The organism is Ruegeria sp. YTSC325, assembly GCF_059609525.1.
The window spans coordinates 1-56,974 of record NZ_JBXWLY010000019.1 but is presented as its reverse complement, the minus strand read 5'-3'; the positions used below and the strand labels follow the sequence as shown (position 1 = coordinate 56,974).

Sequence of the window (56,974 nt, the reverse complement as noted above, 5' to 3'; positions counted from 1 at the left end):
TTGGTGGCACAATGTTCCTGATGTGGCTGGGTGAGCAGATCACCGCACGCGGCATCGGCAACGGTATCTCTCTGATCATTTTCGTGGGCATCATTGCCGAAGTTCCGGCTGCTCTGGCACAGTTCTTTGCTTCGGGCCGCTCGGGCGCGATCAGCCCTGCTGTGATCATCGGTGTGATCGTGATGGTGATTGCCGTGATTACCTTTGTGGTCTTCATGGAACGCGCTTTGCGCAAGATCCATATCCAATACCCACGCCGTCAGGCCGGTATGAAGATCTATGAGGGCGGCTCGAGCCACCTGCCGGTCAAAGTGAACCCTGCGGGCGTGATCCCGGCGATCTTTGCAAGCTCGCTGCTGCTGCTGCCGGTGACGATTTCGACCTTCTCGTCGGGCGCAACCAACGGGCCGGTGATGTCGTGGCTGCTGGCCAACTTTGGCCCCGGTCAACCGCTGTACCTGCTGTTCTTCGCCTCGATGATCGTGTTCTTTGCCTATTTCTACACGTTCAACGTGTCGTTCAAACCGGACGATGTGGCGGACAATCTGAAAAAGCAGAACGGTTTTGTGCCGGGTATTCGACCAGGCAAGAAAACCGCCGAGTATCTGGAATACGTGGTCAACCGCGTGCTGGTTCTGGGTTCGGCCTATCTGGCGGCGGTCTGTCTGTTGCCTGAAATTCTTCGGGGCCAGTTTGCCATCCCGTTCTATTTCGGCGGTACCTCGGTTCTGATTATCGTCTCTGTGACAATGGACACGATCCAACAAGTCCAGAGCCACCTGCTGGCGCATCAATACGAAGGGCTTATTGAAAAGTCCCAACTGCGTGGCAAAGGTAAGAAACGCGGCAGGAAGGGACCCGCTCGTCGATGAACATCATTCTTCTCGGCCCCCCGGGGGCAGGTAAAGGAACGCAAGCGCGTCACCTGGTTGAAACCCGCGGCATGGTCCAGCTGAGCACTGGCGACATGCTGCGCGAGGCCAAGGACAGCGGCACCGAAATGGGCAACCGCGTGGCCGAGGTGATGGCTAAGGGCCAGCTTGTGACCGATGAGATCGTGATCGGCCTGATCCGCGAAAAGTTGGAACAAGGCGCTGAAGGCGGGTTCATCTTTGACGGTTTCCCGCGCACTCTGGCCCAAGCCGATGCGCTGGGTGAGCTGCTGGACAGCACCGGCGAGACGTTGGACGCGGTCATCGCGATGGAAGTGAACGATGACGCGCTGGTCGCGCGTATCACGGCTCGATCAACCTGCGGCGGTTGCGGTGAAGTCTATAACGACATAACCAAACCGATCCCGGCGGATGGAAAGTGTTCGAACTGCGGCAAGGAAGGTGACTTCAAGCGCCGCGCGGACGATAATGAGGAAAGCCTCAAGACCCGTCTGATGGAGTATTACAAGAAAACCTCGATGCTGATCGGCTATTACCACGCCAAGGGCAACCTGTCCTGGGTCGATGGTCTGGGCGAGATTGACGAGGTTCAGGGCGCGATTGCAGCCGCATTGGACGCCTGACCTGACCCGCATTTGAATATGGGCTTGACGGCACCGCCAAAAGCCCATATCGACCCCCATCCCCAAGGGGAATCAAGACCGCGTGCGGGATTCGTCCCAACCGCCCCGACCACCTCGAATAATGCTGAACCCTCTGGCGACACTGCCACGGTAAAGCGTTGTGAAAAAAGGTTCTGGAGTTACGGAACCGCAACGAAAAGGAAAGTGACACGTGGCACGTATTGCCGGCGTAAACATCCCGACTGCAAAGCGGGTACCTATCGCCCTCACATATATCACCGGAATCGGCAACACCTCGGCCAAAGCGATCTGCGAAGCCGTGGGCATTGAAGCGACCCGTCGCGTCAACGAACTGTCCGACGCCGAAGTTCTGAAAATTCGCGAGTATATCGACGAAAACTTCACCGTCGAAGGCGACCTGCGCCGCGAAGTTCAGATGAATGTCAAGCGCCTGATGGACCTGGGCTGCTATCGCGGTCTGCGTCACCGCCGCAACCTGCCGGTTCGCGGTCAGCGCACCCACACCAACGCTCGTACTCGCAAAGGCCCGGCAAAGGCCATTGCTGGTAAGAAGAAATAAGGGAGGGTCTGACTGATGGCACGTGATAAGACTCGCGTTAAGCGCAAAGAGCGTAAGAACATCGCATCGGGCGTCGCCCATGTGAACTCGACCTTCAACAACACCAAGATCCTGATCTCGGACGTACAAGGCAACGCCATCTCGTGGTCGTCTGCCGGTACCATGGGCTTCAAAGGGTCGCGGAAATCGACACCCTACGCCGCTCAGATGGCTGCAGAAGATGCAGGCAAAAAGGCGCAGGAACATGGCGTCAAGACGCTGGAAGTCGAAGTTCAGGGCCCCGGTTCGGGTCGTGAATCGGCTCTGCGCGCGCTGGCTGCTGTGGGCTTCAACATCACGTCGATCCGCGACGTGACGCCGATTGCTCACAATGGCTGCCGCCCGCCGAAACGTCGCCGCGTCTAAGCGATTTTGAATTGAGCTGGGGCTGTGTTTTTGCACGGCCCCAGCACGTCATTTTGAACCTCGGGCGTCTGCACCTTGTTGGTCATGGGGCGCGGACAGGAATGGAGGGATTACATGATCCACAAGAATTGGGCAGAATTGATCAAGCCAACCCAGCTGGACGCCAAGCCGGGAAACGATCCTGCGCGTCAGGCAACGCTGGTTGCTGAGCCGCTGGAGCGTGGCTTTGGTTTGACTCTGGGTAACGCGCTGCGCCGCGTTCTGATGAGCTCGCTGCAAGGTGCGGCCATCACCAGCGTCCAGATCGACAACGTTCTGCATGAGTTTTCGTCGGTCGCAGGTGTCCGCGAAGACGTCACCGACATCATCCTGAACCTTAAAGGCGTGTCGCTGCGCATGGAAGTCGAAGGCCCTAAGCGCCTGTCGATCAATGCCAAAGGCCCTGCCGTTGTCACCGCAGGTGACATCAGTGAAAGCGCCGGTATCGAGGTTCTGAACCGCGATCACGTCATCTGTCACCTGGATGATGGCGCCGACCTGTTCATGGAACTGACGGTCAACACCGGTAAGGGTTACGTCTCGGCTGAGAAGAACAAGCCCGAAGATGCACCCATCGGCCTGATCCCGATCGACGCGATCTATTCGCCGGTCAAGAAGGTTGCCTATGACGTTCAGCCGACCCGTGAAGGTCAGGTTCTGGACTATGACAAGCTGACCCTGAAGATCGAAACCGACGGTTCAATCACACCCGAGGACGCGCTGGCCTATGCGGCTCGTATCCTGCAGGATCAATTGTCGATCTTCGTCAACTTCGACGAGCCGGAATCGGCTGGCCGCCAGGACGAGGACGATGGTCTGGAGTTCAACCCGCTGCTGCTGAAGAAAGTGGACGAGTTGGAACTGTCGGTCCGTTCGGCAAACTGCCTGAAGAACGACAACATCGTTTACATCGGCGATCTGATCCAGAAGACCGAAGCCGAGATGCTGCGCACCCCGAACTTCGGCCGCAAATCGCTGAACGAGATCAAAGAAGTGCTGTCCGGCATGGGTCTGCACCTCGGCATGGATGTAGAGGACTGGCCGCCCGACAATATCGAAGATCTGGCGAAGAAATTCGAAGACGCGTTCTAAGCGCGTCTTCCCCAATGCCCGGGCTGCCGGGGACTGTATGGGCGATGATGCCCCAAGGAGAGCCGGTGACACGCATCGCCGGCCAGACAAAGCAAAAACGCAAGATAGGAATTGAACAATGCGTCACGCACGTGGTTACCGCCGCCTGAACCGTACTCATGAGCACCGCAAGGCTCTGTTTGCAAACATGGCTGGCTCGCTCATCGAGCATGAGCAAATCAAAACAACTCTGCCCAAGGCAAAAGAACTGCGCCCGATCATCGAAAAGCTGGTCACTCTGGGCAAGCGCGGCGACCTGCACGCGCGCCGTCAGGCCGCAGCTCAGCTGAAAGAAGACAAAGATGTCGCCAAGCTGTTCGAAGTTCTGGGACCCCGCTATGCCGAGCGTCCGGGCGGTTATGTCCGCATCCTGAAAGCCGGTTTCCGCTATGGTGACATGGCTCCGATGGCGATCATCGAATTCGTGGATCGCGACGTCGACGCCAAAGGTGCAGCCGACAAGGCTCGCGTTGCCGCCGAAGAGGCCGCAGACGAAGAATAAGAAAGCTTCGCTTTCTGACTTTGGCCCCTGCGTCCCAGACGCGGGGGTTTTTCTTTTTAATTGCGCGATAAACCTAGCAGGTTTGCTTCCTGCGCTAAAACCGGAGCTTTTCGTGTCCGTTCGCATGTCCGTATTTGATGTTCAGGGCCTTGCCTTTGGTATCGTCATGACAAGCCTTAGCGTCGTTTTTTTTAAAGCGGCTGGTTTGGTGACAGGGCAAACTGCGGGTCTTGCGCTTTTGCTTTCCTATGTTTTGCCGATTGGATTTGGCCCTTTGTTCTTCTTGATCGGTATCCCGTTTCTGATACTGGCTTGGGTAAAACGCGGCCCAGTTTTTGCTATTCGGACGATTGTCGTGGTGATCGGGATTTCGACGCTTTCACAACTGTTGGGAAAAATAGTCATCTTCGAACGGCTTGACCCGCTGATCGCCGCTGTTCTTGGGGGTGCGTGTAGCGGCATGGGATTGATTGCTATCTTCCGCCACAATGCCTCGGCGGGCGGGATGACTATTCTGGGGATCATTCTGGAACATAAGACCGGCCTGAAGGCTGGGTGGTTCCAACTTTCGGTCGATGTCATGGTATTTTTGGCCTCGGCCTTTGTGCTTAGCCCGTCGCAACTGCTGTATTCCTTCCTTGGGGCTGTGATCACCAATATGGCAATCGTATGGAACTTCGACGTGGCCCAGAGCGGCACCGGGCGTCCCGGTTATGGTCGGTCTGCAAACTCATAGCGATCTTGCAAACGGTCGGTGTTGCGGACATATCAATCCGTAAACATCCATGAGGGTCACATGCTCCGCGCGCTTTTGCTTTGTCTGCCGTTTGCCCTGTTGCAAGCCCCCGCCCATGCTCAAACCAAAGTGCCGCAATCGCAGGCCGAGATCAGCTTAGGCTTTGCGCCGGTGGTCAAACAGGCCGCGCCTGCGGTGGTCAATATCTATGCCAAGATCGTGCGGCAGGGGCGGGCGAACCCGTTTTTCTCGGACCCGTTCTTTCAGGATTTTTTTGGCGGCGGGTTTAACGAGCCGCGACAGCGGGTACAGAACTCGTTGGGTTCGGGGGTGATCCTGTCTGACGACGGCTATGTGGTGTCAAATTACCACGTGGTCGGCACGGCGACAGAAATCCGTGTTGTCACCACCGACCGGCGCGAGTTCTCGGCGCAGGTGGTGCTGGGCGATAAGGAAAGCGACATCGCCATTTTGCGGTTGGAGGACGCTGAGCGGCTGCCTTACTTGCCGCTGCGCGATTCAGATCAGGTTGAGGTGGGTGAGCTTGCGCTCGCCATCGGCAACCCGTTTGGTGTGGGGCAGACGGTGTCTTCGGGCATCATCTCGGGTCTGGCGCGGACGGGCACGGCCACGGGCAATGCGCGGGGCTATTTCATTCAGACCGATGCGGCGATCAATCCGGGCAATTCAGGTGGGGCGCTGATTGATGTGAATGGTGATCTGATCGGGATCAATACCTCGATCCTGACGCGTTCGGGCGGATCGAACGGCATCGGCTTTGCGATCCCGGCCAATCTGGTGGCCGAATTCCTGCGGCAGGCGCAGGCAGGTAATGACCAGTTCGTCGGCCCTTGGGCTGGGATCTCGGGTCAACACATGAGCGCAGATATCGCGGAATCTCTGGGTATGGCGATCCCACAGGGCGTGGTGATTTCCAACCTCCACCCGCTCAGCCCCTTGGCTGAGGGCGGGTTGCGTGTAGGCGATGTGGTGACGCATGTGGACGGGGATGAAGTCAATTCCCCCGCCGAGATGAAGTTCCGCATGTCTGTTGCCGGCGTCGGTGGCACGTCGGTTTTGACCTTGTTGCGTGGTGGGACGCAGGATGAGGTCGAGGTTGCCCTGATCCCGGCCCCTGATACGCCCTCGGCGGATGAAACCACGCTGGATGATCGGACGGTGATGCCGGGGCTGGTGGTCTCGCGCGTCAACCCGGCGGTGATCGCCAAGATGGGCCTGCGGTTGACGGAAGCCGGCGTGGTTGTGTTGGATGCCGGGCGGTATGGCGGGCGCTCGGGGTTGCGCGTTGGGGACGTTCTTAACAGCATCAACGGCAACGCGATTGCCCATCCCGATGACGTAACCCGCGCGCTGACCGATCCGGGCCGCCGGGTTCAGTTTGAATTGCTGCGCGGTGGGCGATCGGTCTCGCTGCGGTTCCGGCTATGAGCGATCTGTTCGACACCGGGGGCGACCGACTTGCGCCGCCCGCGCATCGCCCTCTGGCCGACCGGCTGCGCCCGCAGACACTGGCCGAGGTGATCGGGCAGGAACAGGTGTTGGGCCCTGATGCGCCTTTGGGGGTGATGCTGGCCTCGGGCAGCTTATCCAGTCTGGTGTTCTGGGGGCCGCCGGGGGTGGGCAAGACCACCATCGCGCGGCTTTTGGCGCAGGAAACCGATCTGCATTTCGTTCAGATCAGTGCGATTTTTACCGGCGTTCCCGATCTGCGAAAGGTGTTCGAGGCCGCGAAAATCCGCCATCAGAACGGGCAGGGCACGCTGCTGTTCGTGGATGAGATTCATCGTTTCAACAAGGCCCAGCAGGATGGCTTCCTGCCCCATATGGAGGACGGCACGATCCTGCTGGTGGGGGCGACAACCGAGAACCCCTCGTTCGAGTTGAACGCCGCTGTGCTGAGCCGCGCGCAAGTGTTGGTGCTGGAACGCCTTGATTTGGCCGATCTGGAGCGTCTGACGCAGCGCGCCGAAAAGGAGCTGGGCAAGGCGCTACCTTTGACCGGGCCTGCACGTGACGCATTGCACGAGATGGCTGATGGCGACGGGCGGGCGTTGTTGAACCTAATCGAACAGATTGCGGCGTGGAAAGTCGATACTCCGCTGGATCGTGAGGTGCTGGCAACCCGCCTGATGCGGCGCGCGACGAAATACGACAAGTCGGGGGACGAGCACTACAACCTGATCTCGGCTCTGCACAAATCGGTGCGTGGCTCAGACCCGGATGCGGCGTTGTATTGGTTTGCCCGAATGCTGGAAGGGGGTGAAGACCCTCGCTATATCGCGCGGCGTCTGACCATCATGGCGGTCGAGGATATCAGCCTGGCCGATCCGCAGGCACAGGCTTTGGCGCTTCATGCGTGGGAAGTCTATGAACGGATTGGCAGTCCCGAAGGCGAATTGGCGCTGGCGCAGGCGGTGGTCTATTTGGCCTTGGCACCCAAATCGAACGGGGCCTATGCGGGCTACAAGGCTGCTCGCGAACTGGCGCGAAAATCGGGTAGCGAACCTCCACCCAAACATATCCTGAACGCACCGACTTCGTTGATGAAAGAACAGGGCTATGGTGCGGGCTATGCCTATGATCACGACGCCGAGGATGGATTTTCGGGCCAGAACTATTTTCCCGATGGCATGGACCGCCCGGACCTGTACCAGCCGGTCGAGCGCGGGTTCGAGCGAGAGTTGAAGAAACGTCTGGAGTATTTCGCCAAGCTACGGGCCCAACGCAATCGTTAGTGCCGCTGCGTCAAGGGCGACAGGGCGGTAAAATCGCGCTTGGCTTGGGTCATGAGAGTTCAGGGAGGAAGCTCATGACCGTATCCATAGACAAAACCGATGACGTCTGGACTATCATCCACGACCGCCCCGAGGCCCGGAATGCCGTGGACAATATCCATGCCGAGACGCTGGTCGACGCGTTTCTGGAATTTGAAGGCAGCCCGGCCAAGGTGGCTGTGTTCTGGGGCAAGGGCGGGAATTTCTGCGCTGGATGGGATCTGAAACTGGCAGCCACTCTCTCTGACCCGGATTTGCGTGAGGCATATTTTGACCGTCTGTCCTTTCCCATCGGCTCGGCGCCCTCGATGGTCGGGCCATTGGGGCCATCAAGGCTGGAGCTGTCCAAACCCGTCATAGGCGCGGTTGAGGGCGCGGCTGTGGCTGGCGGGATGGAGCTGGCGCTGTGGTGCGATATCCGCGTGATGGCGGAAACCGCATACCTGGGTGTCTATTGCCGCCGCTGGGGGATCACGCTCATGGATGGGGGTTCAGTCCGGTTGCCGCGCCTAGTCGGGCAGGGCAAAGCTTTGGAAATCGCTCTGACCGGTCGCAAGGTTGAGGCGCAGGAGTGCTACAATATCGGATTGGCCGAAAAGATCGTGCCGCATGGTCAGGCCCGCGCCGCAGCCGAGGCCATGGCGCATGAAATCGCCCGCTTTCCGCAAGAGGCGGTGCGAGCCGATCGTCGCTCGATCATCGAAACGCGGGGGATGCCGGTGCGCGAAGCGCTTAAGGTCGAATGGGCCAACGGGTTGGATGCGATCCGCCGCGAAGGCACCGCCGGGGCGAGCAGGTTCCGGGATGGGGCCGGGCGCGGGGGTGACTTTACCAATATCTGACCGGGTTGACTCTGCCGGTAAGTCACGCCACAGACGCGCATGTTTTCAATGGCACTGAATGGCACACAACCCGCGCGGATCCGGCGCGCGAAAGGGATATCGGCATGAGCGGCGTACAGATGATCACCGTGGCAGAAGGCGATGGCGACCAGCGGGTCGATCGGTGGCTGCGCCGCCTGTTTCCACATGTCAGCCAGGGCCGCATTGAAAAGATGTGCCGCAAGGGTGAGCTCCGCGTGGACGGCGGGCGGGTGAAAGCTGCGACCCGGCTTGAGGTCGGACAGGTCGTACGGGTGCCGCCGCTGCCCGATGCCGATCACAAACCGGCCGAGATCAAGCGACGCATTTCGGATGCGGATGCCAAGATGATCCAGTCCTGTGTGATCTACCGCGACGATCACGTGCTGGTGCTGAACAAACCGCATGGCCTGCCGGTGCAGGGCGGCAGCGGACAGACGCGGCACGTTGACTGCCTGTCCGAGGCGCTGCGCTTTGGTTATGACGAAAATCCGCGTCTTGTGCATCGGCTGGACAAGGACACATCCGGCGTTCTGCTGCTGGCCCGCACGCGCGAGGCCGCCAAGGGGCTGACGGCGGCCTTCCGGCATCGCGATACGCGCAAAATCTACTGGGCCTTGGTTGCAGGTGTGCCGACCCCTTATCTGGGTGAGATCAAGACTGGTCTGGTCAAGGCCGCCGGTCACGGCAAGCACGGCGAGGGTGAGAAAATGATCCCCGTCCACCTGAACGAGGTCAACGACACCCCCGGCGCGAAACGGGCGCATACGCATTATGCAACGCTCTACCGTGTGGCAGGGCGGGCGGCTTGGGTTGCGATGGAGCCGATCACCGGCCGCACTCACCAGCTTCGGGCGCATATGGCGGCGATTGGGCATCCGATCATCGGGGACGGCAAATACGGTGGCTCGGGTCAGGAAAACCTTGGCGATGGCTGGGGCGCACAGCTAGGCGGGATCATAAGCAAAAAGCTGCACCTACACGCGCGGCAGGCCTCGTTCGAACACCCGGTGACGCGCAAGACGATTACCGTGAAAGCCCCCTTGCCGGATCACATGAAACACAGCTGGGACACGTTCGGCTGGACCGAGGACCTGGCCGCCGACGACCCGTTCGAGGAACTGCAATGAACACACCGCTGCGTCTGGTGCTGTTCGACGTGGATGGCACTCTGGTTGACAGTCAGGGCAGCATCGTTGCCGCGATGACGGCCAGTTTCGACGCGCTGTCCTTGCCGGTGCCGGATCGCTCGGCGATCCTGTCCATTGTTGGCCTGTCGCTGCCCAAGGCGATGGCGCAGCTTGCGCCGCAGCATTCGGATGCGGATCAGGTGCGGCTGGTCGAGGGGTATAAACAGGCGTACCACGCACATCGGCTGGAACAGGGTATGGCGGGATCGCCGCTCTATCCCGGTGCCCGCGAGGTGATTGAGGCGTTGCACGCCATCCCCGAAGTTCTGCTGGGCGTGGCCACCGGGAAGTCTCAGCGCGGATTGGATGCGTTGATCGAAGGGCACGGGCTGCAGGGTTATTTTGTCACGCGGCAGGTGGCGGATCATCACCCCTCGAAACCGCACCCGTCGATGATTGACACCGCGCGGGCCGAGACGGGGGTTGAGGCAATCGATACCGTAATGATCGGCGACACCCGGTTTGACATGGACATGGCCACCGCTGCGGGCGTGCCCAGCGTTGGCGTCACCTGGGGTTATCACCCGCGCCCCGCGCTAGAGGCCGCGACAACCATCATTGAAACCTTTGACCAGTTGCCCAATGCGCTGGAACAAATCTGGACCTGAGACGATGAGCGACTGGAAACCCAAACGATTCTGGACCCAAAGCGCAGTAGTCGAGGCTGAAGGCGGCTTTACCGTCGAGCTGGATGGCCGCCGGGTGAAAACGCCCGCCAAGGCGGGTTTGATCGTGCCTACGCAGACCATGGCGCAGGAGATTGCCGCCGAGTGGGACGCGCAGGAAAAAGAAGTCGACCCGACCAACATGCCCTTCACCCGCTCTGCCAATGCGGCCATCGACAAGGTGCAGCATCAGCACGCCGAAGTTGCAGACATGTTGGCTGATTACGGCGATTCGGACTTGTTATGTTACCGTGCGACGCACCCGCAAGAGTTGCAGCAGTGGCAAGCCGAGCAATGGGACCCGGCGCTGGATTGGGCGGCAGAGACACTCGCCGCGCGTTTGGTGCCCGTTGCTGGTGTCTTGCACAGACCTCAGGACACGTCGACCCTGCAGAGCTTGAGGCAGCGTGTCCATGATTTCAATGACTTCCAGCTTGCAGCCTTCCACGATCTGGTCAGCCTGTCCGGGTCGCTGATCCTTGGGTTCGCCGTTTCGGCCAATTGGCGCGCGGTGGAAGATATCTGGGAAATTTCGCGGCTGGACGAACTTTGGCAAATTGAACAATGGGGCCATGACGACGAAGCGCATGCTGCGTCCGAAGTCAAACGCGCCGCGTTCCTACACGCCAAACGGTTCTTTGATCTCTCGGTTTGAGCCCTGACGCCTGAAATTCCGCCAAAGACGCGGACATCTGCAAGGTGATCCATCGTTTTCGCTGATCCGACCCTTGACGTTTGTTTATGAATGCGACCAAACTCAAGCCCACTAAAGGGGAGACACCTTTGGGGAAACCTTTCCGGTGCCAAAGGTGCCGGACAGAACCGTCTCTGGACAGGGGCGGAAAATCAGGAAGAGGTAAAAATGAAAAAATCCGTAATTTTGGGCGTGGCGACCGTTGCCGGCCTGGCTGCAGGCGCAGCGACAGCGGGGACTGTCGATGATGTTAAAGCGCGCGGTAAGCTGAACTGCGGTGTAACCACCGGTCTGGTTGGCTTTGCTGCACCCGATGCAAATGGTGAATGGAAAGGCTTTGACGTTGCGGTCTGCCGTGCTGTCGCAGCAGCCGTTCTGGGCGATGCAAGCGCCGTCGAGTTTGTTCCGACAACTGGTAAAACCCGCTTTACTGCGCTGGCCTCGGGTGAGATCGACATGCTGGCCCGTAACACCACGTGGACGTTCAGCCGCGACGTGGACCTGAAGTTCGAATTCGTGGGCGTAAACTACTACGACGGTCAGGGCTTCATGGTTCCCAAGGCGCTGGGCGTCAGCTCGGCCAAGGAACTGGACGGCGCAACCGTCTGCATCCAGACCGGCACCACCACCGAGCTGAACCTGGCGGACTTCTTCCGCTCGAACAACATCAGCTACGAGCCGGTTCCGATCGAAACCAACGCTGAAGCGCAGCAGCAGTATCTGGCTGGCGCATGTGACGTTTACACCACCGACGCATCTGGTCTGGCCGCAACCCGCGCCACATTTGAAGATCCGTCGGCGCACGTCCTGCTGCCCGAAATCATCTCGAAAGAGCCGCTGGGCCCGCTGGTCCGTCATGGCGATCACGAGTGGGGCGACGTTGTCCGCTGGACTCTGAACGCGCTGATCTCGGCTGAAGAGCTGGGCGTGACCTCAGCCAACATCGACGAGATGGCCGCTGGCACCAACAACCCGGAAGTGAACCGTCTGCTGGGTACCGAAGGTACTCTGGGCGAGATGCTGGGTCTGGATGCCGACTGGGCTATGAAAGCGATCAAATCGGGCGGCAACTATGGCGAAGTCTTCGCGCAGAACATCGGCGAAGAAACTCCAATCGGTCTGGCACGCGGTCTGAACGCACAGTGGACCGATGGCGGCCTGCTGTACTCGCCGCCGTTCCGATAAAATCCATTGAAAAGGGCGCAGGGTTAACCTGCGCCCTTTTTCCAAAACAGAATGCTACGGACTGCTCGGGAGCGGGGAAAACCCTGCCGGGAAGGAAGCGTCCGAAAAGCACGGGGATCCCATAATATGTCGACTATGACTGACCCACCGAAAGCTGACTTTCGGTTGTCTATGCTCATAAACGATACCCGCTATCGCTCACTTACTTTCCAGGTGATTGCGGCAATCGTCATTGCGCTTTGTATTTGGTATCTGGGTAATAACCTGATCCAGAACCTTCGGGCCGCGGGGCTCAATATCTCCTACACATTCCTGGGCGACCCGGCCGGGTATGACATCAACCAGCGACTGATCGAGTATGACAGCCAGTCTTCGCACGGAAGAGCGGCTGTCGTCGGTATTCTGAACACCCTTTTGGTTGCGTTTTTGGCATGTATTACGGCCACAGTGTTTGGCGTAATCGCAGGTGTGCTGCGTTTGTCGAACAACTGGCTCGTTTCCAAGCTGATGGCGGTGTATGTCGAGATATTCCGGAATATTCCGGTTCTCATCTGGATCATCATCATTTTCACCATCATGACGGCAGTTTTGCCGGGGCCGCGGGCTTTCCGAGGCGACAACCCGACTTCAAGCATGCTGTTTGATTTGTTCGCCTTCACCAACCGTGGCGTCTATATTCCCCGCCCAGAATTTACAAACGGCTTGTTTGGCGCGACGGTCTTGAATTGGCTGCTGGTTGTCGTGGTTCTGATCGGATCCTGGTTCGGATCTCGTGAAATCGAGAAACGTGCCACTTTGAAGCAAGAGCAAACCGGCGAACGGCCCAAAACCCTGGTCGTCAAGCTGGCAGTTTGGCTGGTACCGTTTGCTCTGTTGATGGTTTTGATGGGATTGACTTGGGATGTCCCGGCGCTGAAAGGCTTTAACTTCAGCGGAGGAATTAAGGTCGGTGGTCCGCTCATTGCGCTTTGGTTCGCATTGTCGATCTACACCGGTGCCTTCATCGCGGAAAACGTCCGGGCGGGTATCCAAGCGATATCGAAAGGTCAGACAGAGGCCGCCGCCGCGTTGGGTCTGCGTCAGGGTCGGATCATGAATCTGGTCATCTTGCCTCAGGCTTTGCGGGTCATCATCCCGCCGCTGATTTCGCAGTATCTCAACATCACCAAGAACTCGTCTCTGGCGATTGCGGTGGGTTACGCGGACATCACTGCGACGCTGGGCGGTATCACGTTGAACCAAACGGGTCGTGCGATTGAATGCGTCTTGCTGCTGATGCTGTTCTATCTGACAGCCTCTCTGATGATCTCGATGGTGATGAATATCTACAACGCATCCGTCAAGTTGAAGGAGCGCTGAGCATGGCTGATCAAACAACAAACCCGATCGCCTTTGTGGCTGAAGGAACTATTCCTCCTTCTCCACCGCCGGCAAACCAGACGGGTATTGTCAAATGGCTGCGCGAGAACTTGTTCTCGGGCGTCACGAACACGATACTGACAGTTCTATCCATCTTGCTAATCTATGTTCTTCTCAAGAACACGTTGCCATGGATTTTGAACGGCGTGTGGAACGCGGACTCGCTTGCTCAATGCCGCGAGATTCTGGATGGAAAAACCGGTGCGTGCTTTGCAGTTCTGACCGAACGCTGGCATCAGTTGATCTATGGGTTCAAATACCCTGCAGAAGCTTATTGGCGCCCAAATCTGGCCTTTGTGCTTATGCTGGTGGCGCTGGCGCCGGTTCTGTTCTTTGACCTGCCGCGCAAACTTCTGGTGTTCACGGCGCTGTATCCCTTCATCGCATTCTGGCTGATTTGGGGTGGCAGCATTCTGGTTCCAATCGTGGCGCTGCTTGGTTTTGTTGCCGCGGGTGTCGTTTTCCAGAAACTTGGCCGTAACAGCTTTGCCGCTGGGTTCTTTGGCGCGATAGTGGTGGCTCTGATCGTTTGGAATATCGGTGGGGCTCTGATCCCGGAAGGTGCCAACGAAGGTGCTATGCTCACCGCCGTTCCAAGCCGTGATCTGGGTGGCTTTATGCTGAACATGATGCTGGGTTTGACCTGCGTATCGCTTTCAGTGCCGCTTGGGATCGCTTTGGCGCTGGGTCGTCAGTCGTCAATGCCGCTGATCAAATGGGTCTGTGTCATCTTCATCGAATTCATCCGTGGCGTGCCTTTGATCACGCTGCTGTTCGTGGCTTCGGTGATGCTGGCCTACTTCTTCCCGCCTGACAGTACGGTCGACCTGTTTCTGCGCGTGGTGATCATGATCACCATGTTCTCGGCCGCTTATATCGCCGAGGTGATCCGGGGCGGTCTGGCAGCGCTTCCACGTGGGCAGTACGAGGCAGCAGATAGCCTTGGTTTGGATTACCCGCAGGCGATGCGCCTGATCATCCTGCCGCAGGCTCTGAAGATCTCGATCCCTGGTATCGTGAACGTGGCCGTAGGCCTGTTTAAAGATACCACACTGGTTTCGGTCATTTCGATGTTCGATCTGGTGGGCATGATCCGGGGGCCCATCCTGGCGTCAACCGAATGGAACGGCGTCTATTGGGAGCTTCTTGGCTTTGCCGCGCTTCTGTTCTTCGTCGTCTGCTACGGCATTTCTCAATATTCCCAGTGGCTCGAGCGTCGCCTTGCCACGGACCACCGTTAAGGAGTTCAACACATGTCTGAACTTGCAATTGAACGCGAAATCGACCGCTCGAAGATGCAGGTGAGCGACGAGGTCGCCATCGAAATCAACGGCATGAACAAGTGGTACGGGTCATTCCACGTGCTGCGCGACATCAATCTGACCGTCAATCAGGGCGAGCGGATCGTGATCGCGGGGCCATCAGGGTCGGGCAAATCCACGCTGATCCGCTGCCTGAACGCGCTGGAGGAACATCAGCAGGGCACGATTATCGTGGACGGGACCGAGCTGTCGAATGACTTAAAAAACATCGACAAGATCCGGTCCGAGGTTGGCATGGTGTTCCAGCACTTCAACCTGTTCCCGCACCTGACCATTCTGGAAAACTGCACGCTGGCCCCGATCTGGGTGCGCAAGACGCCCAAGAAAGAAGCCGAAGAGCGCGCGATGCATTTCCTGGAAAAGGTGAAAATCCCGGATCAGGCGCTGAAGTATCCCGGCCAATTGTCTGGTGGTCAGCAGCAGCGTGTGGCGATTGCGCGGTCCTTGTGCATGATGCCGCGGATCATGTTGTTCGATGAACCAACATCGGCGCTGGACCCCGAGATGATCAAAGAGGTGCTCGACACCATGATCGAACTGGCCGAGGAAGGCATGACCATGCTGTGCGTCACACACGAGATGGGGTTTGCCCGTCAGGTCGCCAACCGCGTGATCTTTATGGATGCCGGTCAGATCGTGGAACAGAACGAACCCGAAGAGTTCTTCAACAACCCGCAGAGCGAACGGACCAAGCTGTTCCTCAGTCAGATTTTGGGTCACTGATCCGGCGAAAATCCAGGAAAGGGCGGGGCTTCGGCCTCGCCTTTTTCTATTCCAGCAATTCGCGCGGTGTGATGAAGCCCATAACATCCCCACTTCGCCAGTCGATATCTGCCCAATCCTTGATGCTAAACTGGATCACGGTTGTCGCACATGTCGGGTAATCCAAGAAACGTGGGTGATCTGGGGGACGACGAACGATCCGGCGGGCGAACTCGCATATGCCCGAGTTGTGGCCTAGCATCATAACCGTTGGCTGCGTCGCGCCCGACAGTTCAATCAGCATGTCTTCGGGTTCGGCTAGATATAGTGCGCGGTGAAAGCAAATCCTGTCGGCTTGCAGCCCCATGCGATCCCATGTTTCACGCGTCCGGATTGCCGTAGAGCTGATTACTTCGTCCGGCGTCCATCCGTGTTCATTCAACCACCTGCCAATGGCGCGTGCAGATTTCCGGCCGCGTTTGTTCAGGGGGCGGTCATGATCCTCGAGCGTTGTATCGCCCCAACTGGATTTTGCGTGGCGGGTAAGGATCAGAGTCAGGCTCATGATGGGTGGAACGCTTTCATATGATGGGCGGACTGCTCGGGGTCGCGATTGGCGCCGGCGCTGACAGGGCAGGACAGACGTGCAAGGCAGCCTCCCGTCATGCAGGTTTGGCCCTCGTCTGTGGAGAGGTGCGCATGGCATGCGCCCACGTCATAGAATTCCTGATCGTTCAACGCGCCCACGGGGCAGGTCGAGGTGCAGGGCGCGGCACAGGTGGTGCACGGCGAGGGTGCTACCGCCTCGGGTATCTCGAACTCCTGTGCGAAATGCAGCGCACCCCGATATGAGATCATCATACCCACGGTGTCATGCACCAGCGCGCCCACCGGGCTGCTGAAGGTTCGCCCGGATTTCAGCGCCCAGTCGATGAAAGGTGCATAAGGTGGGCCGCCGAAAGGGAAATGCGCATCAGCCCCCAGATCAAGCGCCATTTGTCCAATCACGCGGGTTGACCAGCGGTCGACAGGATCGGGGCCGTTCCATTCCGGGGCCGCTTTCAGGACCGGCCAAAAGCCTGGCCCCGCGCCCAACAGAACCAGAGTGCCACCGTCCAGCCCCTTGGCTCCGCTGGTACGGGGATGGGTCGCGCCCATGGTGATTAACCCGGCCTGATGCGCGACACGTCCCACCCAGCCATAGCTGATAGCCGCTTTATAGGCTGAGGCGGGGGCGTGTTGCGTCATCTCTTCTCCGCTGTGGGGGACTCAGTCGGGGCGGATCAGTGACCCTGCGCCGTGTTCGGTAAACAGTTCCAAGAGCACCGCGTTGGGGGCGCGACCGTCCAGAATGACCACCGCCCGTACGCCGCTGTGCAAAGCATCCAGTGCCGTTTCAGTCTTGGGGATCATACCGCCTGCGATCGTACCTTCCATGGTCATCTCGCGGATCTGACCGGCCTTCAGTTCGGTTACGACTTCGCCCGCAGCGTTCTTGACGCCCGAAACATCGGTCAGCAGCAACAGGCGATCCGCTTTCAGTGCCGAGGCAATCGCACCTGCGGCGGTATCGCCATTGACGTTCAGCGTCTCTCCGTTCCGGCCTGCACCCAGCGGCGCGATCACCGGGATCACATCATGCGAAAACAGGTCGTGTAGGATTTTCGGGTTCATGTCCGCCGGAGAGCCTACAAAGCCAAGGGCCGGATCGGCTTGATCGCAGACCATCAGGTTGGCATCTTTGCCCGACAGGCCCACAGCCGAGCCGCCCTGATCGTTGATCGCTTGGACGATGCGCTTGTTCACAAGGCCAGACAGGACCATCTCGACCACTTCGACGGTGGCTTTATCGGTCACGCGTTTGCCGCCTACAAATTCGGACTGGATGTCCAACTTGCCTAGCATTGCGTTGATCATCGGGCCGCCACCGTGGACGACCACCGGGTTCACACCGACCTGACGCATCAGCACGACGTCGCGGGCAAAGCTTTCCATCGCCTCGTCACTGCCCATTGCGTGTCCGCCCAGCTTGATGACGACAATGGCATCGTCATAACGCTGCAGATACGGCAAAGCGCTATTCAAGGTGGCTGCGGTGGCGATCCAGTCCCGGTTCATATCTCTTGTCTTCATGGCTGCTGTCCCTCTGGCATTCCGTGTTAGGGCCTTTGCCCGGTGCTGCCAAGGGGCAAGCTATTCCAGATGCGCAATGATAGAGCGCAGCGTGGGAATCCCGTCGCCCTTTTCGGACGAGGTCAGCACGATTTCAGGGAAGGCGGCAGGGTGTTTCGACAGCGCTCCGCGTACCTGATCCAGAACCTTTTCGCGCTCGTTGGCTTTGACCTTGTCGGCCTTGGTCATCACGCATTGAAAGGTCACGGCGCTGGTGTCCAGGAGCTTCATGATCTCGGCATCGACAGGCTTCACCCCGTGGCGCGAGTCGATCAGAACAAAGGCCCTGCGCAGTGTTTGACGTCCGCTCAGGTATTGTTTCAGCAGCCGCTGCCATTTTTCGACAACCTTGACCGGCGCATTAGCATAGCCATAGCCGGGCAGGTCGACCAGATACAGCTCGGGGCCTTGGGTGAAAAAGTTGATCTCTTGTGTGCGGCCCGGCGTGTTCGAGGCACGCGCCAATCCCTTGGTGCCGGTCAGCGCGTTGATCAGGCTGGACTTGCCCACATTCGAACGCCCGGCAAAACACACCTCTAGCCGGTCTGGCGCGGGTAAGCCGTTCATGGCGACCACGCCTTTGACAAACTCGGATTCGCCGGCAAACAGTTTGCGGCCACGCTCTTGCGCGAACTCATCCGGTGTTTCGGCTAAGGGAAAGGGCAGGGTGGTCATAGCAGTTGAACCTTGTCACCGGTTTTGACCTCGCCACCCCTTATCACCTCGGCGTAAACACCGAAATCCTGATGATCCCAGGTATTGAGCGCCGCCAAAGTATCGGCATCACGCGCACCTGTATCGGGGTTGGCAGTCGTCGCAAGGCATCGGGTGATACGCTCGCGGACATGCAACACAGCCTGCCCGATCTGTACTTCGCGGCCCAGCCATTCGAATTCTTCCCACAGGGGCAGCCCGTCGAACCAAATATTGCCGCGCCAGCGTACTGGGGAAAGTTCTTGCCCCAACTTCTGCTCGACCGCGCGATGCGTGGCCATGTTGCACAGGCTAATCGAAGGGAAATCGCTGTCCGTCATCCCTCGTCCAGGCACTCGGACGATGCGGGCCGAGGCCGCACGATCCGCAGGCATCAGCGGCTTGACCCAATCCAGAAAGGCATCTTGTTGCGTGTCGGGCTGAAAGTGCAGCTCGGGTCGTTCGGGATGGGTCAGTGTGACCGTATCACCTTTGGTACGGGCCGAGATTGCCATCAGCGACGGTGCTTTGGCACCGCGGCTGAAATTGACACAAGGTGCCCATTCGGTTCCATCCGTTTTCGACGCTTCATGCGCGACGGCCCAAACACGATCCCCGGGCATGGTTTGCCCGGGGTTCAAAGTGACGGTCTGCACGGCCTCGCGGCCATGGCTTTTGATCGGATGTCGCCAGAGGTTGGTTACTTCACCTGTCATTTGTCATCCGTCTTCGGTGTTCGTTTGAAGCTTGACTTTATGTTTCCGAACACGTCCGGCTTGTAGCCCTGGCTGCGCATGATCAGGTATTGCTGGGTAAATGTAATCGTGTTGTTCGCAATCCAGTAGACCACCAGGCCACTGGCAAAGCTGCCAAGCATGAACATAAAGACCCACGGCATCCACGCAAAGATCATCGCCTGGGTCGCGTCAGTTGGTGCCGGGTTCAGCTTTTGCTGCAGCCACATTGAAACACCCAGCAACAGCGGCAGAATACCGATGAAGATCAGCGCCATCAGTGTATCGGGCTGCGGACCGGCCCACGGTAGCCAGCCAAAGAAGTTCAGTATCGAGGTTGGGTCGGGCGCGCTGAGGTCCTGGAATGGTCCAAACCACGGGGCCTGACGCAGTTCGATCGTGACAAAGATCACCTTATACAGCGAGAAGAAGATCGGAATCTGCATCAGGATCGGCAAACAACCTGCGGCGGGGTTCACCTTTTCCTTCTTGTACAGCTCCATCATGCCTTGCTGCATCTTCTGGCGGTCGTCACCAGCGGCCTCTTTCAGGGCTTCCATCTGCGGCTGCAGTTCCTTCATCTTCGCCATCGAGACGTAGGATTTGAATGCCAGCGGGAAGAGGATCGCCTTGATGATCAGGGTCAGGCCGATAATAGACCAGCCCATGTTGCCGATCAGAACGTTGATGTTGTGCAGCAGCCAGAAGATCGGCTTGGTCAGGAAATAGAACCAGCCCCAGTCGATGCTATCGATAAACTTCTGTACGCCTTCGGCTTGATACTCACGGATGGTTTCCCATTCCTTCGCGCCTGCGAATAGTTGGGTGGTCACTTCTTCTGTCGCGCCGGGGGCGACGGTCAGTGTGGGCAGGACTGTCTCGGTCTGATAAATCTTGCGGCGGGCGTCGTATTTCGCAGCAGCCTTGAAGGTCGCACCTTCTTCGGGGATCAGAGTGGTCATCCAGTAGTGATCAGTGAAGCCGACCCAGCCGCCTTCCTTGACCTGAAACACCTCGGCCTGAGCGCGTTCGTTCGGGTCGATGTCAAAGTCGCGGACGTCTCCATAGTCGATCTCGTCCAGCACGCCGTCGGCCATAACCATGACCCCTTCGTGGAGGATGAAGAAATTCTTCAGGTCGGGCAGGTCACCGTCTTCACCGATGCCGTGGCGGGCCAGAATGCCATAGGGGGCCATGCCCACCTCGGCCTGCGTGTTGTTTTCCACCGATTGGGTGACGTCGAACATATAGTTTTCGTCCACCGAGATTGTGCGGCGGAAGGTCAGGCCGTTGCCATTGTCCCATTTCAGCGTGACCGGCGTGTCGACGCCCAACGTCTCACCGCTTTCCAAAGTCCACAACGTGTTCGGGCCCGGGACATCGGTGCCTGCAACACCTGTGCCAGGTGCCCAGCCGTACAGCGCATAATAGGCCGATTCCGATCCGACCGGGGACAGCAGTTCCACAATCGGCGCGCCTTCTTCGATCGAGACTTTGTAGTCCTTCAGGAATAGCTCATCGATGCGGCCACCTGACAGGGAGAGGCTGCCCTCCAGACGAGGTGTGTCGATCACAATGCGTGGTGCTTCGGCATCGGGCAGCGTTTCTTCTGCAGCAGCTGTCGCCTCACCGGTCGTGCCGGCGTTTGTGGCGCTGGGCGTCTGAACCTCGGTCGCGTCGGTGGCGCTGATTTCAGCCTGATCGGGCAGCGCGGTTTGTTCCGGCGGTGGGAACAGCACGAACCAAACAAGGATCACGAGAAAGCTGAGCGCGGTTGCGAGGATGAGATTCTTATTCTGATCGTCCATCTGGGACAGCCACCTTAAGCAGTGAAACACACCCGGTGGGTTCAACAGAGTGCAGCCCCAAAGGTCAAGCGGATTCGCCCGTCAAACCGTCGCGGATTGGGTTTTTCATGCGGAATTGGCCGATCAAGAGCCAGTTTGCCGCCCTATCTTGGGAACTCCATTCACCTTGTTCTGATGCGCTGCGATCCAGTCCAGCGTTTTTTCGAATGGCATGGGTTTTCCGATCCCAAAATCCTGAACGTGATCGCATCCCAACTGGGCCATCAATGCATGCTCTCCCGGAGTTTCCACGCCTTCAGCCAGAGTTTCCAAATTCAGCCGTTCCGCCATTGTGAGAATGGCACTGACCATTTGCTGCTGGCTGGCGTCCTTGTCCGCCTTTGTCACGAAAGAACGATCAATCTTGATGCGCGAGACGTCAAAACGTTTGATCGACGCGATCGAGGCATGACCTGTACCGAAATCGTCAAGGTCAATGCAACAGCCCAGCTTTGACATACTTGTCACGTTGCGGGTGATCACGTCATCCGGTCTGCGAGAAAACACTGTCTCAAGCACTTCGACGGCCAATCTGTCCGGGGTCAGATCATTCTGATCCAATTCCCATTTTAGCCGATCAATGAGTGTAGGATCCCGCAACTCGTCCGATGAAAAGTTGATCCCGATCCGCGGCACTATAACCCCGGCGCGATCCCATTTTTGCATCGCTGTGAACGCGTGGTGGCGCATTGCCTGACCAAACCGCTCCATCAGCTCGGCCTGCTCAGCGAAGGGCAGGAAGATATTCGGACCCAGCACGCCCTTTTGCGGATGCTCCCACCGGGCCAGCGCCTCGAATCCGGTCACGCGTCCCGTATCGGTCGAGACTTGCGGTTGGAACCATGGGCGGATTTCTCCGCTGTCCAGAGCCGCGTCGAACTCTTTACGTAAATTTGCACGAATGCGCGATCGACGACGCGTTTCGTTGGAATAAGCGCGTATGGTCGAGGGCCCATTTCTTTGCGCCTCTTCCAGCGCGGATGAGGCTGCGTCGATCCAAGTTTCGAATCCGTCGTCGCGTGAAGAGGTTAGCAAGCTGAACCCGATCGAGCATGAGACGTAGATTCCAGAACCATTGAGGGTCAAGGGCTCTTCAATGGCAGATTGGATACGACCGGACATCTGAATGCAAGCCTCAAGGTCAAGGTGCTTTGATGGCCGCAAGCCAATGGCAATCTTGTGCGGGTCCAGCTGCGTGGCAATATCCTGCGCGCGGATAGCAGATAAAACGCGGGCACAGAATTGTTCTGCCATATGGTTGGCCGCCGCATTCCCGTGCAGATCAATAAACTCGTCGAAGTTGTCCAAAGCGACGATCAGGCAGGCGGATTCTTCGCGGATATTGCGCGCCGTTTGATAGAACCCCTCGATTTCCGAGGCGAAACTGCCGATAGATTTAAGGCCGTTGGCTTCGCTTCGGTCTGCGTGTGACTTAGCAGTATCTGCAGCCGTCAGGATGATTGCTACTAGAACCGGTAGGGACAGGGCCACGATGACCAGGGCGCGTTCCCCGCCGATCCAGAAGGCAGCGAGGCTGATCGCAGGGATGAAAGCCAAGGCCTGAGGGCCGCTGAGTACGGTTGTCAGGACATTCAGAACTCTGCTGACAGAGATATTTTTCCACATCAGATTACGGGCCTTTTTCTTGGGCGTCGCACGCTGTGGTCAACCCTAGAAAAGCAATCTGAGTCAGACGTTAACGCAGATGTGGAATTTCGTCAGCAATTTTGCCTTTTTCGCCGGGTTCTAAAGAAAGCCCTGCGAAATCAAACAATTTTGGGTCCAAAAGATGAGACGGCCGCGCGTTTGTCAGAGCGCGGAACATCACTTGTCGCCGACCGGGGCTGTTCTTTTCCCACTGGTCGAGAATCTGTTTCACCTGCTGACGCTGCAACCCGTCCTGACTGCCGCACAGATCGCAGGGGATGATTGGGTAGCTCATTGCGTTGGCGAATTTCTCGCAATCGGCTTCGGCCACATGGGCCAGCGGGCGGAACACGAACAGGTCGCCTTCTTCATTCACCAGTTTCGGAGGCATCGTGGCCAGACGTCCGCCGTGGAACAGGTTCATGAAGAACGTCTCGAGGATGTCGTCGCGGTGGTGCCCCAAAACGACGGCGGAACAGCCTTCCTCACGCGCAATACGATAGAGATTGCCACGGCGCAGACGCGAGCAAAGTGCACAATAGGTGCGACCCTGTGGTACTTTGTCCATCACGACAGAATAGGTGTCTTGATATTCGATCCGGTGGGGTACGCCCATCCGTTCCAGAAACTCGGGTAGGACAGTGGCGGGAAAACCGGGTTGCCCCTGATCCAGATTGCAGGCCAGCAGATCGACGGGCAGAAGACCGCGCCATTTCAGCTCATACAGCACTGCCAGCAGGGTATAACTGTCCTTGCCGCCTGACAGGCAGACCAACCAACGCGGAGGTTTGCCAACTTTGTCATGGGCCGACGGGTCCACTATCCCGTATTGCTCGATGGCTTCGCGGGTTTGGCGCACGATGCGCTTGCGCAGCTTCTTGAACTCGGTGGTCGAGGGCGCGCCGGCAAAGAGCGGGTGGATATCGTCAGCTTCGTCAAACATGCGCAGCCCCTACAATAGTTGGCGCAACCGGGCAAGGGTGACGCTTAGCCCAGCCGTGCGAGCAAGGCATCTGTGTCTAGCCCCCGGACCGATCCGGGGATGCGACCGCTGTCACCTGTCAGGCGCGTCACGATGAACCCGTCGGCCACGGCGGATGGGGCGTTGCGCAACAGTAGCGAAGCCGTCAGCAGCAGAGCGGTGCGTTCAGCAAACCAGCGCGCCTCGGGTTCAGAGGGCAGGCCGGGCCATTGGTCACGATAGGTTTGCAAGGCCGCGTCATAGGCGCGGTCTGCGCCGCGCGCGGTCTCCAGTTCGGCCTGCAAAACCTCGGCGGCCAAAGGCTCACGCGCCAGCGTTCGCAGGATATCAAGGCAGATCACATTGCCCGATCCCTCCCAGATGCCATTCAGGGGTGCCTCGCGGTAGAGAAGGGGAAGGGGCGTATCTTCGACGTACCCCATGCCGCCCAGAACCTCCATCGCTTCGACTACGACCACGGGGCAGCGTTTGTTGTTGAGGAACTTGGCCAGCGCCACGCCGATACGGGCAAAGGCGCGGTCCTTGGGGGTTTGCCCGTCAAAAGCCTGCGCAACGCGCATCCCGAGGGTCAGCGCGCCCTCCCAATCCAGAATCAGATCACTCAGCACGGCGTGCATCAGAGGTTGGTCGATCAGGCGGCGCTGAAAGGCGCTGCGGTGACTGACCCAGTGATGCGCCGAGGACAGGGCCGCGCGCATCAGCCCGGCGGGGGCCATCGCGGTATCAAGCCGTGTGTGATGCACCATCTCAAGGATCGTGCGAATGCCCGCGCCTTCGTCGCCCAGTTGATGGGCCAGAGCGTCGTGATATTCGATCTCGGCCGAGGCGTTGGCACGATTGCCCAGCTTGTCTTTCAGGCGCATCAGATGGATGGCGTTGCGCTCGCCCTCCAGCCAGCGTGGCACAAGGAAACAAGTCAGCCCGCCCGGGGCCTGCGCCAGCGTCAGGAACCCGTCCGACATCGGGGCCGAGCAGAACCATTTATGCCCGTGCAACCGCCAATGATCACCGTCCCGCGTGGCGGTGGTGGTATTGGCGCGGATGTCTGAGCCTCCCTGTTTCTCGGTCATCGCCATGCCCAGCGTGGCGCTGTGCTTGTGCGCTATGGGCTGGATAGCGGGATCGTAAGTATGCGCGGTCAGATTAGGCACCCAGCACTGGGCAATATTGGCGTCGGCTTTTAACACAGGCACCGCCGCATAGGTCATTGTCAGAGGGCAGCAGTGGCCGGGCTCGATCTGGCTGGCCATATAGACCATTGCAGCATGGGTTGCATGACCGCCGGGCTGACTATCCCACGGCAGCGCGGCGTATCCGGCGCTTTGGCTCAGCTGTATCAACTGGTGATAGGCGGGGTGAAACCGCACTTCGTCCAACCGCCGCCCTCCGGTATCGAACAGGCGTAGTTCCGGGGCATTCCGGTTCGCATCGCGCGCGGCCTCTTGGGTTTGGGCTGTTCCCAGAGCACGCCCATAGGCCGCCAGCGGGTCAACGCGCCCCTTCGCGCGGTTCACGCACCCTTGCAGTACCGGGTCCGAAGTCCAGAGGTCGATATCGCCGCGCTCGGGCGGTTGGTTCAGAACGTCATGTGTCGGCAGGGTGTCGCGGGCGCGTGTGGTCATGGGCCGAGTGTCAGGCCGGGGTCGCGCGCGGTCAACCCTCGTCGGTATCGTCGGGCACCGGGTCATAGCCCGTGCCACCCCACGGATGGCATCGGCCAATACGGCGCGCGGTCAGCCATGCGCCCTTGATGGCGCCGTGCTTTTCCAACGCCTCCAACGCATAGGCAGAACAGGTGGGTTGATAGCGGCAATTATGCCCGACCCAAGGGCTGAAGATCAGACGGTATGCCTTGACGGGCAGGGCAAAGACACGCGCCAGCAGGGTCATTTCCGTTCACTATGGATTTTGCGCAGCGCATAGCGCAGATCGCCCAGCAGCGCCTCAAAGGCGCGATCCGCCGTGACCTCGGCCCGGCCAATCAGGACGTAATCCCAGCCGTCGTGACCCCGAACCGGCAGAACGGCGCGCGCAGCCTCGCGCAGACGGCGTTTGGCGCGATTGCGGGCGACGGCATTTCCGACTTTCTTAGAACAGGTAAAGCCCACGCGAATCCCCGATGCTTCGTCCGGGGCGCGTTTACGGGCCTGCACCATCATCGACGACGTCCCCTGCCGCCGCGCGCGGGCGGCCTGCAGGAAATCGGATCGCTTTTTGAGGATGATCAAAGGTTCAGACACACAAACGGACGCCGCCGGAGGCTTGCTGGGTTGGTGTGAACCATCCTCAGGGGCCTCCGGCGGCGTCATGTTCATAACCTGAAGGGTCGAGCGGCTTACGCGCTCAACGACTTGCGGCCGCGTGCGCGACGTGCGTTCAGGATTTTGCGGCCGGCCTTGGTGGCCATGCGCGCGCGGAAACCGTGGCGGCGTTTGCGAACCAGGTTCGAAGGCTGATAGGTGCGTTTCATCGCTCCGTCTCCAATCTATAGCGGTCGGGTGCGGCGTAGATTCGCCTTGCCCTAGTGTTCGAAGCCCGTCCTCTACTGGGTGGCGGGGGGTAAGTCAAACCCCTAGGTGGGGGTTTTGCCGCCTTTTGCAACAATTCTGTAACCGCCACAGTTGAAAAGTTTCAATTTGACGGTTTTGCCGCCTGAAACCCTCACATTCCCTACCTAAAACATCAAGGCGGCGTGAGGCCCCTGTTGCAGCGCTGCGCGACGTCGCATGTTGAGCGTAGATGAAACGCACAAAACCGGACACAGACATGAGCGATACAACTCAGGCCCCCCGTAGCGGGCTTGCGCGCCATATTCCATTGTTGGTGATTCTTGCCGTAGCCGTGGCGGGGTTCTTCACTTTGGGCGACTACCTGACCTTTGAGACCCTGCGCGACAATCGCGAATCCCTGCTGGCGTGGCGGGATGCGAATTATTGGGCCATGGCAGGTGCATTCGTGGCGATCTATATCGTGATCGTAGCATTCTCATTGCCCGGTGCCGCCGTGGCTTCGATGACAGGCGGGTTCCTGTTTGGCCTGTTTGCGGGTACCGTGTTCAACGTTTTCGCGGCCACCATCGGCGCATCGGCGATCTTTCTGGCGGCGCGCTGGGGGTTAGGAGAGTCTCTGACAGCGAAACTGGAATCCTCGGAAGGAACGGTCAAAAAGCTGAAGGACGGGCTTCGCGAGAACGAAATCTCGGTCCTGTTCCTGTTGCGCCTTGTACCGGTGGTGCCTTTCTTTGTTGCAAATCTGGTGCCGGCACTGGTGGGGGTGAAGTTCCGTAACTTCCTGTTTACCACCGCGCTGGGCATTATTCCGGGCGGCATCGTCTATACTTGGATCGGCGTTGGCCTGGGTGGTGTGTTCGATCGGGGCGAAACACCGGATGTGTCCTTGTTGTGGGAGCCGTTCGTGATTGGGCCTATCATTGGCTTGTGTGTACTGGCGGCATTGCCCATCGTTATCAAAGCTGTGCGCGGCAAAAAGGACGCCTGATCTTATGCAAGAATTGAAGACGGATATCCTGGTGATCGGCGCCGGGTCGGGTGGCCTGTCGGTTGCGGCCGGGGCCAGCCAGATGGGCGCGGATGTGATCCTGCTGGAGGGTCACAAGATGGGTGGAGACTGCCTGAACTTTGGTTGCGTGCCTTCGAAGGCGCTGATCGCCAGCGGTAAGGCGGCTTATGGGCAGGCGCATTCATCCGCGCTGGGCGTGGCCGATGTGGTGCCGCAGGTGGACTATGCCGCCGCCAAGGATCACGTGCATGATGTGATCGCGCAGATTGAGCCGATGGACAGTCAGGAACGGTTCGAAGGTTTCGGCGTCAAAGTGATCCGCGAATATGGTCACTTCGTGTCGCCCACGCAGGTGCAGGCCGGCGATCATCTGATCACCGCGCGCCGGGTGGTGATTGCGACCGGCTCGTCGCCGTTGGTGCCGCCGATCCCCGGTTTGGATCAGGTGCCCTATTATACCAACGAGACGATCTTCGATCTGCGCGACAAACCCGAGCATCTGCTGATCATCGGCGGCGGCCCGATCGGGATGGAGATGGCGCAGGCCCATATCCGTCTGGGCTGCAAAGTCACCGTGATCGAGGGGATGCAGGCGCTGGGCAAGGACGACCGCGAGGCGGCAGAGATCGTGCTGGACTCGTTGCGCGTCGAAGGTGTCGAGATTCACGAGCAAGCCATGGTCGCACAGATTCGCGGCGCGGACGGCAAGGTCGAGGTTGTGACCGAGACCGGCCAGATCTACTCGGGCTCGCACCTGTTGTTGGCCGCGGGGCGCAAAGCCAATACTGACCGGCTGAACCTTGAGGCGGCGGGGATCGAACCTACGCGCACCGGTATCAAGGTGGAGGACGCGCTGCGCACCACAAATAAGAAAGTCTATGCCATCGGCGATGTGGCGGGCGGACTGCAATTCACTCATGTCGCGGGCTATCACGCGGGCATCATCATCCGGTCTGCGCTGTTTGGTCTGCCCTCCAAGGCGAAAACCGCGCATATACCATGGGCCACCTATACCGACCCCGAACTGGCGCAGGTTGGTCTGACCGAGGCGCAGGCACGCGCGCAGCACGGCGACAAGGTGGAAATCGCGCGCTTTGATTATCACCACAACGACCGCGCCATATCTGAGCGCAAGACGAAAGGCTTCATTAAGGTCATGGTTGTAAAAGGGCGCCCCGTGGGTGCGACAATCGTGGGCCATCAGGCGGGTGAATTGATCAACTTGTGGTCTTTGGCATTGGTTAATAACCTCAAGATGGGACAGATAGCCGCGATGGTTTCGCCCTATCCGACGATCGGAGAGCTTAACAAACGCGTGGCAGGTGCCTATTTCTCGCCAAGGCTGTTTGAGAATCAGACAGTTAAACGAGTGGTCAGGTTCGTCCAGCGCTGGATGCCCTGACCGGGAGGAGAGTGCAAAGTGAACTCGCTGTCGGGCCGATTTCTGATCCTGACCACGGTCTTCGTCATGTTGGCCGAGATCCTGATCTTTGTCCCCTCGATTGCACGGTTTCGCGAGGACTTTCTGCTCAACCGGCTTGAACGCGCCCAAATTGCGTCGCTGGCGCTGCTGGCAGATGACATGCTAGCCGATGATCTTGAGGCCGAACTGCTGGCCAATGCGGGCGTCTATAACGTCGTACTGCGGCGCGATGAGGTGCGGCAACTGATGCTGTCCTCGCCAATCCCCCAACAGATCATCAAGACATTTGATCTGCGTGACGCGACCCCCTGGGTTTTGATCCGCGACGCCGTGGCGCGCCTGTTCACGCCGGAAAACGAGATCATCCGAGTGATCGGAGAACCTGTCAAAGGGGCGGGTTTGTTGATCGAGGTGACCACTGACAGCAAGCCGTTACACATGGCGATGACGGATTACGGCCTGCGGATACTTGGCCTGTCCTTTGTAATCTCAATCATTACTGCGTTTTTCTTGTTCCTTGCCGTGCGGGTGGTTCTGGTTCGTCCGATTAAGGGCGTCGTCGGATACATGCAGCGCTACGCGGGTGCGCCCGAAGACGCGCGGGGGATCATTTCCCCCAACTCCAAGGTAACCGAGCTGCGCGAGGCGGAAGAGGCGCTGCAACAGTTGCAGACCGAACTGACACAGGCCCTGAAGCAACGCGAGCGCCTTGCTCAACTTGGTGGTGCGGTGGCCAAAGTCAGCCACGACCTGCGGAATATCCTGACGTCGGCTCAGCTGTTCACGGACAGGATCGAATCCAGTGATGACCCACTTGTGCGCCGTATGGCTCCTAAACTGGTGAATTCGATTACCCGTGCTGTCTCTCTCTGTGAAGGGACGCTCGCGTTTGGCCGGGCTGAGGAACCTGCGCCGACTTTGACGATGGTCCCCCTGCATACTATCGCCGATGACGTCGTAGCCAGCGAACAGTTGGCTGTGGCGGACGCTTGCGTTGAGATCCGAAACGATTTGCCTGAAGATTTGGTTGCGCGAGCAGACCCAGAACAGATTTTCCGAGTTATCATGAACCTAGTCCGAAATGCCCGTCAGGCACTTGTGGCGTCGGGCAAGCCCGGGAAAATCACGATTTCGGGCTGTGAGTATGAGAGCAGCTGGTGCGTCGAGGTCAAAGATACCGGTCCCGGTCTTCCGCCCAAGGCCCGTGAAAACCTGTTTACACCATTTCAGGGGGGCGTGCGCAAAGGAGGATCGGGGCTTGGTCTGGCGATTTCGCAGGAGCTGGTGCGCGGACACGGTGGAGATCTGCTGTTATCCGAAACCGGACCGATGGGAACGACCTTTGAAATCCGTCTCCCACGGGGCGACGTGACTTTTTGATTTTTTTTTGCAGAATCGGCTTGCACGTATCTAACGCCGGGTCTAAACACCGCCTCACCAACGCGGACCGATAGCTCAGCTGGATAGAGTACTTGACTACGAATCAAGGGGTCGGGGGTTCGAATCCTCCTCGGTCCGCCATTTGGTACTGAAAACATTGACGAAATTCCGATCAACGTTTTCCTGCCCCTGATCTGCCACTAAATTCGAAACGCTTGCCGGTTTACCCCTGCGATGCCGAGTGAGTCCGAATGTCGCACCCCACCCCCCGGCCTCACCCGGACGCCGCACGGTTTTGTTTATACCCCACGCATACCAAGCGCGGGGTATCTGGACTTTTTGACTGATAGGTCAGGTGAGATATGGCCACTCCCGCGCGGCTACAAACTCGTTACGCCGAGAGTACATCAGCTGCTTGGCCATTTGGCGCACTTAGCACGAAAGACCGCTTTGAAGTCCACGCAGACACCCGATCCATTCCGATGATTATCCGCAATGCGGGACAAATCCGCCACTCCGTTCGCCGAGGACATGGCGGCAATCAGCAAACCGGACATTCAATCCAAGACTTTGCTATTCCGGCCTTGCGGACAAACGTAACCTTGGCAAATGTCTGCTCTTAAATGAGTTGTTGCTTTCTTAACCTTTGCCCTGTAGGTGAGTCGCAACGCCGCGTGTGGATGACCAAATCAGCGGCAAAGTATTCTCGCCCGTGATTCCCAGATCGTTGTCTTGAATAGCTCCTTGAGAGCAACGAAACGACGGCGGCTATTTCATACGAGCTTCCCAGTAGATTAGAGAGACCAAGTGCCGATAGCGGTGAACCGCGTTTATGGCACGAGACCAAACGCTTTTGACGACATTTGACACCCTCGGCCTTGCCGAGCCCATCCTGAAGGCCATCAAGGCTCAAGGATATTCGACCCCTACGCCCATTCAGGCCAAGGTCATTCCGCTGCTGCAATCTGAGCGCGACGTGATCGGCATTGCCCAGACCGGCACAGGAAAAACCGCCTCATTTGTATTGCCACTGTTGCATCGGATTGAGCGTGAGAGATCAAAACCCGCTCCGAAACAGTGCACGACATTGATCCTGACGCCGACGCGCGAGCTTGCGGCGCAGATCGTGGACAACATCCGCGCTTACAGCAAGTTCAGCCAGATCACGGCGACACTTGTTGTCGGTGGCGTACGCCCCGGCGGGCAGATCAAGGCTCTCAGCGGCGGTGTGGACATTGTGGTGGCAACACCCGGACGCCTGCTCGACCACCTTGGCACAGGCGTTATCAACCTGTCCGCAACCAAAGCCATTGTGGTGGATGAGGCTGATCAGATGCTGGATCTGGGCTTTCTGCCCAGCATTCGCAAGATCATGGCAAAACTGCCCGAGGCTCGCCTGACGGCACTGCTTTCGGCAACAATGCCGGGGCAGATCAGAAAACTCGCTGATGACTTCCTGAACGATCCGGCAGAGGTTCAGGTGGCGACTGTTTCAAAGCCGATTGAACGGATCGCGCAGAGCGTCCGGCATGTGGCCAAGCAGGACAAACGCCGTGTATTGGCAGACATTCTGTCGGACAAGGACGTGCATCGCGCCGTTGTTTTCACGCGCACCAAACGCGGGGCTGACAACGTCTGCAAGTATTTGTTTGCCGCCGGGATCAACTCAGCATCCATTCACGGGAACAAAAGCCAGCCTCAGCGCGAACGCGCCATGGCGGGGTTCCGGACAGGGGCGACCACCGTCCTTGTGGCAACCGATATTGCGGCACGGGGCATCGACTTCGACGATGTGTCTCATGTGGTGAATTATGAGCTTCCGAATGTGCCGGAATCCTACGTGCATCGCATCGGCAGGACCGCTCGCGCAGGCAGAACCGGCACCGCAATTTCACTGTGTGATCGCGAAGAGATGCCCCTCCTGCGGGATATCGAAAAGCTGATCGGCAACAGGCTGCCAAATGGCGATGAAACGCAAGCCGAGCCTGCGAAACGCAGTCGGGTTGCACAACCGCAAATGCCCTGTGCTGCCAAAATTGCGCCGTCGCCAAAACCGCGAACGGTTGGTCACGCAACGCGTCAGCGGAACGGGCACCAAAAACACAAGATCGACCCCGCCCAAGCGCAGGACGGTCTTATGCGAATGCTCTCCAATATTGGTGAGTTCACCCAACCTGCTGCCTAACGCAGCAAACAGCCCCGGCCAATCCCGGCGGGCGCACATGTCATTGAAAGGATAATCTCATGACGACCGGAACAGTAAAATGGTTCAACGAAACTAAAGGCTACGGCTTCATCGAATTGGATAACGGTAGCGGCGACGCATTCGTGCACATCAGCGCGGTTCAGCGCTCCGGCCTCGACAGCCTGAAAGAAGGCGCAAAGGTCGGCTTCGATCTGAAAGAAGACCGGATGCGCGGCAAGACGTCCGCCGAAAATCTGCAATTGCAGTAAATTGCTTTTAAGCAACTCCACTCAGCGGCCATATTGGCCGCTGAGTGGTAGATCCTGAAATCGCAAACACTGTCTTTCGCTGCTTTTCGAAGCAATGGCGCGATTGGATCTGTGTTTCCTACCCCCCTTTAGTGAACTTCATTGCAGTGGATATCTCCACCCACCCCGCAGCGAAGACAATGATGAAAGGGGTAGGTCGATGCCCAGCGAACGCGCCACTTGTGCCCAAATATCCTGCAAAAAATCCGCTTCATACCGTCACCCTTTTTGATCATCTTCAAATTCCTGCAATACTTTTTTACCCAACGCGGTGATGCGGTATGTTGTACCTTGTCCGGATTTTGGTGAATCTCGCGTAGCCAGTCCTTCCGAAACTAAGCGTTCGAGCTGAAATGTAACTCGGTCTTCGACATCGCCACTGACCAGCGACAACGTGTGTCCGCCTGATATAACCAGGGTTTTCAGAGCGGTAATGTCACTACGCGATCTCATGGCAACGCCTCTCCTTGACTGCGCTTTCGGGGTGGCTATCCGCCGATACGAACCCCTGCGACTTCACAACAACTACACTATACGGAGATGCGTAGAACGGTGCAGAGAATTTGTTAGGTCGGCTTGCATCTGCGGAATTCACACGAACTCCAACATCCATTCCGAGCAAACAAAGTTCAATGGCCGAAATGCACCGATTGCTCCGGTTAGAACACCGCGCGGCATTGGTCAAAAAGGGCTCCCTGCCGACATCAGAGGCAACGCAGTATCAGCTGTCGCATGGCGAGAGGATACATCACGGACGGCCCAAAGGAGACATCCAGTGCACCCCTCGGATGCTGCTGCTGCCTGCGTTCCTGCCGTTCGCTGCGCAAGCGAAATCTGGGCTTTGGTGAACTCACGGTAAGCTGGCTTTGCCGTCTTTCGATCTGGAGCCTTCGCTAAAGCAGCACTTGCTCGCGGTCGCGGCATACTTATTGTTGCGTCGCGGCAAGTGTCACCAATCAGGTCATTCGCAGCCGTTGTATTTGCGTTAACGGGAACCGTACCTTCGCCGCGGCTCGGTCGGACGAGCAAGACGCGGGATATGGCAAGTATTGAAACATTGGTTTTTGCTTCGTGTTTGAACTGATTAGAAACGAGACGCCAATTTTGTGTCTTCTTGCTGTTAAGCTTTTTTGACGAGCATAATCTTGTTTTTCCGATACGGGACTTTACGCTACTGCCGAACCCGATAGCCGGAAGCAATGATCCGGTTAATGAGAAAGGCGACGGCCTGGTGCATATCCTTTTCATCGTTATTGCCGACCGCTGTTTCGTGGGCAGCAGCTGCGTCACGCAGAACTCCCACAATTTCATGTTCGGGCAGGAGCTCACGATCTTTGATTGCAAGCAAAAGCGCTTCACAAATTGAGAGTGCGGCCATTCCAGAGAGGTCTTGCCGGTCAGCCATGGTAGACGTCCTTTTTTAACAGGCGTCCAAGCAAGGAAGCGCCACAATGAATTGCATCATACTGGCATAGATTGCTGTATACTTAACTGATCGAAAGCAGTCTTGGCGTCGGATAGTTTCGCGGGCTGCTCATCGATGAAGGAAGAACACTTGCGCACTATCAAAAACAGTCCACTCACCCGAAAGCTTTCAAACTTCGTCGCTCTTACTGAGGTTGAACTTGCGGCATTGGCACGCCTGCACAAGCGTCGCAGAACCTTTGAAGCCGGACGTGACCTTGTGCATCAAGGGCAATCAGAGCAGGCTGCCTACATTCTGGCCTCGGGCTGGGTTTGTTCCTACAAAACCCAGACTGACGGGTCGCGTCAGATCGTCGATTTCCAAATACCGGGTGACTTTCTGGGCTTGCGAAGCGTTCTGCTGCACACCTCGGATCACAGCATAGAACCAATCATGGAAATCCAAGCCATTGAAGTAGTAGTGGATGATCTCCTGGACGCATTTGCGCAAACGCCCCGGCTGGCGACAGCAATTCTTTGGGCGGTCTCTCGAGATGAAGCGATGGTGGTTGAGCACCTGGTCAACATAGGACGGCGAGATGCGGGTGAGCGCATGGCGCATTTTCTATTGGAACTTGGTGTGAGGCTGTCTCAGGTCGGGATGGCAAGCAAGACGGGATACGCCTGCCCACTGACACAATACCACCTTGCCGATGCACTGGGACTGAGTGCCGTACATGTTAATCGTGTCCTACGGCAACTGCGGGAGAAGGGGCTGGTTACTTTTCAATCCGGGCAAGTGGTATTTGATGATTATGAAGGACTGGTGACGTTGGCCGGTTTTGACCCCACTTATCTGGATCAGGCCGGGCCACTGTTGAAGCAATAAGTTCACCCCTACAGCGATGCCGGGATTTTGATGATCGTTGCCTGTTAGAGACGGAATTCGCTTCGGCAGATTTGGGATTTCACTGAAAAAGAAGCGCAAGATAAATACAGTCCGATTGCGGTACTGGATTTCCTGCGCTTCTCAATTACTCGTTAAGAACACGCCAGCAAATATCCCGCCAACACACATCACGTTGCCGGAATCCAAACATCGTTGCACTGACGCAGGTTAGTCAATTTTTGGCAGTGTGCCTGATTCTCGGGCACCAAATGCATTTGAGATTCCAATAAAATCTCAGGTCATTGGCCGCCGACTAACATCGATCAGCGCGCGCCTGACATTTGCACATTATTCTAAATTACAACGCCAGTACTACCGCGGCGCTTACGAGCGTGTACCGCGGCAGACTGCGCGGGGAAGATCCAACAAACTAAATGGAGGACAAAGGTGAGCACAAGATCGTCCAGTTCTTTGGTGACGTTTTCAAATCCGTTCTCTTTGTCCGGCTACCCGGATGTACTTCCTGCAGGCGAGTATGAAGTAGTTGTCGAAGAAGAGCTACTGCAGGGCCTGAGTTTCGAAGCCTATCGCAGAACCGGAACCTACCTGACAGTTCGGGGCAAAGGCAGCAAGCCAGGCCGCACGGAAATGCGCCCAATTGACCCAGAAGATTTTGAACTGGCGCTTAAGCACGACCAGACCTTGGCCACATCTAACAATGACAGCGATGCGGCGCTTTCCCCGCAGGAGGAATAGATTATGAACACGCCCGAATGGCTTAAACCCGGAATCTACGGTGCTCTGATCGGCGGGGTTTTCGTAGGCGTCGTTGGATTTTCATGGGGTGGATGGATGACCGGCGGTAGCGCGGACAAGATGGCCAACGCCATGTCCCGCGACAATGTAATCGCTGCGTTGGTTCCGGTCTGCGTCGACATGGCGAGAACTGACGCCCAACGCGCCGAAAAAATAACGACGATCAAAGAGGCTTCTTCTTTCAAGCAGAAGGATGCCGTCATGGCGGCTGGCTGGGCAACGGTGCCGGGATCCCAAACTCCTAACAAAGACCTGGCGCAGGCCTGTATCGAGGGGCTGAACCTGGATGGATCGTAACTTAATCACTCAACATTCGGACAACGCCGTTTGCATCAGGGCAAATCGAAAAAATCAGTACCGGTTTTGCGCTCACTTAATGGCTGCGTTGTTTGTTGTCGTCTTCAGCAGTTTGGCGGGCTCCTTTATCTCATCAAGTCCCGCATCGGCCGAAACAAATTCGATCCCGGATAACGCGCATCCCAAAAAGTATGGCGACGGTTGGAAATGCGATTTGTCCTATCGGTTGAAAGGCGAAGAATGCGTGGCCATTGTCGTGCCGGGAAATGCCTACCCCACAAACAGAACCTATGGCTCAGGGTGGGCATGTATGCATGGCTTTGTTGAAGTTGGCGGCACCTCATGCACTGAAGTGATTGTGCCTGAGGGTGGATATCTCGATCCATCAGGTGAGAGGTGGCGGTGCCTGCGTGGATACACAAGAGTAGACGATAGCTGCCAGAAAATCGTGGTGCCGGATAATGCTTACCTGACGAATAGCACTTATGGATCTGCATGGCGTTGCAACCGTGGCTACGAAAAAGACGGAGAAGCATGCGTGGCAGTAGCGGTGCCGGAAAACGCTTTTCTGAACGCATCAACCAGCGGGCGTCCCTGGACGTGCGAGCGTGGGTATTTTGAGCGCGACGGACGGTGCGATGCCGTCTTTGTGCCTGAAAATGCTTTCTACGATGACGCGATCCATGGAGTTGGATGGAAATGCGAACGTGGCTACGAGGCGTCCGGTGATCGCTGCAATGCAATCGAGCTACCGGCAAATGCCCATATCGACCGATCCGGCAATGGGTGGCAATGCCACAAAAACTATCATCGATCAGAAGGGCTGTGTGTTCTGAACCAGTGAGAATTCAGACAGAAAGCCCACTTTCCCAAACTTCACAATTTTTGCCCGTCCTTACCAAGGACGCGCGTTTCACACTCTAAAAAGGAACAAATATGAAACCCGTACCCATTGCGTCGGATGCCAAGCAGTTCATTGCCAGCGATGCGCAAAAGCTGGCGCCTGAACAAGCAGTTTTTCCAGAGCTTCACCGCAAGACACTCGTGACAGATACACCGACTGCAATTGTGTATTGCGAAGGAAACTTCGCAAAGATCGATGGCAAGACGGCTAATGGTCTCGTTCGACATTCACAGGCCTATCGCGTTCTTTCGGTGATCGACAGCACGTATGGCGGTTGTGACAGTGGCAAAGTGCTTGATAATATCGCAAATCAGGTTCCCATCTTCGATGATCTTGATGCCGCCGTCGCTAATAAAGCTACGATCCCCGACACTTTTATTTACGGAATGGCGCCGGCCAGCGGCAGAATGTCCCTTGAGGATCGCGAAGTTGTTTTGGATGCGATAACGCTCGGAATGAACATCGTCAGTGGGCTGCATGAATTTCTTAGCGATGACAAGGAGCTCGCCGGATTTGCCAAAATTCACGATGTCACGATACGCGACATTCGCAAGCCGCGGCCAAATCCCGACCTGCGCCTGTTAGATGGCAGTATTGGAGACGTCCAGGCGATCCGCATCGCGGTGTTCGGCACCGATTGTGCAATTGGAAAGCGTACAACCGCGACAATCCTGACCGGCGCACTTAACGCGCATGGGATCAAAACAGTTTTGGTCAGCACCGGCCAAACTGGCTTGATGCAGGGCGCCAAGTATGGTGTCGCGATGGATTCGGTGCCGCCGCAATTTTGTTGTGGCGAACTTGAGCGCGCTGTCGTTGCGGCATCCGAGGGTGAGCACCCGGATGTAATAGTGATCGAGGGCCAGGGCGCGCTAAGCCATCCGGCTTTTTGCACATCAGCCTTCATTCTGCGAGGCAGTCAGCCACATGCAGTTATTCTTCAACACGCGCCTAAACGAAAACGTCGATGTGATTTCCCCAACATGACTATGCCCGCCCCTTGCGATGAAATCACCCTGATCGAGGCATTTGCGAACACAGAGGTAATTGGCATGACGATCAACCATGAAGGAATGAATGATGTTGAGATTTCAAAGGCCATCACAGACTACAACTGCAAATTGTATCTCCCGGTCACTGACGCATTGAACCGTCCTCCAAAAAACTTGGTGAATATGGTTCTATCTGCCTTTCCGCGCCTGCAACCCGTACGTGTTACGACGATTGAATGAGCAAGCTGCGTATCGACGTTGATCTGGACAAAATTCGGTACAACACACGGTTCCTGGTCGACCACCTTAGACCCCGCGGAATATCGGTGACAGGTGTGACAAAAGCCGTTTGCGGTCATCCTGAGATTGCGAATGCTATGCTTGAAGGTGGCGTGACAGGGCTGGCGGACGCGCGGATCAGCAATATCATGCGTATGCGCGATGCTGGAATCTCGTGCTCCATATCCTTGATCCGAACGCCCATGCTGAGCCAGGTCGCGCAAGTCCTTGATAACTGCGATGTCAGCTTCAACACTGAGATGGACATTATCGCCAGCCTGGCCATCGAGGCGCTGGGGAAGAACATTACTCACAATATTATCCTGATGGTGGAAATGGGGGATATGCGGGATGGCATCTTGCCTGAACACCTTGAAAGCACTGTGTCTCAAATTCTTAGAATGGAAGGGATTTCTCTGAAGGGGATTGGCGCAAATTTTGCCTGTCTGGGTCATGTGGCACCCTCTGCAGGGGCAATGGAATTGCTTTCGTCGCTTGCCGCCGACACCGAACTTGCAAGTGGACCCGCTCTGGAAACAGTGTCAGGCGGCGGCTCTGCCAGTTTGCCATGGGCGCTTGGCAAGGGGGCGACCGGAAAGATCAACAACCTGCGTCTGGGTGAGGCCATCCTGCTGGGTACCGATCCCGTTTCGGGATACGCGATCGACGGGCTTTACACAGATGTTTTTACGCTTTGGGCGGAAGTGATCGAAACGAAGACCAAATCAAATCCAAATCCCTTGCAAATGAATTATCCTATACCTTCAATGCAGTGTGTGACTTTAGACAGTCCTTCGAATACTCGGTCGATCCTTGCGATCGGACTCCAGGACACTGATGCGGCGGGTCTAATATTCCCTGCTGGCGTCACGTTCGTCGGAGCCACCAGTGATCATATCGTTGTAGAAAACACCAATTGGCTGCTTCGCCCTGGTGGCGAGGTGAAGCTGAGAATGAAGTATAGCGCGCTCTCGCGCGGCATGGCTGCACCCGATGTAGCAAAAGTCTTCCATGGTGATAGCGCTTTGGTTGACTGCAACGCAGCGAACACTGATCGCCCATACTCGAATCGAAAATAGCGCGCCAAGGTGCCGCCGCCTCGGTTCTGCTTCAGCCATCCGTCTTATTCTACGGCTTTACGTAGTAAATGAGGCACCCAATCCCTATATTGGACGTAGCCGCATTCACTTTTCACACCCTGTCTGGGCTCGTGGGTGTTGCGGACAATCAAAGGATCAAAATGATGTCTTTCAAAGACCTGACGACCAGAGCGGCTGCCGCACTGAAGGAAAACGATGCGGACGCGCCGAAAAAAGAAGTTACGTCTGAAGCGCCTGACGTCGTCCCCGAAAAACCAAAGCCTAAACCTCAAAACTGATAATACCCTGCCGGGAGTGGGTGGCTTGTTCTTGTCTGCATCTCCGAGCGAGCGGTATCAGCAAAGGAGAATTACCCAAATGAACCAGATAATCAGCAAGACAATCGCAGTCTTTTCCAGGCCGTTTACTTTCCCTGGCTTCGACGAATTACTCCCGGCAGGCGAGTACGACATAGAAACTGAGCTTTCCGCACCACCAGATTATTCGGACCCAGAAGCCTGGAAGGCCTCGGTGTTAATCTGTCTGCATCCACGGAAATCTTACCCCGGTCTGGCGCGTACCTTGACCGTTTCTCTTACTGATTTGGAGAGAGCCCGCGCAAAGGATAAATTGTCTTCAAAGCAGTTGTCGCAGTTCTTGCTCGACCAACTTTTGGCCGATCCCATGGTGCAATTGATTATGGAAGCGGATGGCGTTTCAGAGACTCAACTTCGGCACCTCTACTCGGAGTCGCTCATCTCTGAGGCAGACGACATATCATCAGATCAACGAGCCCTACCGCGAGGATGCGGAAACGGTTCTCGGTATACTTTCGCTGTCCAAGCTGCTGAGAACGAAGGAATGCCGGTTCGTCCTATTAAAACCCCTCGGATTACAGGCCGTCCCATTGGACAGACTGAAATGGGCAGCTCCTTCAATCTCAAGGCTTAGGGCTCGGAACTTTCTTTTCCAGTCGCTGTATAAACCAAAACAGAAATCGAGGCTAAGAACTGATGGAAGACTCCGACGACGAAGCAGATACGATCATGGCTCGCGCCCACAATGACGTGCCGCAAGAACGCCCGTGTCTTCGTTGCAGAACTCCATTCTGGAGCGAAGGGTTCGGAGAGCGGATTTGTCGACGCTGCAAGGGGTTGAACGCGTGGCGAAATGGCGTATCGGAAAGCCCTGGGTTTGCTCGGCGTCGCTGATGTACTGACATGTAGTGGTTCCGATGTGATCTGACAGTTGGCCGTTTTTCCTGTGGTGTATGCCAGATTAAGTTTGGTTCCGGATCTTTTCCTTCCTGATCTCTTTGCTCTCGATCATGGTCTGGAAGGGTATTCTTCTGCAACACATTTTGCCCTGATGAGTGTGCTCTTGGTTGTAGTGGTGCAGCCATTCTTCCAGATCGGCTTGCAGCGAAATCTGCGCCGCGAGCGCACGCAAAACAATTATGCTATGTCCGAGTTGGGCTCGATGCAGAAGTTCGCCTAAGTTTTGCTAGCGACCGCAATACAGCACAAAGCGGACAACGATTTAGCTTCCATCTTCAAGAGTTCGTTTGGATCAACTGCACCGCCAAATATTACAAGTATTTTAGTGTCATGGCGTCAGTTTTGTTATAAAATAACACATCCCATGAGCGGCGTAGCAGTAATCGTCATCAGCCATGAAATTTGCATCGCAAGAACACGAAAGCCTGTTTCACGAACGAGGCGAGCCCTACCGAATGGGTAGCCCCGGAGCGCGGACTTGCGGCGCGCGACTGAAAACAGGGGCCGCTTGCCCCAACCCCGCAATCAAGGAAAGCAAGCAGGGCCGGTGTCTTAGCCACTGTGGACCCCATGCCGCGCGTGCCTATCGTGAGCGCCAGAAACGCCGGTTTGAAACCGGCAGAGTGTCCTCCGCAGAGTGGAACCGGGCCGAAGCGCGCCGCGCGGCGAACCGGCTGGGGGGTCAGTGGAAGAAAAACCCGTGGTTGCCGGGCAGCACAATTGACCTGGGCGAACACGAGTGCGCGTTTCGTGACGTGCTGGGCGACTTGATTGTAGAGGCCTTGCCCCCAGCGGTCACGGATTGGCTTCGGTGGCGGTACCGGCGAACACAGATTGACCGGCAGAACGACGCAGCTTGGCAAAAGGCGCTGTTGGAGGATTTGCCTCGGCGCGTCGCTAAGGCCGGGCCACGTCCGGCTGATGGCTGCGGACGTGACTCAAAGCCGAGTGCGACGCCCCGGACGTGGAAAGTGATCTATGGGCAGGATAACCCATATTCAAAGCGCGCCATGCCAGACAAACCCAAGGCCCCTAAAGCCCAGCGCGGCAAAGGCAACGGACGCCGTGGCCGTCCCCGGACGCAGCCTGCCGGTGAGGACGAACTATCAGTTCTGGCGCAGGTCTACCGGGAGAACGCTGTGCTACTGGAACCGGTAATGGCGGGAGTCACGGATGAGGCGAAGCAACTGGCGGTGCTACGGACTCTGCGGGACTATCTGGCCCGCCCTACGGACGCAGAGGCGTGCAAACGCTGGCTGGCAGTGGTAGAACCTAACGCGGTGTGTCAGCGGCGCTCTGTGCGCCGCTGATCGTTGTTTGTGCGGGTCAGCTTCACTTGACGCCCATTTGTTTAAGCGCCGCGTCGAACCGCGCTTGGCCGTTGCAGGCAATCCAATAGCTGCACAGGCTTAGCGGGTCGCCTGTCGCAAAGGTCTCAGGAACGCCCGGGACGTAAATGGGTAGGTTTACGGCGTCCTCAATCAATGAGTACCGGGGCTTCGGCCCTTGATGCACCGACTGCCATTGGCGCCAGACCTTCGGCTGCATATCGAAGTGGGGACGGGCCAACGATCCGAATGTGTCTAGGGCAATGCGTTCTTCTTCGAGTTCCGTTGGCGGCAGAGGCGAAATTGCAGCGCCGCCAATCGCCAACACGAGTTGGTCTTTAGGCACCAGTACATATTCCAGCAGCCAGCCTTTCGGATCACGCGGAGCAGAGCGACGGAATGCAATCGCCGCGCTGAAAGCGGTTGTGTGTACGCTTTCCTTGATGATCCGCAACCGGGCGGTGCGGTCCGGGTGCTTCAAAAAGTATGCTTCATCGTCGTGCCGGTTTTGCCCCGGAAAGAGGTCGTGCGAGGTCGCTGTATCAATCGCCATTTCGACGGCAGTTTCGTAAGTGCGGGGTGCCGCTGTGTTGGACATGCTCTGTCCTTTCTATTCAAATCGTCTTCATCACAGACCGGGCGTTGCCTGTATGCTGCGCTAGTTGCGCAAGATGTGTTTTCCACCCAGTGCGGGACAGCGGCCCCCGCATGCTTATCGCTGTGAATATCGCTCTGACTGTTCGCGTTGCATGCAGTCAGATTGAGTAACCGTTGCGTCTCTTAACCCTCGCAATGCGCCCCGTTCAAAGGCAATAAATCGAACTCATTTCCACGGTCCGGCAGAGGTGTTGTTTGGTTCACCGTGCATGAGGGATTTCTTCCACCACGGTCTGTCCGCCTTAAGTAAAACTCTGTGGTGGTGGGGCGCTTTTTTAAAGCGCGCCCCACTACCCCGTGCAGTTTTACGGACCAATCCACAACCCCTCACGGTTCAACTGTGGGACTGTGGAAGCGTCCTGTCTGAACAGTCAAAGTGGGGTTTCTCACGCTCATTGAGCGGACCCCTCGACCTCATTTCGAACGGCTGCCGGTTCGCCTGCGGCAACGCAGTTTACAGCACGCCCTGCGCGCGGATCGTGTTCTGAAACTACCCGCAGTCCGCCGTCGGCAATCCAGCTTTCCAGCATGTCCGAAACCGCGCTGTAGGCCCGCGCCTGATCCGGGTTTCGGTCCGCTGCTTTGATGCCGCGCGTACCTACATCCATGCTCAGCGTGTCTGCGATCAGGTAGCCCGCCCAAGACGGCGACCGCTTGTCGGCCCGCGGCTTGGACGCAGCGGATTGAATGGCAGCTTGAACGAGGTGAAGGTCGCTAGGTGTCCCCACGGTTGGGCCAGGCGGCGTCCAATCCTCGACAACTGCAACCGTGTCCCCTGCCGGATACTCGGGTGTGCCGTTGTGCAACTTCACCGAGACCAGTCGCCGCCAGCGCGCTTTCGCAGCGGGCGCGAGGTTGGCCTTACCGTTCTCTACGCGGACGTATTGGTGGCGTTCATCGTCGGTAATACCAAACTGACGGGCTTCTTTGTCTGTCATGCGGACCAACTGGCGAACAACGCGCGCGCCGTCTACGATGGCGGATGCGCCGCGCGCCGCGCTTGCCCCCGCCGCACCCATGTCCGCGCCCGCTGCTTTGCCGACGTGGTGAACCAGAACAATTGCCGCGCCGGTACGGTCCGTGATCTGGCGTAGCGCCCCCATCAGCGTATTGGCTGAGTTATTGTCGTTCTCAGGCAGATTGTGAATAGCGCCCAAAGGGTCCAAAACCAGCACGCCTACCTTCGCGTCCAGCATCACGCGCACAAGAGCGTCTACCATACCCGGTACCCCTTCTGGCCCATCACGGCGCATCCGTGCCAAACACAGGTGCAAATCACGTCCAGACGTCATGAACAGCCGTCCGCCAATGTCTGCGTCCGTAATCCCGTAGTGCGCTTGAGCCGCTGCCAAACGGCGCAACTGTTCGTCCTGGGGGTCTTCGGCGTTGTGCAGCCAGACGTTTGACGGGCGGGTTGGTTCGTCACCGCTGAACAACGTCTTTCCTGTCGACATTGCGAGCGCTTCCGCTTTTATCAGCGCGCTTTTGCCTGTACCACCGGGCGCGACCAATACGGACACGAAGCCTTCGATAACACTGCGCCCGTACAGCCAACGACGAGGCGGGATTTGTCCCGGCGCAGGGGCCTTTACAGGCGTCAGCGAGAACGCAGCCAAGGCCCGTGCCATCGCGCTACCTATAGCGACCTGTGCCGAAAGAGCGTCCACGTCCGCCGAGTTGACCGGGCTGGCACCGAAAACGGCTTGTGCGTCAGCATGGGCCACACGTTCGCCCAGCGCTGGGTCCAATCGTCCGGCAAAGCCGCGCAGCCATGTCCAGCCAGTGCGTGTATCACGGATCGTGTCGTAAAGCTGAGCGTCATGCACGGTGTCGCCGCCCCAAGCCCAGCGCGCAGACCATTCAAGAAACAGGGCGCGCCCTTCGGCTTCAAAGCCGGTTCCTTCCACTGCGCCGCGCACTGCGTGCGCTACGGATACTTGTTCGTCCCGGCCAATGCGGTCTGTGTTTGGCAAACCTTCCATCAGCATCTTGAACGGCTCCAAGAAAGCTACTTTGTCCGGTGCCGCGTCTGCGCTGGGCGGCGCGCCTGCGGACGTGGACACACCTTTGCGTCCAGGCAAACCAAGCCGGTTAGCAATCCCAACAAGAGTGTTTCGGAGTTCTTCGGGGGTGGGTGCCAGTACGTGCATCATGCGGCAAGTTCCTGTTTGTTGTCGAATTGCGCCACCGGTAGTGCAAGGCTCAGCTTGGCCCCCCGTTGACGCTTTCGTTCTGTCGGAATGTTCAAGGTGTAGGGCAACCGCACAATGCGGGCTGGGTCCGCAACTGGGTCCGAACCCAACGCGGCAAGCGCCTCAGCCAACGGACCGGTTGACGACGATTGCAGAGCGCCGTCCCGTTGTTCTTGTACGCGAAACCAAACTTGGAAGCCGTTTCCGCTGTGGACTACCAATGAAGGGGTCAGTGCGTCCAACGCTGCAATTGTTCGTGTCCAGTCCGGGTCCACGTCCGGGGCGTCTTTCATGTCCAAATCCGCGACCAAATGGCGGCGGCAAGCAACGTCCTGCGCCTTGGCCCGGCGGTGTTGACCGGCCATGTGTTCTTTGCGCGAACAGACGCCCAGGTAGAGATTGCGCAAACCAAACTGGGCCTTGATGAAATCGTGCAGAGCGGCTTGGCCTGCTGCTCCGTCCAACTTTTCACAGAATGCGACAACACTGCCGTCTGTGCCGATTGCGCAGAGTTCGATCACGTCGCCGGACGTGAACAACGACGCAACCGCATCAAGCGCGCGCTGCGCAATGCCGCATTCAGTTAGTGCATCGCGCGTCGCTGTAAGTGCGTCGTCAAATGTGAGAGACCCGAACGCGAAGTGCGCGGCCAGCCCTTCGGCGGTGTTATCGTTACAATCCAGAATGTATTTCTCCTTCGCCAAAGCCAAGACGTCCATAGCTTCTTCTGGTGAAGGTGATCGTTGCCCGCTAGTTGCGGGTTTGGTGGTATTTGTGCTCATGGAAAACTTGCCTTTCGCCCCGTTGCCGCGCTTGCTTGTGGCGCGGGGTTCTTCTTTTTGGGCTTCAAATTATGCAGCGAGCCGAGCGGCTTTTTGTCCTTCAATCCAGTCGGTCAACTCCGATTGACTCCAACGAGACGCTCGACCAATTTTTATCGGCTTGGGAAATTCGCCATTGTTCATCATCTCGTAGATTTTGGTTCTCTTGAACCCAACGATTTTGACGACTTCTGGATAAGCCAGCAACCGTTCGCCTGACGTAGCCCGCTCTTGGCAGCTGTTCTGCTCAGGGGTGTTCTGCATTCTCGCCTCCATAGAAACTGATCGAGTAAGAACTAGGAAGGTACTTGGCGTACTGCCACGAAAAAGTATGCTAATTGTCTGAAAATAATCTGTTTTCTGACTGCTCTGTCAAAGTTGGAGGCGTTGTTTGTCTGTTGTGTCAGGCGCGGGACGAATGACCGTGCAATTTCGGGTCAAAAAAATGTCGCCTTCCTGAGCACTTCGAATCAGCAAAGGCAAAGTTTAGGCTCGATCCCTGAAAGGAATGACGCGGGTGTTGTCGTGTTCTTTGCCGTCAATGAAGTCTTGCCATGCAAGCATTAGGCCCCGGCGACGCTCAACAGCTTGTTCGCGCCGATAGGCTCTTTCCACGTCGTTCAGTTGGTGGGCCAAGGCTTCTTCGGCCAACTCACGGGGAAATTCAGTGTCGTTCGCGGCCCAATCTTTGAACGCGCTTCGGAACCCGTGCGGGACGTACTGACCCAAGTTCATGCGCCGCATCACGGCACGAATGGTCATGTCGGACATTGGCCTGCCCGGTTTAGCGCCTTCAAACACATAGTCGTCTGATTTGATTTCAACGTTTCGCAGCGCTTTAACTTCCGAAAGGATCGCCAGTGCTCTAGGGCAGAGAGGAACTACGTGCTTTCTCCGGGCCTTCATGCGCTCCGCCGGAATGGCCCAGAGTGCGTTTTCCTCGTCAATTTCACTCCAAAGTGCCAATCGCACTTCGCCAGAGCGCGATGCCGTGAGGATTAGAAACTCTAACGCGAGTGCACCCACCGACTTGCTTGCTCGTAGCTGTTGGGCGAACGATGGGACGTCTTTTCTTGGCATTGCCGGGCGGTGCCCCCCGGTCAGTTTCCGGGGCGCGGACAAAGTGGCGTTGAACAGTTCCCAGCGGGCAGGGTTATCCTGATGGTAAGCCCCGTTTTGGATTGCGTGGTAGAACAAGGCCTCAAGCCGTGCCCGCAAGCGAGTGGCCGAAACATGCAGCGCGTCCCACATCGGTTCGTTTCTTTCCGTGCCGTCGGCCTGCTTGACGGGCATAGGCTGTGTCAGAACTTGCCAAATGTCTTGCCGGGTAATCTCGACCAAAGGTTTGTCTGCGAGGGGCGCCGCGTACTTACGAAGTGACATGCCCCATTGGGCAACGTGCTTGGGGTTGGAGAACCCTTTTGTTTTCCAGGGCAAAAACACATCGACGTAATCGGAGAACGTCACGGTTGCGGCTTCGGCCTCTATTGCCGCGACGCGCATTGCAGCGGCTTGGTTTTCAGCCTCGGCAATTGGATCAAGTCCGCTTGCCAGCAAGTCGCGCGCGGCTGTGGCCTTCTGGCGCGCTTGTGCAAGCGTCGTTGAGGGAAACCCGCCGAAGCCCATTTCCCGCTGCTTTTGTCCTTTCAGCGTAAAGCGGAACACCCAACGCTTTGTTCCGTTGGCCGTGCAGCGCAAAGACAAACCGCCCCCATCATTGAGGGCGGTGCCAGGCGCGGCGTTTTCAACTTGTTTGACTGTCAGTCGGTGCATTCCCCGCGCCATGTCTGTTCTCCCGCTTAAATGCTGATTGCAGCGCGATACTCGGCAACGACGTCCGTGGACACTCCTGCCGCTGCCGCCGCTTTTTGATCATCAAAGCCAAGGTCGTTGACCAATGTGCAGAGCAAGTCTGCAAGGTTGCGCCAACTTTCTGGCATGCCGAAATAGATTGTGTCGGGCAGGGTTGGCAGGAGCTCCATTGCCTGTGCCAACAACGGTTGCTCTGCTGTGACTTCATTTGTGAGGGCGGAATTGCCTGCGCGTTCGATAGTTTGCACGTCTTTTCTTTCTACTAATCCGGGGCAATGGGTGCGGCCCCTAATCGCGCCCCTTGTGTGCCCCTAAAAATCAGGGGCAGTCAACGGAATTCGGCGGACGTCAGCGGACGTGACGCCCACTTCCGTCGAAAAATTGCTGATAAGAATATATAAAATGAACACCAGCGGACGTCAGCGAAAAGCCAATGGCGGCTCCTCGGTCCGCCACTGGTTTCCCCTAAATCATTGAAGATAAAAAACTTTTTATTTTTAAAGTTCGAATCCGTCGGGGGGGATTCAAACCGATCCCGCAACATTTGTGTGCAATTGCCATTCCTGACTCAGTTCAGAAATCCGTAGCTCCACCTGAGTCCATATGTAATACAGGACGAAAACGAGGTTTGAGCACTGAGTACAATTCGAATTGGTTTTGACGGGCCGTCGGTCGACAATGGTGAAATTGACGTAGCCGACCTAGCACCTTCTCTTCTCGCTCTAGGTGATCTTTTTGAAGCAGCGAATCGCGCGTTGAACAAAGATCGCAGCGAGGTGAAGCTAAAAATCAGAGCGAGCGAGAAGGGCAGCTTTATTGCTCTTCTTTCGCTGGATGTGAGCTTCATAGCTGACATGCTCGATATGGTTGCCGCCCATCCAGACCGCATGACTGCGGCCAATCAGCTTTTGGATTTGATTATCAAAGGTGGCACGATTGCCGGAGGCACTTTTGGTTTCTTCAAAACTCTCAAATGGCTGAATGGTGGTAAACCGGACAGCGCTGCCAATAACGATGATGGGACCACCTCACTTACCAAAGGCGGGACAACGATAATCGTTGATCAGCGCACCATCATATTGCTGGAAGACTTGTGCGTTTCCCAAGATCGGCCGCATGACGGATATTCAGTATTGGAGGCTGCTTTCTCACGGAAAGCAGTCTTTGATCAACGAGCAGCACCAAGATTTAAGTAGACAGTTCTATGTTTGTGCGTGTGTAAGTTTTTAGGCCAAACACAAAAGTGACTTCTCTGATCCGATTACAAAAACCTCAATTCCATGTTCCCGCAATTGCACAGAGGCTATTAAATTTGGCCAAGGTCAAACCAATACCTGTGTGAGTAGTAGCACTAGGAGTTCGCGGGTGAAGGGGCGCCGCATTGTAGCAAATCAGATTTCAATCACAATTTCCGTACAACAGTCCTTCATTTCGAAATGTAAAAAACTGGGGTGAGCGCTAAGCATTTGCTTGCTTGACGGCGAGGCATAATACTGAAGCGATTTGAACGCCCGCGCTATCTTATTCTGGGATGACAGGCAGCGCGGGCTATAGTCTGGTCATGGGACTGCCCAGACCAACTGCAATTTGCAAATGAACACGGGTAGCTAACCAAACCGTTGTGGTTGCTGATTTAAACTAATACTGACCGTCTAACTTCCTATTGCGATATCAACGTTTAAGACAGGCCGCGATATCGGGATACACAGGTAAGTGCGCGCGCGACAGCAATTTGATTTCCGCGCATAAAAAAATCTTGAATAGATGCATTTTAGATTCAACTATTCAAATGCGTGGCAATTTATCATTACCTCTGTTGCTTGCGCATTCGCCAGACTGTCTGGTTAGCCTCCTGGCGACGTATGTGAGTGGAGTCGCCAGGAGTTCACTTGTTCGTTTACTTGAAAGGCCGCACAGAGCGGAGTTCGTTCGAAGTCACAGGCAATGAGTGGAACCGGCTGAGCGACCTCTTTGGCCGCTAAAAACTTGAAGAACCAAAGTCTTTATTGACTGCTAAGCAGCCTTTATTCAAAACAGAGCGCGAAACCGCTTCGAGTCCTGAGCGCACCTCAATCTCACTCACGGCATTCTAAGGTAAACAGTTTTTGGACATTTTCTGTATGTGCGAACTCTCATGGTGCCAACGGAAGAAGCTGACATTTTGGCAATCATAATTGCTCGGCCTTTTTTGTACCGCGGCTAGGCAGAAATGAGGATGTTGCAGAAACTGATCGCTTACTGTGTATTAGTATTTTCAGAATTGGGCAGCCTATATGAGTTTCACCAAAACAAAGGACCGCATATTTCTCGCCTATGAAACATTTTCCGGCTGGCTTGCCCGACGTTCCAGACCTGTCAGAAAGTTCTTCTATGCTGTTGTCGGTTGGGTTCTTAGATTGATCTACGTGCTTCCGGGAAATCATGCCCGATATACCGCAGTCGCACTATCGGCGCATGTGGACCACCCCTCACCTAGGCGATTGTTTAAGGAATACGTGCGGAAGCTTTTGCTGGGTTTTGATCGTGCAGAAAGGATACGGCATGGCTTCGGTGAAGAAATCGACGAAACTTTAATTGTCCAGGATTGTGAAAGATTTGAACGGCTCTTTGAGAATGGGAGTTTTATCCTCGTCTTACCTCACGCCCACGGTGCGATACCGATGGCCCGATGCCTCTCGAACTCGTACCCCATATTATCGATTGTTCGGGTGTCAAAAGACAAAAACCGTGCCGAAGCTCAACATAGACTTTATCATAGTGTTGGATGCGAGTTTGTAGATGTGCGGGAAGCGGATCCAACTTCCGTTGCAAGGATCATTTTGAGAACATTAAAACGAGGCGGGATCGTGGTCGCGATGGTTGATCGCATTGATGAGCCGCCCACGCAAATCTTGAGCCCAGCACGTGATCTTGCCGCTGTGTCGGCGTTCGGTGAGATCGTTGGTGTTCAAACCTGGCCAGCAAGATATGCCCAAAAGGCAGGGGTCCCGATACTACCTGCGACTGTAGTACAGACCGAAACGGAATTGCATTTGGTTTTGGGCCAAAGTGTTATGGCTGGAGGGGATCTAGTATCCACAACTCAAAACTGGATTAGTGAACTTGAACATCTTCTGAGACTATATCCTCAAGAGTGGACATTCTGGCTAGACAAACACTGGTCGCGTGTTTTGCGCCGCAATCCACCTGTATCCAGAAAGTTATAAGTTTCAAGATGCCTATGAAAAAACGATCGAGTACGCGCATGCAAAGTTAAGAGATAGGAAAAAACATGTCATAAGCTAGGAGATTGCCTCTGACCAAAGGCTGCGATGTCTGCATGTAGAAAGTTGCGCAGAGATTAGGGCAATCTAAGTTCACAACTTGAGAGACCGGCACGACTGGAAACTCCGGCAAACACAACCACATTTGCTAGTATGATTAGCCGCCGAGAATTTGTTGCAGTTGCAACTACCGCACTTGCTGTTCCGTACATCGCGAGGGCGCGGCCCGACGCGCTAAGCGAAGCGATTGGTCAGCTCCCACCGCTACATTCCCTCCAGGTCAAAAAAGGCGACGAAACTGTCTTTGCCGAAGCGCCTCGCGGCCCCGGTCGCAATCGACCTACAAACATCAAATCCTGCTCAAAGAGCATCGTCTCTCCGCTTCTCGGGCCGGCGATCGAAAACGGCGAAATCCCGTCGATCACTTCGACTCTTGGCGTGGTCGCGCCCGGCATTCTTCCACCGGATGCCACACCCGGAGCAGCGGAAGTTTCGATGGAGGACTTGGTGACACTGCGAGCCGGTCTCGAAAGGACTTCAGGCACCAACTACGGTGATTGGGTGAGTTCAGGAAACTGGATTGCAGACGCTATAACCCGCCCGATGGTAGCGGAGCCTGGGACGCGCATGCTGTATCCACAGGTTCCACACACGTCCTTGGGGTCGCTCATTGTCTTCTACCAATAGGACTTTAGTCAAAACTTCCCCCTTGCGCCTTCGCATACTATGAGCACCGAATGGTTAAAAAACATCGAAACTTGTATTCGAGGGCCATACTCTACTGCCGGATCGAGCGATCTTTACTAGTCGATGCATTCTTTCATCAATTCTATACCACGCAATGAATATTTAGCCGACTTAAGTCCACCCGCCAACATTCGCACATAATGGGTATTATCCGTAGCAATTTGTGGAGAGGCCATTAAGCTTATGAATCGTTGGGAAGCCAGATGAACGCGCCAAAAAACCTCCAATTTTCACCCGCGGAGAACGTCAGATTCCTGCCATGAGCGACAAATGCTGCGCTAATTATCTATGCCGTTTTTGGCGCGTTTTAGTTATTCGTTGCAGTTTGTCTGAGCGTTGGTTTTTGTTTTTGAACAAGGGTTTGGGTGACAACTTGGGTAACAATTGACGAGTTTTGTACTTGGTTTCCATTTAGGTGGAAATTGACGTTCATCCTATCTGAGTGCTGCTCGGAGCCCAACCTGTATCTTAGTCAGTTCGCTTTAGGTGAACTTAACGCGCCTGGGCGGCCTATCGGGCTCGTGGATCACCTTAATAATTTATCACAACACTGTTGAAACATGTGGCTCTTGTATACAATGATTGTGTTTCCAGTGTTTACTGTAGCGAGTACCCGTTTGGAAGAAGCCGATTCTCATCGCGTATCAATTTCTCTTGCGGCCGCAAAAAGTCGTGACTTGTTGTTGATTGCAATGGCTTTTAGCATTTTTACTAACCTGCTTATGCTTACAGGCCCGGTATTCATGCTTCAGATTTACGACAGAGTTTTAAGCTCTCGTTCTGAAGAAACCTTACTGGTTCTATTCGGCTTGGTGACGCTGTTATTCACAATTTACGGGTTTCTAGAATACGCACGTGGACGCGTTTCTGCGAGGATAGGTGCCCGAATTCAGAGCACCTTCGGGCCGCTTGCGTTCAAAGCGCTTCTGGAACGTTCGGCGCTCAAAAGAAGCTCGGGAATCGAAAGCCACGGGTTGCAGGACATTGAAGCGCTCAAGGCATTCTTCTCGTCCCCGTTATTGTTGGCTATCTTTGACCTACCTTGGACGCCCATTTTTTTAGTCGCAGTTTTTATCTTTCATCCTTATCTCGGCTGGCTCGCGCTTGCTGGGGGTTGTGTGCTCGTTTCGGCAGCTTTGATAAACCAGATTTTAACCGTTAATAAAACGCTACAAGCCCAATCAATCTCTCAGTCAGCAAACCGATTTGCCGGTCAAGTCCAAGAAATGAGCGATTTGGCCTGGTCGCAAGGAATGGCTTCAGACTTGGAAAAGCGTTGGAAAAAGCTTCAAGATGCAGCGCTTCATTCTTCAATTCTAGCAAATGACTGGACGGGTGGTTTTGCGTCTTTTTCCAAAGCTTTTCGGTTTTTTCTCCAAGCGGCGATGCTTGGGCTTGGCGCTTGGTTAGTTTTGCAAAATGAACTGACTGCAGGCGCGATGATCGCGTCTTCAATATTACTAGGCAGGGCACTGGCTCCAATCGAACAGTGTATTCCACAATGGTCGCTGGCGCAAAAGGCGAGACGAGGTTGGCGTCGGCTAGATGAGCTTTTGCAACAATTAAAGCTCGATGACGAAGTGACTACATTGCCGAAACCTGAAGCGTCGTTAACAGTCGATGGCGTCACGGTCTTTGCGCGAGGGCGCGAACACCCTGTTCTGGGAAATGTCTCATTCCATCTAGCACCTGGCGAAGCGTTGGGGATTTTGGGGAAAAGTGGTTCAGGAAAAAGCACTTTAGCTAGGGTTGTTATGGGATTGGTTAGTCCACATAACGGAGAAGTACGTTTAGGTGGCGCTACGCTTAAGCAATACGGTCCGGAAGAAATGGGTAAGCAGATTGGTTACTTGCCGCAGGACGTTCATTTTTTTGCTGGAACGATTGCAGAAAACATAGCTCAGATGTCACTCGAAGTTTCTTCTGAAAGAGTGGTGATAGCTGCCAAAAGGGCTAAGGTTCACAGTATCATTTTAAATCTTGATGAAGGATACAACACAGTTATTGAACCACTTGATGATAAGTTGTCAGGAGGTCAAAAGCAAAGACTTGCCCTTGCTCGCGCTCTCTATGGTGATCCTAAGATCCTTGTGCTGGATGAACCCAATTCCGCATTGGACAAAGAGGGGTCTGATGCGTTGAATGCAGTCGTTTCAGAGTTGAAAGCCGCGAACAAATCAGTTCTGATTATGACTCATCGCCCAGTCGCTATTTCAGAATGTGATAAGTTACTTATTCTCCAAGGCGGTCAAACAAAAGATTATGGTCCTCGCGACCAAGTACTTGGTTCCTCGCTCAAGAACGTGATGTCGATAAAGAGGAAAATTCAAGCCAATGAAAACGAAGAGTTTAGATCTGCCGGGGCGCATCGAAAAGTTTCGAAAGCAAGTAAAGAGTTTCGTTCAATCCGTAAAAGAAAGTTGGGTAAACAGAAAGCACAAGGCTTTAAGTCAGTCAGGAAAAAACACGGACATTGAAGAAGTAGCTGATTGGAGCGCCTTAGTTCCTATTTACATTGGCGTGACCTCAATAGCGGTTTTGATTTTTGGGATTGGCTACTGGAGTTTGTTTACTAGGATTTCCGGTGCTGTTGTTGCCAGCGGTACTGTGAAAGTAGAAACCGAAAGACAAGTCGCTCAGCATCCAGACGGAGGCGTTGTTTCAGCGATTTTAGCTCGCGATGGAGATTCAGTGGAGGCCGGCGACGTATTAGTCAAACTTGACGGCACATTTCTAAGATCTGAGTTGCAAGTCGTGGAACGACAACTGATGGAAATTCTCGTGCGACGTTTCAGGTTGGAGGCTGAGAGAGACCAGCTTTCAAATCTTCAGGATATCGCTTTAGGAGAATTTTCAACGCTGGACAACGAATGGATGATCTCACAGCTTCAGGGTCAAAGAAACCTTTTCAACGCGAAACTGGCTTCACACAAGAACGAAATCGATCAACTGAAACAACAGTCATTTCAAATCGAGGATCAAGTCCGAGGTATGGAGGCTCAAGTGAGCGCGCTAAAAGATCAATTGGATCTGGTCGAGACCGAAATCAAGGATCTTGAGGCCCTGTTGGAGCAAGGGTTGGTTCAAGCGTCTCGGGTTTTGGCGCTCAGGAGAGAGCAGGCGAGGCTAAAGGGAGAGATAGGCCAGCTAGAAGCTGCAAAAGCCGAGGCGAAAGGGCGGCAAACGGGCGTTTCAATCGAAATTATAAACTTGGAAAATAGGCGCCGGGAAGGCGCCATTACAGAATTGCGTGATTTACGTTTCAGCGAGATCCCTTTGGTGGAAAATCGTCAAAGTTTGAAGAAACGACTCTCGAGGTTGGAAGTTAGGTCACCGTCCGAAGGCGTTGTTTTCGGGTCATCCGTTTTCGCGGAACAGGCTGTTATCAAACCTGCTGATCCGATTATGTACATCGTCCCAAAGGATAGACCACTTCAAGTATCAGCGCGAATTGACCCCGTGCATATTGACCAAGTTTACGAAGGTCAGCCGGTTTCACTTCGTTTTACTACCTTTGACCAACGTACAACGCCTGAAGTTCTTGGTGTCGTAGTCAGGATATCAGCTGATACATTTACAGATGATGCGCAGGAGGTGCCTTATTATGAAGCGGTGTTGCAACCCGACACAAAGTCTCTGACTGCGACAGGTGATGTTTTGCTCGTTCCGGGAATGCCTGTGGAGGCATTTATCAAAACTGATGCACGTGCACCGATTTCATACCTCGTTCAGCCTTTGGCCAACTATTTTCGACGCGCTCTAAGGGAAAATTAAGTCGTTGTTTTCCGTATCCTTTAAGAGCCGGAAAGAGACATTCGTAGCGACGTTAGCGGACTAGCCGGCACTGGACTTTATTCGATGCCGTCGCGTCCAGTCGCTGTTCGATTGACGTGTTTTGCACGTACAAATCCGTTAGTTTGTTGACTCAATTTTGTCGAGTTTATATCGTCCCGATACCTTTAGCGTGAGCTTTTTACTGTTTAGTGCCAAAGTGCGTACCTCGGCTAAAGGTCAAAAAACTTAATGAGTGCAGATAAGAATATGGTTTGAAGCCCCAGAGTAGAGATTTTTTCATAGTTTGCCGGGGGGCATTATGGCTGACTTTAATCTCGAAGCGGAAGGTTCCAGAGAAACCATTGGTGGAGTGACATTTATCAACTCTCCAAATGAGGGATCCGGTACAGGAAATTTCGAACCTTTTTTGGCTACAAGCGACGAAGCGAGCACATCAGATGGTGTTGCCGCTGGATTCAATACCGTAAACGATTCAAATTCCGCAATAAATAATGCCTTTGGTAACAACGAGTTAGACAAACAAAAGACGAGAGAAGTTAAGCTGACTGATATTCCCGTCACCGTTATTGACGGAGTCGAATATTATGAAATTCGCTTGGATTTGAATGAGAGCAATAGCGACGATCTCATAACACTAGAAACATTTCAAATTTACTTGTCCGACGATGGCACGATCGGAACCTACAATGACCTGACTTCAAATGGAAATTTGGTCTACGATATTGATGCAATTGAACCAACTACTCTGTTTTTGGCCGAAACATCTACAGGCAGTGGCACTGACGACTACACGGTATTGATCGAAAAAAGCGTCATCGATGCGTATTTTCTAGCAAACCCCAGTGAGTCTTTTGAAGATTACTATTTCTACCTTTATTCGGAAATGGGCCGCCCTGGTGAATATGACGAAGAGGCAGGCTTTGATGAGTGGAACATCCAAAGCGCTGGGACGATTAATGGCTTCAAGTTCGGGGATCTTGATGGCGACGGTGTTTACGAACCAGAAGATGGAGAAAGCGGGCTGGAAGGTGTTGTTGTATACATAGACAGCAACAATAATGGCATATTTGATGCAGACACTGAACGCGCAACTGTCACGGATGAAAATGGTAACTTCACTTTCTTCGGAGTCGCGACCAGTTCTGACGATATAATTATTCGTGAGGATATTTCTAGTTTAGAGGCGGGCTCCGAGCCAACCAACGGCACCTTGGATGGTCAAGGCGATGATCCCTATTTCTGGGTCGCGAACCTTTCCGAGGCCGGAGATACAGATTTTGTCCAGATCGGAAACTTGGTTCCAAATCCACAGATAATGATTACCAAAACGGTTGTCGATGTGGACGGTGAAGGCTCTGAGGGAATAGCTGAAGATGCCGGGGATGAAATTACTTATCAATTGGTGATCGAAAACACGGGCAATCTGGCTCTGGCTGGCGTTACTGTGACTGACCCCTTGACTGGGGTAAACATTTTGGTCGGTGATCTGGAGGTAGGTGAAGTCGTCACAATCGATGACGGCGACAGTGATGGATTGGGTGGAACAGTAGATCTAACCTATCAAGTAACGCAGGAGGATCTGGACAGCAGAGGCGATGCAGAGTTTGGCGATGTCAGTGACGACGACGATGGCAACATAGAGAACACCGCCAGCGTAAGTGGATTCTATGAAGAACAGGAAGTGACAGACAGCGATGATGCTGACGCTCCTTTGGCCTACCAGCCTGGGATAGAGATCGAGAAAGAGATTACAAGCGTTGACGACCTGAATGGCAACGGCCTTGTCGACGC

At 55.8% G+C, this 56,974-nt stretch carries 56 protein-coding genes, 1 tRNA gene and 1 pseudogene (1 of these 58 cut by a window edge); 36 read left to right on the top strand and 22 right to left on the bottom strand.

Translation table 11 applies throughout. The features are described from left to right. The 17 genes from secY to AC2FF7_RS20200 form a co-directional block, all read left to right on the top strand. Positions 1-872, top strand: the 3' portion of a protein-coding gene (gene secY / locus AC2FF7_RS20280; RefSeq protein ID WP_170356673.1) for a preprotein translocase subunit SecY. 493 nt of this gene lie to the left of the window's left edge; the window shows 872 of its 1,365 coding nt (coding positions 494-1,365); its start codon lies off the left edge, out of view; its stop codon occupies positions 870-872. Next, the gene (locus AC2FF7_RS20275) at positions 869-1,516 is read left to right on the top strand and encodes an adenylate kinase (RefSeq protein ID WP_170755581.1); all 648 of its coding nucleotides are present in this window, start codon (positions 869-871) and stop codon (positions 1,514-1,516) included. Before secY ends, AC2FF7_RS20275 begins: the two co-directional genes overlap by 4 nt. Positions 1,517-1,727: 211 nt before the next feature. Beyond that, positions 1,728-2,096, top strand: a complete 369-nt coding sequence (gene rpsM, locus AC2FF7_RS20270; protein WP_170332212.1) for a 30S ribosomal protein S13 — start codon at positions 1,728-1,730, stop codon at positions 2,094-2,096. A gap of 15 nt (positions 2,097-2,111) precedes the next feature. Continuing rightward, on the top strand, positions 2,112-2,501 hold the full coding sequence (gene rpsK, locus AC2FF7_RS20265; RefSeq protein ID WP_008757289.1) for a 30S ribosomal protein S11: 390 nt from the start codon (positions 2,112-2,114) through the stop codon (positions 2,499-2,501). A 114-nt stretch (positions 2,502-2,615) separates the two neighbouring features. Next, positions 2,616-3,632 carry a DNA-directed RNA polymerase subunit alpha gene (locus tag AC2FF7_RS20260; protein WP_480497475.1) on the top strand — a complete coding sequence of 339 codons (1,017 nt, stop codon included), beginning with the start codon at positions 2,616-2,618 and terminating at the stop codon, positions 3,630-3,632. A gap of 118 nt (positions 3,633-3,750) precedes the next feature. Next, positions 3,751-4,173 carry a 50S ribosomal protein L17 gene (gene rplQ / locus AC2FF7_RS20255; protein WP_170356670.1) on the top strand — a complete coding sequence of 141 codons (423 nt, stop codon included), beginning with the start codon at positions 3,751-3,753 and terminating at the stop codon, positions 4,171-4,173. A 112-nt stretch (positions 4,174-4,285) separates the two neighbouring features. Continuing rightward, positions 4,286-4,909 (top strand): YitT family protein, encoded by a 624-nt coding sequence (locus AC2FF7_RS20250; protein WP_480870091.1) that lies wholly within the window; start codon positions 4,286-4,288, stop codon positions 4,907-4,909. 60 nt (positions 4,910-4,969) lie between these two features. Continuing rightward, positions 4,970-6,358 (top strand): trypsin-like peptidase domain-containing protein, encoded by a 1,389-nt coding sequence (locus tag AC2FF7_RS20245; protein ID WP_480870089.1) that lies wholly within the window; start codon positions 4,970-4,972, stop codon positions 6,356-6,358. Further along, positions 6,355-7,665 carry a replication-associated recombination protein A gene (locus tag AC2FF7_RS20240; RefSeq protein ID WP_480870087.1) on the top strand — a complete coding sequence of 437 codons (1,311 nt, stop codon included), beginning with the start codon at positions 6,355-6,357 and terminating at the stop codon, positions 7,663-7,665. Before AC2FF7_RS20245 ends, AC2FF7_RS20240 begins: the two co-directional genes overlap by 4 nt. A 74-nt stretch (positions 7,666-7,739) precedes the next feature. Beyond that, a complete protein-coding gene (locus AC2FF7_RS20235) occupies positions 7,740-8,546 on the top strand; it encodes a crotonase/enoyl-CoA hydratase family protein (protein ID WP_480870085.1) in 807 nt (268 codons plus the stop codon). A 104-nt stretch (positions 8,547-8,650) separates the two neighbouring features. Next, positions 8,651-9,694, top strand: coding sequence for an RluA family pseudouridine synthase (locus AC2FF7_RS20230; protein WP_496906236.1), 1,044 nt, complete (start codon positions 8,651-8,653; stop codon positions 9,692-9,694). After that, positions 9,691-10,362, top strand: a complete 672-nt coding sequence (locus AC2FF7_RS20225) for an HAD-IA family hydrolase (protein ID WP_480870081.1) — start codon at positions 9,691-9,693, stop codon at positions 10,360-10,362. Before AC2FF7_RS20230 ends, AC2FF7_RS20225 begins: the two co-directional genes overlap by 4 nt. A gap of 4 nt (positions 10,363-10,366) precedes the next feature. After that, positions 10,367-11,074 (top strand): ATP12 family chaperone protein, encoded by a 708-nt coding sequence (locus tag AC2FF7_RS20220; RefSeq protein ID WP_480870079.1) that lies wholly within the window; start codon positions 10,367-10,369, stop codon positions 11,072-11,074. Between the two features lie 207 nt (positions 11,075-11,281). After that, a complete protein-coding gene (locus AC2FF7_RS20215) occupies positions 11,282-12,298 on the top strand; it encodes an amino acid ABC transporter substrate-binding protein (RefSeq protein ID WP_170356663.1) in 1,017 nt (338 codons plus the stop codon). 126 nt (positions 12,299-12,424) lie between these two features. Continuing rightward, positions 12,425-13,657: an amino acid ABC transporter permease gene (locus tag AC2FF7_RS20210; protein ID WP_170356662.1), complete on the top strand. Its 1,233-nt coding sequence runs from the start codon at positions 12,425-12,427 to the stop codon at positions 13,655-13,657. Between the two features lie 2 nt (positions 13,658-13,659). Further along, positions 13,660-14,958, top strand: a complete 1,299-nt coding sequence (locus tag AC2FF7_RS20205; RefSeq protein WP_353394382.1) for an amino acid ABC transporter permease — start codon at positions 13,660-13,662, stop codon at positions 14,956-14,958. Positions 14,959-14,970: 12 nt separating this feature from the next. Continuing rightward, positions 14,971-15,762 carry an amino acid ABC transporter ATP-binding protein gene (locus AC2FF7_RS20200; RefSeq protein WP_353394379.1) on the top strand — a complete coding sequence of 264 codons (792 nt, stop codon included), beginning with the start codon at positions 14,971-14,973 and terminating at the stop codon, positions 15,760-15,762. A gap of 46 nt (positions 15,763-15,808) precedes the next feature. On the opposite strand, the gene AC2FF7_RS20195 is transcribed toward AC2FF7_RS20200, so the two are convergent. The 12 genes from AC2FF7_RS20195 to rpmH form a co-directional block, all read right to left on the bottom strand. Then, positions 15,809-16,306 carry a SixA phosphatase family protein gene (locus AC2FF7_RS20195; RefSeq protein ID WP_170755590.1) on the bottom strand — a complete coding sequence of 166 codons (498 nt, stop codon included), beginning with the start codon at positions 16,304-16,306 and terminating at the stop codon, positions 15,809-15,811. Continuing rightward, entirely contained in the window at positions 16,303-16,989 is a 687-nt protein-coding gene (locus AC2FF7_RS20190; RefSeq protein WP_496906235.1) for a ferredoxin, read from the bottom strand. Before AC2FF7_RS20190 ends, AC2FF7_RS20195 begins: the two co-directional genes overlap by 4 nt. 21 nt (positions 16,990-17,010) lie before the next feature. Further along, a complete protein-coding gene (argB, locus tag AC2FF7_RS20185; RefSeq protein WP_170356658.1) occupies positions 17,011-17,874 on the bottom strand; it encodes an acetylglutamate kinase in 864 nt (287 codons plus the stop codon). A 60-nt stretch (positions 17,875-17,934) separates the two neighbouring features. Continuing rightward, positions 17,935-18,588, bottom strand: a complete 654-nt coding sequence (yihA, locus tag AC2FF7_RS20180; RefSeq protein ID WP_170356657.1) for a ribosome biogenesis GTP-binding protein YihA/YsxC — start codon at positions 18,586-18,588, stop codon at positions 17,935-17,937. Further along, complete coding sequence (locus tag AC2FF7_RS20175; protein ID WP_480870073.1) at positions 18,585-19,322, bottom strand: MOSC domain-containing protein; 738 nt, start codon at positions 19,320-19,322, stop codon at positions 18,585-18,587. The genes yihA and AC2FF7_RS20175 overlap by 4 nt, the downstream gene beginning before the upstream one ends. Continuing rightward, complete coding sequence (gene yidC / locus AC2FF7_RS20170; RefSeq protein WP_496906234.1) at positions 19,319-21,148, bottom strand: membrane protein insertase YidC; 1,830 nt, start codon at positions 21,146-21,148, stop codon at positions 19,319-19,321. The genes AC2FF7_RS20175 and yidC overlap by 4 nt, the downstream gene beginning before the upstream one ends. 123 nt (positions 21,149-21,271) lie before the next feature. After that, entirely contained in the window at positions 21,272-22,813 is a 1,542-nt protein-coding gene (locus AC2FF7_RS20165) for a putative bifunctional diguanylate cyclase/phosphodiesterase (RefSeq protein ID WP_496906233.1), read from the bottom strand. A gap of 70 nt (positions 22,814-22,883) precedes the next feature. Further along, a complete protein-coding gene (gene ttcA / locus AC2FF7_RS20160) occupies positions 22,884-23,777 on the bottom strand; it encodes a tRNA 2-thiocytidine(32) synthetase TtcA (protein ID WP_496906232.1) in 894 nt (297 codons plus the stop codon). 44 nt (positions 23,778-23,821) lie between these two features. Further along, positions 23,822-25,438: an acyl-CoA dehydrogenase family protein gene (locus AC2FF7_RS20155; protein WP_480870065.1), complete on the bottom strand. Its 1,617-nt coding sequence runs from the start codon at positions 25,436-25,438 to the stop codon at positions 23,822-23,824. 31 nt (positions 25,439-25,469) lie between these two features. Beyond that, positions 25,470-25,706: a membrane protein insertion efficiency factor YidD gene (gene yidD, locus AC2FF7_RS20150; RefSeq protein ID WP_170356651.1), complete on the bottom strand. Its 237-nt coding sequence runs from the start codon at positions 25,704-25,706 to the stop codon at positions 25,470-25,472. Further along, on the bottom strand, positions 25,703-26,125 hold the full coding sequence (rnpA, locus tag AC2FF7_RS20145) for a ribonuclease P protein component (RefSeq protein WP_496906231.1): 423 nt from the start codon (positions 26,123-26,125) through the stop codon (positions 25,703-25,705). The genes yidD and rnpA overlap by 4 nt, the downstream gene beginning before the upstream one ends. 26 nt (positions 26,126-26,151) lie before the next feature. Next, the gene (gene rpmH / locus AC2FF7_RS20140; protein WP_005980833.1) at positions 26,152-26,286 is read right to left on the bottom strand and encodes a 50S ribosomal protein L34; all 135 of its coding nucleotides are present in this window, start codon (positions 26,284-26,286) and stop codon (positions 26,152-26,154) included. A 296-nt stretch (positions 26,287-26,582) separates the two neighbouring features. On the opposite strand from rpmH, the gene AC2FF7_RS20135 reads away from it, so the two are divergent. From AC2FF7_RS20135 to AC2FF7_RS20110, 6 genes are all read left to right on the top strand, one after another. Next, positions 26,583-27,314 (top strand): TVP38/TMEM64 family protein, encoded by a 732-nt coding sequence (locus AC2FF7_RS20135; protein WP_170356702.1) that lies wholly within the window; start codon positions 26,583-26,585, stop codon positions 27,312-27,314. 4 nt (positions 27,315-27,318) lie between these two features. Further along, a complete protein-coding gene (locus AC2FF7_RS20130; protein WP_480870059.1) occupies positions 27,319-28,737 on the top strand; it encodes a dihydrolipoyl dehydrogenase family protein in 1,419 nt (472 codons plus the stop codon). Positions 28,738-28,755: 18 nt separating this feature from the next. Then, positions 28,756-30,138 (top strand): sensor histidine kinase, encoded by a 1,383-nt coding sequence (locus AC2FF7_RS20125; protein WP_480870057.1) that lies wholly within the window; start codon positions 28,756-28,758, stop codon positions 30,136-30,138. Between the two features lie 64 nt (positions 30,139-30,202). Further along, positions 30,203-30,279, top strand: a tRNA-Arg gene (locus AC2FF7_RS20120). A 691-nt stretch (positions 30,280-30,970) separates the two neighbouring features. Then, on the top strand, positions 30,971-32,323 hold the full coding sequence (locus tag AC2FF7_RS20115; RefSeq protein ID WP_496906230.1) for a DEAD/DEAH box helicase: 1,353 nt from the start codon (positions 30,971-30,973) through the stop codon (positions 32,321-32,323). 59 nt (positions 32,324-32,382) lie between these two features. Next, entirely contained in the window at positions 32,383-32,592 is a 210-nt protein-coding gene (locus AC2FF7_RS20110; protein ID WP_170329064.1) for a cold-shock protein, read from the top strand. 128 nt (positions 32,593-32,720) lie between these two features. Here the strand turns inward: AC2FF7_RS20110 and AC2FF7_RS20105 are convergent, their stop codons facing one another. The 3 genes from AC2FF7_RS20105 to AC2FF7_RS20095 all read right to left on the bottom strand — a co-directional run bounded on the left by AC2FF7_RS20105 (position 32,721) and on the right by AC2FF7_RS20095 (position 34,036). Further along, on the bottom strand, positions 32,721-32,846 hold the full coding sequence (locus tag AC2FF7_RS20105) for a DUF1660 family phage protein (RefSeq protein ID WP_170336644.1): 126 nt from the start codon (positions 32,844-32,846) through the stop codon (positions 32,721-32,723). Positions 32,847-32,850: 4 nt separating this feature from the next. After that, entirely contained in the window at positions 32,851-33,084 is a 234-nt protein-coding gene (locus tag AC2FF7_RS20100) for a hypothetical protein (protein ID WP_170329068.1), read from the bottom strand. 718 nt (positions 33,085-33,802) lie between these two features. After that, positions 33,803-34,036, bottom strand: a complete 234-nt coding sequence (locus tag AC2FF7_RS20095) for a hypothetical protein (protein ID WP_496906229.1) — start codon at positions 34,034-34,036, stop codon at positions 33,803-33,805. Positions 34,037-34,171: 135 nt separating this feature from the next. Here AC2FF7_RS20095 and AC2FF7_RS20090 point away from each other — a divergent pair, with 135 nt between their 5' ends. From AC2FF7_RS20090 to AC2FF7_RS20060, 7 genes are all read left to right on the top strand, one after another. Then, positions 34,172-34,924, top strand: coding sequence for a Crp/Fnr family transcriptional regulator (locus tag AC2FF7_RS20090; RefSeq protein WP_171240065.1), 753 nt, complete (start codon positions 34,172-34,174; stop codon positions 34,922-34,924). 447 nt (positions 34,925-35,371) lie between these two features. Continuing rightward, positions 35,372-35,680, top strand: coding sequence for a hypothetical protein (locus tag AC2FF7_RS20085; RefSeq protein ID WP_170329073.1), 309 nt, complete (start codon positions 35,372-35,374; stop codon positions 35,678-35,680). Positions 35,681-35,683: 3 nt separating this feature from the next. Then, a complete protein-coding gene (locus AC2FF7_RS20080; protein ID WP_170329075.1) occupies positions 35,684-36,037 on the top strand; it encodes a hypothetical protein in 354 nt (117 codons plus the stop codon). After that, positions 36,027-36,881, top strand: a complete 855-nt coding sequence (locus AC2FF7_RS20075; RefSeq protein ID WP_496906228.1) for a hypothetical protein — start codon at positions 36,027-36,029, stop codon at positions 36,879-36,881. Before AC2FF7_RS20080 ends, AC2FF7_RS20075 begins: the two co-directional genes overlap by 11 nt. A gap of 92 nt (positions 36,882-36,973) precedes the next feature. Beyond that, positions 36,974-38,173, top strand: coding sequence for an N-acetyltransferase DgcN family protein (locus AC2FF7_RS20070; protein ID WP_496906227.1), 1,200 nt, complete (start codon positions 36,974-36,976; stop codon positions 38,171-38,173). Continuing rightward, entirely contained in the window at positions 38,170-39,291 is a 1,122-nt protein-coding gene (locus AC2FF7_RS20065; RefSeq protein WP_170486376.1) for an alanine/ornithine racemase family PLP-dependent enzyme, read from the top strand. Before AC2FF7_RS20070 ends, AC2FF7_RS20065 begins: the two co-directional genes overlap by 4 nt. Positions 39,292-39,669: 378 nt before the next feature. Then, positions 39,670-40,242, top strand: a complete 573-nt coding sequence (locus AC2FF7_RS20060) for a hypothetical protein (RefSeq protein WP_170336663.1) — start codon at positions 39,670-39,672, stop codon at positions 40,240-40,242. 327 nt (positions 40,243-40,569) lie between these two features. On the opposite strand, the pseudogene AC2FF7_RS20055 reads toward AC2FF7_RS20060, so the two are convergent. Continuing rightward, positions 40,570-40,716 (bottom strand): annotated as a pseudogene (locus AC2FF7_RS20055) (IS481 family transposase); the annotation flags it as partial. A 247-nt stretch (positions 40,717-40,963) separates the two neighbouring features. Between AC2FF7_RS20055 and AC2FF7_RS20050 the strand changes: the two are divergent. After that, positions 40,964-41,878: a hypothetical protein gene (locus tag AC2FF7_RS20050; RefSeq protein ID WP_496906226.1), complete on the top strand. Its 915-nt coding sequence runs from the start codon at positions 40,964-40,966 to the stop codon at positions 41,876-41,878. 22 nt (positions 41,879-41,900) lie between these two features. Here the strand turns inward: AC2FF7_RS20050 and AC2FF7_RS20045 are convergent, their stop codons facing one another. The 6 genes from AC2FF7_RS20045 to AC2FF7_RS20020 form a co-directional block, all read right to left on the bottom strand. Next, positions 41,901-42,494: a hypothetical protein gene (locus tag AC2FF7_RS20045; protein WP_170798130.1), complete on the bottom strand. Its 594-nt coding sequence runs from the start codon at positions 42,492-42,494 to the stop codon at positions 41,901-41,903. A 451-nt stretch (positions 42,495-42,945) separates the two neighbouring features. Beyond that, positions 42,946-44,706, bottom strand: coding sequence for an AAA family ATPase (locus AC2FF7_RS20040; protein ID WP_496906225.1), 1,761 nt, complete (start codon positions 44,704-44,706; stop codon positions 42,946-42,948). Further along, positions 44,703-45,527 (bottom strand): hypothetical protein, encoded by an 825-nt coding sequence (locus tag AC2FF7_RS20035; RefSeq protein WP_496906224.1) that lies wholly within the window; start codon positions 45,525-45,527, stop codon positions 44,703-44,705. Before AC2FF7_RS20035 ends, AC2FF7_RS20040 begins: the two co-directional genes overlap by 4 nt. 69 nt (positions 45,528-45,596) lie before the next feature. Beyond that, on the bottom strand, positions 45,597-45,830 hold the full coding sequence (locus AC2FF7_RS20030; RefSeq protein ID WP_170343490.1) for a helix-turn-helix transcriptional regulator: 234 nt from the start codon (positions 45,828-45,830) through the stop codon (positions 45,597-45,599). A 222-nt stretch (positions 45,831-46,052) separates the two neighbouring features. Next, positions 46,053-47,339 (bottom strand): tyrosine-type recombinase/integrase, encoded by a 1,287-nt coding sequence (locus tag AC2FF7_RS20025; protein ID WP_480474007.1) that lies wholly within the window; start codon positions 47,337-47,339, stop codon positions 46,053-46,055. 26 nt (positions 47,340-47,365) lie between these two features. Next, positions 47,366-47,626: a hypothetical protein gene (locus AC2FF7_RS20020; protein ID WP_170343492.1), complete on the bottom strand. Its 261-nt coding sequence runs from the start codon at positions 47,624-47,626 to the stop codon at positions 47,366-47,368. 387 nt (positions 47,627-48,013) lie between these two features. Here AC2FF7_RS20020 and AC2FF7_RS20015 point away from each other — a divergent pair, with 387 nt between their 5' ends. The 5 genes from AC2FF7_RS20015 to AC2FF7_RS19995 form a co-directional block, all read left to right on the top strand. After that, the gene (locus tag AC2FF7_RS20015; protein WP_496906240.1) at positions 48,014-48,574 is read left to right on the top strand and encodes an LAPAL motif-containing putative phage structural protein; all 561 of its coding nucleotides are present in this window, start codon (positions 48,014-48,016) and stop codon (positions 48,572-48,574) included. A gap of 1,077 nt (positions 48,575-49,651) precedes the next feature. Further along, positions 49,652-50,584, top strand: coding sequence for a lysophospholipid acyltransferase family protein (locus AC2FF7_RS20010; RefSeq protein ID WP_480870053.1), 933 nt, complete (start codon positions 49,652-49,654; stop codon positions 50,582-50,584). Between the two features lie 1,421 nt (positions 50,585-52,005). After that, entirely contained in the window at positions 52,006-53,865 is a 1,860-nt protein-coding gene (locus AC2FF7_RS20005) for a type I secretion system permease/ATPase (protein WP_496906223.1), read from the top strand. Positions 53,866-53,908: 43 nt separating this feature from the next. Next, on the top strand, positions 53,909-55,162 hold the full coding sequence (locus AC2FF7_RS20000; RefSeq protein ID WP_480870117.1) for an HlyD family type I secretion periplasmic adaptor subunit: 1,254 nt from the start codon (positions 53,909-53,911) through the stop codon (positions 55,160-55,162). 319 nt (positions 55,163-55,481) lie between these two features. After that, positions 55,482-56,974, top strand: a 1,493-nt coding sequence (locus tag AC2FF7_RS19995; RefSeq protein ID WP_496906222.1) for a CLIPPER-2 domain-containing protein, incomplete at its 3' end; no start/stop codon positions are given.

Bases quoted from the DNA above. Each gene is read 5' to 3' on its own strand.
- AC2FF7_RS20275 (WP_170755581.1), top strand. From the start codon at position 869: ATGAACATCATTCTTCTCGGCCCCCCGGGGGCAGGTAAAGGAACGCAA.
- rpsK (WP_008757289.1), top strand. From the start codon at position 2,112: ATGGCACGTGATAAGACTCGCGTTAAGCGCAAAGAGCGTAAGAACATC.
- AC2FF7_RS20260 (WP_480497475.1), top strand. From the start codon at position 2,616: ATGATCCACAAGAATTGGGCAGAATTGATCAAGCCAACCCAGCTGGAC.
- rplQ (WP_170356670.1), top strand. From the start codon at position 3,751: ATGCGTCACGCACGTGGTTACCGCCGCCTGAACCGTACTCATGAGCAC.
- AC2FF7_RS20245 (WP_480870089.1), top strand. From the start codon at position 4,970: ATGCTCCGCGCGCTTTTGCTTTGTCTGCCGTTTGCCCTGTTGCAAGCC.
- AC2FF7_RS20240 (WP_480870087.1), top strand. From the start codon at position 6,355: ATGAGCGATCTGTTCGACACCGGGGGCGACCGACTTGCGCCGCCCGCG.
- AC2FF7_RS20235 (WP_480870085.1), top strand. From the start codon at position 7,740: ATGACCGTATCCATAGACAAAACCGATGACGTCTGGACTATCATCCAC.
- AC2FF7_RS20230 (WP_496906236.1), top strand. From the start codon at position 8,651: ATGAGCGGCGTACAGATGATCACCGTGGCAGAAGGCGATGGCGACCAG.
- AC2FF7_RS20225 (WP_480870081.1), top strand. From the start codon at position 9,691: ATGAACACACCGCTGCGTCTGGTGCTGTTCGACGTGGATGGCACTCTG.
- AC2FF7_RS20220 (WP_480870079.1), top strand. From the start codon at position 10,367: ATGAGCGACTGGAAACCCAAACGATTCTGGACCCAAAGCGCAGTAGTC.
- AC2FF7_RS20215 (WP_170356663.1), top strand. From the start codon at position 11,282: ATGAAAAAATCCGTAATTTTGGGCGTGGCGACCGTTGCCGGCCTGGCT.
- AC2FF7_RS20210 (WP_170356662.1), top strand. From the start codon at position 12,425: ATGTCGACTATGACTGACCCACCGAAAGCTGACTTTCGGTTGTCTATG.
- AC2FF7_RS20205 (WP_353394382.1), top strand. From the start codon at position 13,660: ATGGCTGATCAAACAACAAACCCGATCGCCTTTGTGGCTGAAGGAACT.
- AC2FF7_RS20200 (WP_353394379.1), top strand. From the start codon at position 14,971: ATGTCTGAACTTGCAATTGAACGCGAAATCGACCGCTCGAAGATGCAG.
- AC2FF7_RS20195 (WP_170755590.1), bottom strand. From the start codon at position 16,306: ATGAGCCTGACTCTGATCCTTACCCGCCACGCAAAATCCAGTTGGGGC.
- AC2FF7_RS20190 (WP_496906235.1), bottom strand. From the start codon at position 16,989: ATGACGCAACACGCCCCCGCCTCAGCCTATAAAGCGGCTATCAGCTAT.
- argB (WP_170356658.1), bottom strand. From the start codon at position 17,874: ATGAAGACAAGAGATATGAACCGGGACTGGATCGCCACCGCAGCCACC.
- yihA (WP_170356657.1), bottom strand. From the start codon at position 18,588: ATGACCACCCTGCCCTTTCCCTTAGCCGAAACACCGGATGAGTTCGCG.
- AC2FF7_RS20175 (WP_480870073.1), bottom strand. From the start codon at position 19,322: ATGACAGGTGAAGTAACCAACCTCTGGCGACATCCGATCAAAAGCCAT.
- yidC (WP_496906234.1), bottom strand. From the start codon at position 21,148: ATGGACGATCAGAATAAGAATCTCATCCTCGCAACCGCGCTCAGCTTT.
- AC2FF7_RS20165 (WP_496906233.1), bottom strand. From the start codon at position 22,813: ATGTGGAAAAATATCTCTGTCAGCAGAGTTCTGAATGTCCTGACAACC.
- ttcA (WP_496906232.1), bottom strand. From the start codon at position 23,777: ATGTTTGACGAAGCTGACGATATCCACCCGCTCTTTGCCGGCGCGCCC.
- AC2FF7_RS20155 (WP_480870065.1), bottom strand. From the start codon at position 25,438: ATGACCACACGCGCCCGCGACACCCTGCCGACACATGACGTTCTGAAC.
- yidD (WP_170356651.1), bottom strand. From the start codon at position 25,706: ATGACCCTGCTGGCGCGTGTCTTTGCCCTGCCCGTCAAGGCATACCGT.
- rnpA (WP_496906231.1), bottom strand. From the start codon at position 26,125: ATGACGCCGCCGGAGGCCCCTGAGGATGGTTCACACCAACCCAGCAAG.
- rpmH (WP_005980833.1), bottom strand. From the start codon at position 26,286: ATGAAACGCACCTATCAGCCTTCGAACCTGGTTCGCAAACGCCGCCAC.
- AC2FF7_RS20135 (WP_170356702.1), top strand. From the start codon at position 26,583: ATGAGCGATACAACTCAGGCCCCCCGTAGCGGGCTTGCGCGCCATATT.
- AC2FF7_RS20130 (WP_480870059.1), top strand. From the start codon at position 27,319: ATGCAAGAATTGAAGACGGATATCCTGGTGATCGGCGCCGGGTCGGGT.
- AC2FF7_RS20115 (WP_496906230.1), top strand. From the start codon at position 30,971: ATGGCACGAGACCAAACGCTTTTGACGACATTTGACACCCTCGGCCTT.
- AC2FF7_RS20110 (WP_170329064.1), top strand. From the start codon at position 32,383: ATGACGACCGGAACAGTAAAATGGTTCAACGAAACTAAAGGCTACGGC.
- AC2FF7_RS20105 (WP_170336644.1), bottom strand. From the start codon at position 32,846: ATGAAGCGGATTTTTTGCAGGATATTTGGGCACAAGTGGCGCGTTCGC.
- AC2FF7_RS20100 (WP_170329068.1), bottom strand. From the start codon at position 33,084: ATGAGATCGCGTAGTGACATTACCGCTCTGAAAACCCTGGTTATATCA.
- AC2FF7_RS20095 (WP_496906229.1), bottom strand. From the start codon at position 34,036: ATGGCTGACCGGCAAGACCTCTCTGGAATGGCCGCACTCTCAATTTGT.
- AC2FF7_RS20090 (WP_171240065.1), top strand. From the start codon at position 34,172: ATGAAGGAAGAACACTTGCGCACTATCAAAAACAGTCCACTCACCCGA.
- AC2FF7_RS20080 (WP_170329075.1), top strand. From the start codon at position 35,684: ATGAACACGCCCGAATGGCTTAAACCCGGAATCTACGGTGCTCTGATC.
- AC2FF7_RS20075 (WP_496906228.1), top strand. From the start codon at position 36,027: ATGGATCGTAACTTAATCACTCAACATTCGGACAACGCCGTTTGCATC.
- AC2FF7_RS20070 (WP_496906227.1), top strand. From the start codon at position 36,974: ATGAAACCCGTACCCATTGCGTCGGATGCCAAGCAGTTCATTGCCAGC.
- AC2FF7_RS20065 (WP_170486376.1), top strand. From the start codon at position 38,170: ATGAGCAAGCTGCGTATCGACGTTGATCTGGACAAAATTCGGTACAAC.
- AC2FF7_RS20060 (WP_170336663.1), top strand. From the start codon at position 39,670: ATGAACCAGATAATCAGCAAGACAATCGCAGTCTTTTCCAGGCCGTTT.
- AC2FF7_RS20050 (WP_496906226.1), top strand. From the start codon at position 40,964: ATGAAATTTGCATCGCAAGAACACGAAAGCCTGTTTCACGAACGAGGC.
- AC2FF7_RS20045 (WP_170798130.1), bottom strand. From the start codon at position 42,494: ATGTCCAACACAGCGGCACCCCGCACTTACGAAACTGCCGTCGAAATG.
- AC2FF7_RS20040 (WP_496906225.1), bottom strand. From the start codon at position 44,706: ATGATGCACGTACTGGCACCCACCCCCGAAGAACTCCGAAACACTCTT.
- AC2FF7_RS20035 (WP_496906224.1), bottom strand. From the start codon at position 45,527: ATGAGCACAAATACCACCAAACCCGCAACTAGCGGGCAACGATCACCT.
- AC2FF7_RS20030 (WP_170343490.1), bottom strand. From the start codon at position 45,830: ATGCAGAACACCCCTGAGCAGAACAGCTGCCAAGAGCGGGCTACGTCA.
- AC2FF7_RS20025 (WP_480474007.1), bottom strand. From the start codon at position 47,339: ATGCACCGACTGACAGTCAAACAAGTTGAAAACGCCGCGCCTGGCACC.
- AC2FF7_RS20010 (WP_480870053.1), top strand. From the start codon at position 49,652: ATGAGTTTCACCAAAACAAAGGACCGCATATTTCTCGCCTATGAAACA.